Origin of the sequence: Burkholderia sp. Tr-862, assembly GCF_011753085.1 — a bacterium.
GTDB classification, from domain to species: Bacteria; Pseudomonadota; Gammaproteobacteria; order Burkholderiales; family Burkholderiaceae; genus Burkholderia; species Burkholderia ambifaria.
On record NZ_VWWG01000013.1, the window covers coordinates 1 to 57,671 of the forward strand.

Consider the following 57,671-nt stretch of genomic DNA (forward strand, 5'->3'; position numbering starts at 1 on the left):
CTGCGCGAGCCGCGCATGCAGCGCGGGCCAGCCGTCGCGCGCGGCGTCGGCGTCGAGCTCCGCGCGTACGGCCGGATCGGCGGTCGGCAGGTCGTTGAGGCCCTGCGTCAGCGCCTTGTAGTACAGCATCGTGCCGCCCGCGAGCAGCGGCGTGCGGCCGCGCGCGGCGATCTCGCCGATCAGGCGCAGCGCGTCCGCACGGAATTCGGCCGCCGAATACGCATCGGCCGGGTCGATGATGTCGATCAGATGGTGCGGCACGCTCGCGCGTTCGCCGCGTGTCGGCTTCGCGGTGCCGATATCCATGTCGCGGTAGACGAGCGCCGAATCGACGCTGACGATCTCGATCGGGCGGCGCGCGGCGAGCGCCAGCGCGGCGGCCGTCTTGCCCGACGCGGTTGGGCCGAGCAGGCAGGCGATCGTCGTCGGACGGGACTGCGGTGAAGCGCTCATTGCCCGCGCATGAAAAGGCGGTCGAGATCGTTCAGCGTGAGCTGATACCACGTCGGCCGGCCGTGATTGCACTGGTCCGCGCGTTCGGTTGCCTCCATCTGACGCAGCAGCGCGTTCATCTCATCGAGCGTCAGGCGCCGGTTCGCGCGCACCGCGTGGTGGCATGCGAGCGTGCCGAGCAGCTCGTGCTGGCGCTCGGTGAGCACGCGCGAGCCGCCGAACGCGTGCAGATCGGCGAGCACCGCGCGCGCGAGCGACTGCAGGTCCGCATCCTTCAGCAGCGCGGGCACCGCGCGGATTGCGAGCGTCGTCGGCGACAGCACCGCGAGGTCGAAGCCGAGCGATTCGAGCGTGTCGCGCTCTTCCTCGACCGTGCCGATCTCGACCGGCGTCGCCGTCATCGATATCGGCAGCAGCAGCGACTGCACGGCGACCGTGCGGTCGGCGAGCGCGTTCTTGAACTGTTCGTACAGGATCCGCTCGTGCGCCGCATGCATGTCGACGATCACGAGGCCGTGCGCATTCTGCGCGAGCACGTAGATGCCGTGGATCTGGCCGAGCGCGAAGCCAAGCGGCTGCTCGTCGTGCGCGGTGGCCGCGAGCGGCGACGCGACGAAGCCCGGCGGCGTGGTTGGCGCGCTCGCCGAATCGTGCGCGATGACGGTCGTGCCGTCCGGCGTGCCGGCGCCCGTGTCCTTGCGGCCGAACAGCGCGTCGTAGAGCGCGAGCGGCTGCGCGACCGGCAGCGTGCCCTGCGTCATGCGCGCCTGGCGCATCCACGTGTTGCCGGCCGACGATGAGGATGACGACGGCGACGAGAAGCCGCTGCCGCCCGTGCCGGTGGCCGCGCCCAGGCCGAGCGGCGTATTCAGGAACGACGCGGGGCCGCCCGGCGTCGGTGAGAGTTGCGCGGCGTGGCCGCCCGCTGTGGTTTCCGGCGATGCGCCCGCATGGCGGGCGAGTGCGCGCTGGACCGCGTGGAAGACGTACTGGTGGATCGAACGCGAATCGCGGAACCGCACTTCGATCTTCGACGGGTGCACGTTCACGTCGACTGCTTCGGGCGGCAGGTCGAGGAACAGCACGTACGACGGGTAGCGGTCGCCGTGGAGGACGTCCTCGTACGCCGCGCGCACCGCGTGCGTGAGCAACTTGTCGCGCACGAAGCGGCCGTTGACGAAGAAGTATTGCTGGTCGGCGCGGCCGCGGCTCGCGGTCGGCAGGCCCGCGCAGCCGTAGACGGCGAGCGGCCCGGCCTGCTCGTCGAGCGGCAGGTGCGCGGTGGCGAAGCCGTCGCCGAGGATCTTCGCGACGCGTTGCGCGGGTTCGGTCGCGTTCCAGTGCTCGACGGCCTTGCCGTTGTGCAGCACCGAGATCGCGACGTCCGGCCGCGCGAGCGCCGCGCGGCGGATCATTTCGAGGCAGTGGCCGAACTCGGTCTGCTCGCTTTTCAGGAACTTGCGGCGCGCGGGCGTGTTGAAGTACAGCTCGCGCACCTCGATCGTCGTGCCGACCGCACCGGCGGCCGGCGACAGCGCGCCCGTGGTCGCGTCGATCTTCGTCGCATGGGCGACGTCGGCCGTGCGGCTCGTGATCGACATCTCGGCGACCGACGCGATCGACGCGAGCGCTTCGCCGCGAAAACCCAGCGTCGCGACCGCCTCGAGCTCCTCGAGCGAGCGGATCTTGCTCGTCGCGTGGCGCATCAGCGCGAGCGGCAGTTCGCCGGGCGGAATCCCGCAGCCGTCGTCGGTGATCGAGATGCGCTTGACGCCGCCTTCCTCGAGCACGATGCGCAGCGTCGTCGCGCCGGCGTCCATCGCGTTCTCGAGCAGCTCCTTGACGACCGACGCCGGGCGTTCGACGACCTCGCCGGCGGCGATCTGGCTGATCAGCTGGTCGGGCAGGGGCTGGATCGCGCGCAGCGGGCGCGCAGCGGGGGCGGGCGCGGCGCCCGCGGCCGTTTCGGTGATATCGGACATGGCCGAATTATAGCGAGGCGGCGGATGCATGCCGGGGCCGCGGGTAGTTACGTTTTTTCACGGAGCCTTAAGGTAGTTTCGGTATGATGGCTCCGTTCCGCGCGCCGCCTTGTCTGGCGGGCGCTTCCGCTTTTTCCGGCCGCTGCGGCCTTTTCGCCATCGAGGAATCGCATTTGGATACGCTGCTTCATTTCATCAACCTGGTCCTGCATATCGACGCGTTCCTCGGCGACTTCATCCGGCAGTACGGCGCATGGGTGTATCTGGTGTTGTTCCTGATCGTGTTCTGCGAGACGGGGCTCGTCGTGTTGCCGTTCCTGCCCGGCGATTCGCTGCTGTTCATCGGCGGCGCGTTCGGGGCGACGGGCGACATGAACGTCGTCGTGCTGATCGTGCTGCTGCTAATCGCGGCGATTACCGGCAATACCTTGAACTATGTGATCGGCCGCTGGGTCGGGCCGAAGGTGTTCAATACTCATATCCCGGTGCTCGAGCGCTTCCTCGACCGCGCGGCGCTGCAGAAGACCCACGCGTTCTACGACAAGCACGGCGGCAAGACGATCGTGCTCGCGCGTTTCATCCCGGTCGTGCGCACGTTCGCGCCGTTCGTTGCCGGGGCGTCGTCGATGAGCTTCGCACGCTTCCAGTTGTTCAACGTGATCGGCGCGCTGGTCTGGGTGCTGCTGCTGGTGCTGCTCGGTTACTTCTTCGGCAATATCCCGTTCATCCGCCAGTATCTGAACGTGATCGTGCTGGTGGGGATCGGAGCGGCGATCGTGCCGATCGCGCTTGGCGCGTTGTGGAAGCTGGTGCGCGGGCGGCACTCGGGCGATGCGCGGAAGACGGGCGGGCACTGAGCCGGCACGTTTCTCTTCGGCGCAGTAAAAAGCGTGGCGGTTGCCACGCTTTTTTTTCGTCCGTGCGGTTCAGGTATTGCGATGCGAGAGCGGCGTTTCGGGCGTTGGGTATTGCGCGTCGCGGAACGTCTCGAGGATCACGCGATTGGTATCGCAGTACACCTGCCAGTAGTTCTCCGGCTGCGTCGACGGGCGCACGAACAGCAGCGGGCCTTCCGGCGTGAACTGCAGCACGCCGACGTCCGGCGCGGGCACCTTCAGCACATTCGGGATCACCTGGATCTGCGTCTTCAGGCGGTTGATCGCGTCGACGGCATCGACGCCGTTCGCGATCTTCGCGGTCAGGTCGACGCGGCGATGCGGCGTCGCGCTGTAGTTCGCGATGTTGTCCGAGAAGATCTTGTTGTTGCCGACGATCGTCACGATGTTGTCGGCGGTGATGATCGTCGTGCCGAACAGGCCGAGCTCCTTCACCGTGCCCGTGACGCCGCCCGCGCTGATCACGTCGCCGATCTTGAACGGACGCAGCACCTGCATGAACACGCCGGCGGCGAAATGGGCGAGCAGGCCGCCCCAGGCGGTGCCGATTGCGAGGCCCAGGCCGGCGAGCAGTGCGGCGAACGACGTGGTCTGAACGCCGAAGATCTGCAGGATCGCGAGGATCAGCAGGATCGTCAGCAGCACGCCGACCACCGAGGTCAGGTAGTCGGTGAGCGTCGGGTCGACCTTGCCGCTGCGGCGCACGACCTTGCCGAGCAGGCGGGTGCCGATGCGGATCGCCCAGCGGCCGATGAACCATAAGACGACCGCGGCGAGGAGATTCAGGCCGAGGTCGAGGCCGCGGGTCATCAGGAATTGCTGGGCGGTTTCTAGGTTCGGCATGGGGGCTCCGCAGTGGGGTGAATGTGGCAGTTTCAGGCTGTATATAGTCTGATTATTACCGGATTTTACAACGTGCTGCGGTGATAATTCGTAGGTCTGCATTGCGCAACAAAGGATTGGCATTTTTTACTGCCGCAAGCAGCTGTGTTGCGAAAATCGAAAGTATGTATAGAAGCGTTAACACATTTAAAAGTAAGGAAGTTTTCTTGCTTGTAAGCTGGTACAATGCGGCGCCTCGGTAGTTTGAGGTGATTTAAAATTCAGGAGCGTGGGGCAAAAGTTTCACCACGCACGGGGCGCAAACGATAAAAGTGGGACCGGGGTTGGGTATGGCAGAACCGCCAAACGGGGATTCCAGGCTGGGCGAAGCATTTGCTATTCAGCGAAGAGTCGTTTATGCATTGTTTTTGCGCGAACTGAAGACCCGGTTCGGCAAGCACAGGCTTGGGTACCTGTGGGTATTTCTCGAGCCTGTCGTTCACATGCTCGTATTGTTCGCAATCCTGGGGTTGATTGCGAAACATACGATGCCCGGTATTTCGTTTCCTGTATTTCTGATCTGCGGTCTGGTACCGTACTTCATGTTCATCAACATTGCGCTGCGATCGTTGAACGCGCTAGAGGCAAATCTCGGACTGCTGAGCTATCGTCCGGTGCATCCGCTGGATACACTGATTGCACGTGCGGGTCTCGAATGTATTATCAGCGCGGTGGTCCTGGTTGTATTGCTGGTTATTCTCGGCCTCGGAGGGCAGCCGGTCCAATTGGGTGATATCCCGGAACTCGCCGGAATTTGGGCGATACTGGTGCTTCTCGGGCTGGGTATCGGGATCATTTTCATGGTTATCGGTCATGAATTTCCGGTCAGCGAGAAGGTCATCCCGTTGTTCATGCGGCCCCTTTATTTCACCAGTGCGGTGATGTATCCGCTGACGACCATTCCGGCGGAATACCGCAGCTGGGTATTGTGGAATCCTCTGGTTCATATTCTCGAGTTATTGCGGCATACGATCGTGCCGGCATACGCGGTTGAAAACGTCGGTCTCGCATACCCCGCGTTTTGCGCGCTTGTCGTTCTGTTCGCTGGTATGGCCCTGTACAAGGCCCGTGAACCCTCCCTGCTGCGATCATGATTCGACTCGAGAATCTCACGAAATCGTATAAGACACCGTCGGGTCGACATTACGTGTTCAAGGACGTCAATGTCGAAGTGCCATCGGGGAAAAGTATTGGTCTGATCGGGCGTAATGGCGCCGGCAAGAGCACGCTGCTCAGCATCATCGGCGGCATTGATCGGCCCGATCGCGGCCGGGTCGTGACGAACCGGCGCATTTCGTGGCCGGTCGGTCTCGCGAACGGCTTCCAAAGCAGCATGACGGGGCGCGAGAACGTCAAGTTCGTCGCGCGCCTGTACGCGAGCAAGGGCGAGCTGGCGGAGAAGGTGCGGTTTGTCGCGGATTTCTGCGAACTCGGCAAGTTCTTCGACATGCCGATCCGCAGCTACTCCACCGGCATGCGCGCGCGCTTGGGTTTCGGGCTGTCGATGGCGTTCGACTTCGACTACTACGTGATTGACGAGGTGACGGCAGTCGGCGATGCCGTCTTCAGAAAAAAAAGCGAGGCGTTGATGATGGCCAGGCGCGCCGTCAGCCAGTTCATATTTGTGTCGCACGGCCTCGACGAAGTAAGTCGGGTCTGCGACGTCGGGTTGCTGATCGGCGACGGGAAAGTCACGTACTACCCCGACGTGAATGAGGCGATCGAAGTTTACAAGCAAGAGAACAATGTCTGATTGGTTGGGGAAGCTGCGCGGGCATCGGCTGCAGGTGTCGCTTGTCGCGGTACCGCTTGTCGTGTGTGGGTTGTATCTCGGGCTGGTTTCCCGGGATCGCTACGTCAGTGAATCGCAGGTGCTGGTCAAGGACTCCGGACGTTCTGTCGGCACGGGGCTGAATATTCAGGCGCTGCTTGGGGGAGGGGCCGATGCATCGGCGCGGGACGACGCCGTCGTGCTCAAGCAGTACATCGAATCGCCGGACATGCTGGCGAAAGTGGATGCGCGGCTGAAGCTCAAGGAGGCGTTCGGACATGTCGGGCTGGACTTGTTCAACCGGCTTTCGCCGCAAGCCACGCGAGAGGAAACGCTGAAGTACTACATGCGGCGTGTCAGCGTCGATGTGGACGACAAGACGGGGCTTTTGACGATTCGGACGCAAGGTTTGTCGCCGGCCTTCGCGCAGACGTTCAATCGAACGTTGCTGAGCGAAAGCGAAGCTTTCCTGAACGAGTTGTCGCATCGCATTTCGCGCAACGACATGCTGTTTGCGCGTGAGGAAATCGACCGCTCGTATGACGAAGTCAAGACGGCACGTGATGCGGTGATCGCATTTGAAAACAAGACCGGCATGCTGGACCCGACGGCGAGCGCCGAAGCGGGCGGACGCATGGTGGTCGAAATGCAGTCGAAGCAGGCGGAGCTCGAAGCGGAATTGCGCAACCTGCAGACCTACATGAACGACGACGCGCCGCCGGTCGTAGCGAAGCGCAACGCGCTATCGGCCCTTGTCGCGCAGATTGCCGTCGAGCGAGCCAAGCTCAGTGCGCCCGGCGACGGCAAGATGAACCGGACGGCCGCGCAGTACACGGAACTCAAGTCTCGCCTCCAGTTTGCGACCGACCTGTACAAGGTATCGCTGTCGACATTCGAGAAGGCTCGGATCGAATCGGGGCACAAGGCAAAGAGCCTGTCCGTGATCGTGACGCCCAACCTGCCGGAAGAGGCCGAGTACCCGCGCAGGCTTCACATCATGATGTCCCTCGTTGTCGGATTGTTGTTGTTGTTCGGTGTCGTGAGGCTGGCGCAAGCGATCATCGAAGATCACCGGACGTAACGGACACGACTGCCGCCGGGATTTCGTATCGGGGTGGTAGTTCGCACGAACTTGAATGGCTGGTACAGCGTCGTTGCCGTGACGGGGTGGCGAATGCAAGCAGGCATCGACGAACGCAAATATTGAGATGATCAATCTATCAACAGGCCGAAAGGCATTGATTGCCCTGATGCTGGGCGCCGCGAGCACAGCGGGTTGGGCCGGGTTCAGCGATACGCTGTTCGGGCTCTCGGCAACCGACAGCGATAGTGGCTCGACGTCGTCCAGGGGCGCGGCTGACGGTGGACAGCGCGGCGCCGCTTCGACGGGTTTCGGGTACAACCCGAACGACGTTGCGGCCGGGGCAATGATGCTTCAAGGCGGCAAGGTGTCGCGTCAGCAAGGCGGACCCGGAGGGATGGCTCCGAGTCCGGTCGACGTCAGTGTCGCTCCGCAGGCGCCGAACAGCATGTTCGGCTCGCAGTTGTTCGGCGGGACCTTCCACAACAGTCGGGGGACCGGCTTCAATCCGGGTTATCAGGTCGGCATTGGTGACACCGTTACGCTGCGGATGTGGGGTGCTTTCGTATTCGACGGCCAGCTGACCGTCGATCCGCAGGGAAATATCTTCGTGCCGAATGTCGGGCCGGTGACGGTCGCCGGGGTTCGAAATGCCGACTTGAACGGGCGTGTGCTGAATGAAGTGCGCAAAGTCTACAAGGCAAACGTGAACGTTTATGCCAGCCTGGACGTCGCGCAGCCGGTGAAGGTTTTCGTCACTGGATATGTCAAGCAGCCGGGCATGTATGGCGGCATCGCGTCGGAAAGCATCCTGTCCTATCTCGACAAAGCCGGTGGCGTCGACGTCGACCGAGGCAGCTATGTCGACGTGATGGTCAAGCGCGGCGGGGTGGTGCGCAAGCGCTTCAACCTGTACGACTTCTTGTTGAATGGCGAGATCGATCAGCTGCAGCTGGCCGATGGCGACGTGATCGTCGTTGGGCCGCGCGAACACGTCTTCACGGTGCGAGGCGAGGTCTACAACGCATACGACTTCGAGTTCGCCACGCCGGTCATTACGCTTCAGCAGGCGCTTGCGGTTGCGCGTCCGAAACCGGGGGCCACGCATGTCAGCATCGTGCGTCGCCAGGGCACCGAACGGACCACCGAGTATTACCCGATTTCGAACGCTTCGAACGTCAGACTCAACGACGGCGATCAGCTCGCGGTCACGTCGGATCGCTACGCCGGCACGATTCAGGTTCGCGTCGAGGGCGCCCATTCGGGAGAGCATGCGTTGGTGCTCCCGTATGGTTCCACGATGGCGCAGGTGCTGAGCCAGGTTCGCAAAAATCCGTTGTCACGCGTGGACGAGGCCCAGTTGTTCCGCAAGTCGGTGGCGGATCGGCAAAAGGAAATGCTGGGCGTCGAACTGCAGAAGCTTCAGGAGGCGGCGTTGTCCGCGCCGTCCGCGACGAGCGAGGAAGCCAATCTGCGCTCGAAGGAAGCCGAGAACATCACGAAGTTTGCCGCGCTCGCGAGCAAGACCGAGTTCAAGGGGCAGGTCGTGCTCAACGAGCAGACGATGGGCAACGTGATTCTGGAGGATGGCGACGTCATCAACATCCCCGAAAGAACCAGTGTCGTCATGGTGCATGGAGAGGTGCTCTTCCCGAACGCGGTCGAATGGCAATCGGGCATGACGACGAGTGACTATGTCGCGCACGTCGGCGGATACACGCAGAAGGCCGACAACAGCAAGATCATCGTGATTCACCAAAACGGCAAGGCCGAACTGGCCGACAGCGGTGCGAAGGTCGAGGCCGGCGATGAGCTGATGGTGTTACCGAAGGTGAGGTCGAAGAGTATCGAGATCACGCGCGGGATTACGCAGATCCTCTATCAAATCGCAGTGGCCGCGAAGCTGATCTTCTGGTGATGGTTGCAGCACGTCACATGACGCGTAGAGGGCGCGTCATGTGACACCGAGAGGGCCGCGGGCGGCTCGTTGGCACGAACGCACCGGCAGATTGCTCCTTCGGGGGCTCGTAAAAATAATAGCAACGATAATTATCATGAAAATTCTGACCGTGTTTGGCACGCGGCCGGAGGCGATCAAGATGGCGCCGCTGGTACACGCGCTTAGGGGGAGGTCGGGTGTGGATTGTCGCGTATGCGTCACTGCACAACACCGGCAAATGCTGGACCAGGTACTCGAACTTTTCGAGATAAAGCCGGATTACGACCTGAATCTGATGAAGGCGGGGCAAACGCTCCAGTCGATCACGTGCGACATCGTGAACGAGATCACGCCCGTTCTCGCATCGTATCGGCCCGACTACATGTTGGTGCATGGCGATACGACAACCACGTTCGCGAGCGCGCTGGCGGCGTTCTACCTGAAGATCAAGGTGGGGCACGTCGAAGCGGGGCTGCGTAGCGGCGACATGTACTCGCCGTGGCCCGAAGAGGGCAATCGCAAGCTGACAGGCCAGCTCGCCGACATTCATTTCGCGCCGACCGAGGCGTCGCGCGAGAACCTCGTCGCGGAACGGGTTCGCGACGAGGACATCATCGTGACGGGCAATACCGTCATCGACGCGTTGCTCACGGTTACGCGCAGGCTCAAGCACGATGAGGCACTCCAGCGCCAGATGCACGACGCGTTTCCGGCGCTTGCAGGCGGGCGCCGCATGGTGCTCGTGACGGCGCATCGCAGGGAAAATTTCGGGGAAGGGATCCGGAATATCTGTCAGGCGATCCGTCAACTGGCGGCGCACTACACGGACGTCGATTTCGTTTACCCGGTTCACCTGAATCCGCAGGTCAAGCAACCGGCGGAAGAGATTCTCTCCGGCATCTCGAACGTTCACCTGCTGGCGCCTCAGGACTATCTGCCATTCGTCTATCTGATGTCGCGCGCCACGCTGATCCTCACCGATTCGGGGGGAATTCAGGAAGAGGCGCCGTCGCTCGGCAAGCCGGTGCTCGTGATGCGCGATACGACGGAGCGGCCTGAAGCGGTTGCGGCCGGAACGGTTCGACTGGTTGGTTCGGACAGCAGTCGAATTGTCGCGGCCTGTCGCGAATTGCTCGACGACCCGGTGCGCTACGAGGACATGGCGCGTGCGCACAACCCGTATGGAGATGGCCGCGCGTGCGAACGCATCGTGCGCCACCTCGTCGGTGAAAGCGATCGCAGCGATCCACAGGCGTTCTCTTCGATTCCAGGTTCGGTTCGCGCGTTCGCCGGGTAATGCCGCGCACGGCAAGGGCGATCAGTCAGCCCTGATTCGCGCGGCATGTCGAAGCGTTGCCGCGCCTCCATACATCATCAAGGACGTTCCGTGAAAAATGCCATCCAATCCATATCCGTCATCGGACTCGGATATATCGGTCTTCCGACCGCGGCCGTGCTCGCGTCGCGCAAGATCAAGGTCGTAGGTGTCGATATCGACCAGCATGCTGTCGATACGATCAATCGAGGCGAGATTCATATCGTCGAGCCGGAACTGGATATCGTCGTGCACGCGGCAGTGAAAGAGGGGTGGCTTCGCGCGACAACTCGGCCCGAAGCCGCAGACGCTTTCATGATCGCGGTGCCGACACCGTTTCACGGTAACTACGAGCCGGATCTGTCATACGTCAAGGCCGCGTGCGAATCGATTGCCCCGGTTCTCAAGCAGGGCGACGTCGTCATTCTCGAGTCGACCTCGCCGGTCGGGACGACCGAGCAGATGGTGGAATGGTTGGCGCGCGCTCGACCGGACCTCGTATTTCCGGAGAAGGACGGCGGTGATTGCGACGTCTACGTCGCCTATTGTCCCGAACGTGTCCTTCCCGGACAGGTGATTCGCGAACTGATCGAAAACGATCGCGTGATCGGTGGCGTCAATCCGCTTTCCGCAGCACGTGCGCAAGAGGTCTACCGCACGTTCGTCAGCGGTCAGTTGCTGGTCACGGACGCGCGTACGGCGGAGATGTCGAAGCTGACCGAGAACGCATTCCGCGACGTCAATATCGCGTTTGCCAATGAGCTTTCCCTCATTTGCGACAAGCTCGACATCAATGTGTGGGAATTGATCAATATCGCGAATCACCATCCGCGCGTCAATATTCTCCAGCCGGGGCCGGGCGTCGGTGGTCACTGCATCGCGGTCGACCCGTGGTTCATCGTCAACAAAACGCCGGGCCAGGCGAAGTTGATTCGACAGGCTCGGGAGGTGAATGATTCGAAGCCGCTATGGGTGATCGACAAGGTGCGCGCTGCGGTCGATTCGCTGTGCGAAGCCGGAAAACCGCGACGCGACATCCGAATTGCGTGCTTCGGTCTTGCGTTCAAGCCGAATATCGATGACTTGCGAGAAAGTCCGTCGCTTGATATTGCACACAAGCTCGCCGACGCGTATCCGGAGCAAGTCCTCGTTGTCGAGCCGCATATCGACGCGATGCCGGAGAAGCTCGAGCTTGGCGGCGCGCGATTGATGGATCTGGACAGCGCACTGGCACGCGCGGACGTTCTGGTCATGCTGGTCGATCACGCGCAATTCAAGGCGATGAAACCGACTCTGCGCGAAACACAGCGACTCGTCGATACAAAAGGCATCTGGGGTTGAGTGGCTCCCGTCCGCGCTCCGGGCATGGCGCGGAAAAGTCAGGACGAATTTGAAAAGGCAGGGAAGTCGGGATGAGCGTGAATGTCGATGTCGGTGCGGGTGATGGTCTGGAAGAGATTGCCGCTTTGCGACGGGAGCGCGATCGCTATGCGGCGCTATGCGCGACCTTGCGGGCCGAACGAGCCGCGCAGGACGAACTCGTGTCGCTGCTGGAGGAGGAAGCCGCGCGGTTGAGCGATCCTCGCGAGGCCACGACAAGTATCGACAACGGCCTGACATCGCTGCGCGTCGACGACGCGGCGGAGGTGACCGGGTATCAGCAGACGATCACCGATCTCACGAGCCGATTCAACGGGTTGAAGGCAATACGTGAACGGGAAGAGGAGACTTTCCGGCAGTACCGCGAGGACACCAGTGTCACGATCGAAGCGCTTGCGGACGAGCTTACACGGCACGGCGAGACGATCAGCAGCCTGACCAGCGAGATCGATGCGGCAAGGGCCGTTGCCCGCGAGCAGGAGCAATTGCAGGCGATCGGCGTTGCGGCGCTCGAACAAAAGATTGCGGCTTTGGAAGCAGAACGCAGTGCGCGCGCGATCGAGCGCCAGGAGCTGGGCTCGATGCTCTCCGTGCTGCGCTCGGAAGCCAAGTCATCGTCGACGATCCTCGAGAAAATCAAGCTGGACGCCGTCCGCAACAGGATGGCACTCACCGAAGCGAACGCGCAGATCGAACGCTTGCGTCAACAACTGATCGCCGCAAATCAGCAGGTACTCCGGACGAAGAACACACTGTCGTTTCAGCTTGGGCACGCGCTGATATTCGGCACCAAGTCGTGGAGCGGGTTCTTCGCCCTGCCGGGCAAGCTGCTGGCGATTCACCGTTTGTCGAAGCAGCGCCGTGACGACAGCCAAGCCAAGGGGCTCAAGAGTTCCAACGTTCGCCCGATGCTGCAAGCGGCGCCGATTTCATCGCGCGCAGACGCCGTCGAGCATGTCGCGGTCGCTGCGCGTGCGCGGCTGCAGGGTTTGCACGACGATGACGGGCAGCAGCTTGCCCATCGGATGAAGCAACTCAAGGTCGCGGCCATCATGGACGAGTTCACGTTCGGCTCGTACGATCCGGAGTGCAACCTCCTGCAGCTGACGCCCGCTCACTGGCAGACCGAATTGAATGCGTTCAATCCGGACATGCTGTTCATTGAATCGGCGTGGCGCGGGAAGGATGATCTTTGGGGCAGCAAGGTCGGCCACCTCAGTCAGGAAGTCCTCGGCATCGTTCTATGGTGTCGCGATCACAAGATTCCGACGATCTTCTGGAACAAGGAGGATCCGGTCCATTTCGAGACGTTCCTGACGACCGCGAAGTTGTTCGATTTCGTCTTTACGACGGACATCGACTGCATCCATCGTTACAAGGCCGCACTCGGCCACGATCGGGTCTATCTGCTGCCGTTCGCCGCTCAACCGCTCGTCAACAATCCCGTCGAGAAGTACGAACGGAAAGACGCGTTCTGCTTTGCCGGTGCCTATTACGTTCGATATCCGGAGCGCACGCGGGATCTGGGGAACTTCATCGTCAATTTGCCCGAGTTTCGACCGCTGGAAATCTACGACAGAAACTACGGGAAAAGCGACGCGAACTACCAGTTTCCGGAGGAATACCAGCCGTTTGTCGTCGGCAATCTGCCGTACGCGGAGATCGACAAGGCATACAAGGGCTATCGATACGCGATCAACCTCAACTCGATCAAGCAGTCACAGTCGATGTTCGCGCGTCGCGTCTATGAACTGCTGGCGTCCAACACGATCACGATCAGCAACTTCTCGCGCGGCGTGCGCCTCATGTTCGGCGATCTGGTCGTGACGAGCGATAGCGGCGCTGAGATTCGGCGACGTCTCGACGCATTCGGCAACGACGAAGCAGGCGCGCGCAAGCTCCGCCTTGCCGCGCTTCGCAAGGTGATGCTCGAGCATACGTATCAGGATCGACTGGCTTACGTTATCTCGAAGGTCAGCGAGGAGACCTTGCCGTCGCTGCTTCCGCAGATCATCGTGGTTGCGTACGCCAAGGATCAGGCACAAGCCGACTGCCTGCTGCGCGCGTTCGAGCGGCAGCAATATCGGGCCAAGACGCTGCTGTTGGTCGTGCCGGAGCAGTTCGACCCGGCCGGGGTGCCGGACGGAGACGCGGTGCGCGTGTTGTCTGCGCTTGAATCGGATACGGTCATGTTGCAGGCGCTGGCATCGCCTGCCGCGTGGCTCTCCGTCATGGTCGCGGACGACTACTACGGTGCCCACTATCTGACGGATCTCGCGCTGGCGACGCGCTACACATCGGCGCGAGCGATCGGCAAGGCTGCCCAGTATGTATGGTCGGGCAGCAAAGGCCTGGCCCTGCTTCGGGATGACGCAGCATATACCTTCGTTACCGAGATCGCTGCGCGATCGGGTATCGCGCGTTTCGATACGTTGCCCGCGGTATCGTTGCGCGACTGGGTGAGGGAACTGTATACCGCGCAGTTCAACGACGCTTCGTGCTTCGCTGTCGACGAATTCAACTACTGCCGAAGTGGTGTCGCGCTGGATGAGGCTGGCCGCGCGACCGTTGACGATGTGGTCCTGTCCGATCACGGACTGACGCTCGATGAAATGCAGCGCAGAGCGGAGGCAGTCGCTCCGGAGCGACTCGACAGCAATGCCCTTCCGCAGTTGCGCGGTACCGATCTGGCATCGCTGTTGACGAAGGCGCCGGCGAACAGTCGTGTATCGATGGTCGAGCGCGGCGGCTGTCTGCAGGTCGATTCGGCGTTGCCCGATGGCTCACACGAATATTGGTACGCCGATCGCAATTTTTCGCCGGCCGATCTGTCGGTCGATAACGGGAAGCTTCAGCTCCATCTTGAGGTTTCGCCGGGTCTGAACGTGCAGGTTGTCGTACTTTTTCTCGATGGCGAAAAAGCGCGGATCGGCCATGTCGTGAAGGCTTCGAATCGCAATCACGATATCGAGGTGCCGGCGGGCACGGCGTACTTGCGGGTCGGCTTGCGGGTCTACGCCGGCGGCTCCGCGCGCGTGCAATCGTTGCTGCTCGGCCACCGCTCGCTCCTGCCGGCGGATATGTTTTCCCAGGGCGAACATCTCGTCCTGACAAACCACTACCCGTCCTACGACGACCTGTATCGCAACGCCTTCGTGCACAGCCGGGTGCGCGCCTATCGCGCACATGGCGTGCGATGCGACGTGTTCCGCTTCCGTGACGAACAAACGATGGAGTTTCAGGAGTTCGAGAACGTTGATGTGATGACGGGCGGCGCGGAGGTACTGGACCGACTGCTGCAGACGGGGCGATATCGCTCGGTCCTGGTCCACTTCCTCGATGATGCGATGTGGCGCGCGCTGAAGCCTTACGCCGATCGACTGAAGATCGTCGTCTGGGTTCACGGCGCCGACATCCAGCGCTTCGAGCGTCGCGCATTCCTGTATGACGATGCCGAGCAACGTTCCGCCGCTGCGCTGAAGAGCGAGCGCCGCGCGCAATTCTGGCGGACGCTGCTGACGGATCGGCCGCCCTCGTTGCACTTTGTCTTCGTCTCGAAGTATCTCGCGACAACCGCGATGGAAGACCTCGAGTTGATGCTGCCTGACGATGCGTACAGCGTTATCCATAACCCGATCGATACCACGCGATTCGACTATGTCGAGAAGGATGCCCAACTGCGCTGGAAGGTGCTGTCGATTCGGCCGTATGCGTCCAAGGTCTATGCCAACGATCTGAGTGTCGGTGCGATTCTTGCGCTATCAGGCCAGCCAGATTTCGACCGGATGCAATTCCACCTGATCGGCGACGGCGCGCTGTTCGACGAGACCGTCGCGCCGCTTCGCGGATTCTCGAATGTCACAATCGAGCGGCGCTTCCTGACGCAACGCGAAATCGCCGATCTGCACAAGGAGTACGGCGTATTTTTGTGCCCGTCGAGAATGGATACGCAGGGCGTTTCGCGCGACGAAGCGATGGCGTCGGGCCTTGTCCCGGTGACCAATGCGGTTGCTGCCATTCCGGAATTCGTCGATGCAACGTGCGGTGTGCTCGCGCCGGCAGAGGGCGCGCACGCACTTGCCGAAGGCCTGCTGGCGATCATTCGGGACCCGCGGCTGTTTGCAGACATGAGTGTCGCTGCGGCGCAGCGCGTGCGACGGCAGAGTGCTCACGATGCGGTGATTCAACGCGAAATGGCGTGCTTTGTGGGGGACTCCGAAGAGGCTGGATCGCGAGAGCCCTCGCTCTCGCGATGATTCGCGATGCCGTGCCGGGAATCGTGCATGCCTGAAAGGGGCGGACCTGAAAGGGATAACGATGCGGGTCGATGACGACTGGAACCGCACCGTCGACAAGAACTGCTGCGGGGAATGATGGCTGACCAATACATGGATCGCGTCGTGTTGAGCGAGCGGCATTCGGTGATCTACTGCGCGGCGAGCGTCGCCGCGAGGACCTCGGTCGAACTCAATGCGACGATCGCAGGGGGATTGCCGGATGGCACGAATCTGATTCTCCTCATCAACGGTGATGCATTGACCGAGCAACACGCGACGGAAATCGGGTTCGTGCCGACAAAAGGCGGCTATTACCAGTACCTGAAGCCGTCGGTGAAGGGCGAACGACTGTGCCATGCATTCGATGTCCTGCCCGAAGTCACGTCGGTCAATATCCGGCTGTGGGGCATAGGCGTGCCGCCCGTCGTGCTGGACGACGTTCGCGTGACGGGCGTCGAAGCGGGGGGCATTCGATTCCTGGCCGCTCGTCCGCGTCGCATCATCAAGAAATGGGAGTCGCTGACTGCGCAAGAGCAGCGGCCGGTTGCGGCGAATTTGCTGCTCGCGAAGCATGCATGCGGCCCGGCATGCGTCGTACATTGCAATAAATGGTTCGACTCGATGGATGGGTACGAGCAGAGGACACGGCGCGCCGAGTTCGGACGCGACGACGTGTATGTCGAGCGCGACACCGGGGAACTGATCCCGGCGAGCATTCAACGCGCGCGGCCGGCGATGCTCGAGATTCCGGATTCGATCGACGCGTATTGGTCGGACATCGGCGACAAGTCGCGCAATATGGTGCGAAAGGCGCGGCGGCTCGGCTACGCATTCCGTGCAATCGATCCTGACGAATATGGGCAGGACATTCACGAGATTCGAACGTCGGATCCGATGCGCCAGGGCCGTCCGATTCCCGAGTATTACTACACGAATCCGCCTGAGCAGGTGTTGAAGCCGAGTTCCGTCGGTTGCCGGCTGCATACCGAGCGATTCTATGGCGTGTTCAAGGACGATCGCCTCGTTGCGTACGTCACGCTTTTTCTCTTTGGTGAACTCGCGCAGGTCAATCACCTGCTGTGCCATCGGGATCACGCGAGCAGCGGTGCGATGAATCTCAATGTGTTTCACGTCGTGGACGAACTCGTCAGGCATCAGCCGGAGGTACGCGTCCTCAACTATCTGTACATCGGACAATCCCAGGGCGGGATCAACCATTTCAAGGAAAGTGTCGGCTTCCGGGATGTCGCTTTCATGACGTACGACAGCGTCGTGGAGGTGTACGCGCGACATCAGGAGAATCGGCCGTCGATCGACAGCGCGACGGCGCCTTCGGTGCCGTCCTTCAAGCCGAAGGTGAGAGGCGCCGACTGGGCGTTCATGCGCGAGCAGGTGAGCGGCGACGTCATGCAGGCGATCGAGCGTCGCATTGGTCGGCGCGTTGCACGTCTGCCGATGCCTGTCTATCACGAGTTCGAGCGCTATCTGTCGCGCGGCTTGAGCGAGACGGTGATCGACTGGATGGAGGGAAGCTGCTTCGCGGTGCCGTTCCCGGACCGTATCCCGGATGCCGATGACCGACTCTGCAATTACATGCGACGGCGTTTCAAGCAGAGCCCCATTTCGAACGACGGTTTCGAAACCGCGTTCAAGGGCAGCGATTTCCGCGTTCTGGGGTATTTCCAGGTCAGCGACGACGATGCGCTGTTCTTCCGGGGGCTGTTGGTAGTCGAGAAATTGACACCAGTGGGAAAGAGCCATGTTCGTGGCCTGACCGAGGCATTTGAGAAGTTCGGAAAAGCTGGCTTGCGTCCGGATTCGATTGTTCGGAACAAGCCCCAGGGAACATTCTTGACGCGAGATCGTTTCATGGCGTCTGTTCCGACGGATGGGGCGTCCCTCGACCGAGTCTGCCTTGCCGACGAGTATCAGCCGTTGGCCGACGGGTGGCGGCTCGGGAACATCGTGAAGATGTCATTTCCGTATTCGCCGGCGACTGTCGATGTCGAACTGAACAAGAAGTTCGCATGGAACTCCGAGCTACCGAACAACTCGGTACGCATGTGGTACTACTCGCTGATTTATATCGGACGATTGCTGGCGACGTACCATCAGTCCAAAGACGCCGCGTCGCTGGATCTGGCGGTGTCATTGACGTCCGACTATCTCGACTACGTCGCCGTTGCCGAGCATCGTGCCGGCGTCAACGGCATTGCGTCCGCCGATCACGCCACGGCCGAACGATTGAAGGTAATGCTGACGCTGCATCAGATCGTCAGGGAATCGAAGGATGTCCGAGGCGTCGCCCTGTTGCCGCGATTGCTCGACGAAATGCATTACTGCGCCGAGTGGCTGACCGAGGAGGCCAATCTCGGCGTCGGCAATCATCAGCTGATGGGCTGCATGTCCCTCATGTTCACGTATTCGCTTCTGACGAACGAGGCCGGTGCGGTTTATCTCGAAACGGCCCTGCGCCGCGTGCGCTCACTGCTGGGCGAGTCCTTCGACAAGGATGGGCTGTGTAACGAGAACACGATCGGTTATCACAACTTCAACCTTTCGTTGTACACGAAGATTCATGAGGCGTTGGGCAAGCTGGGGATCGCGGCATCGATGCGCGCCGACATCGAACCCGTGCTCGACAACGCGATGCGTGCACTGCGGCTCGTCATTTTCCCGAACGGCATGATCCCGCCCATCGGCGACTCGCCTCGCTATGACTCGCGCGTCACCTCCGTCAACGCGTCGTTCTGCTTCTTCGAATCCGGGTTCGCGGTCGTCAAGCGCGACGACTTCTATCTGTCGTTGATCTGCGGCGGCCGGACGAACTGGCACAAGCACATGGACGACACGGCGATTTATCTGCAGTACAAGGGGGAGGACGTGTTTGTCGATGGCGGCAGCTACTCGTACGATCAGCGCAACCCGCATACTCGTTGCATTACCTCGTCGGCGGGCCATAGTGGCGTGTTTCTTTCCCAGTTCGACGGCCTTCCGAGATATGAACTGATCGCGAAGTACGGGCCGGTGTCGGGCAGCATCAAACGGTTCGAAGAAAGCGACGACGGCGTGCGCATCGAATGCGCTTACTCCGTTCCCGGGTGCTGGACCAGCTTCCGGCGATTCGTGTTTGTCCACTGGCCAGGCGAGGTTGTCATCGTGGACATGGTCAAGTCGCCGAATCCGGCCGCTGCCGTGCAGCGCTTTCTTCTTGCGCCGGACGTTTCGGCGTACGCAGAGCAAGGGATCATCCGCCTGCAGGGCGAAACGTTTCAAGGGGCGATCATTCATTCGTCGCGGCATGCCGATTTCTATCGCGGTGAACAGGATGAAAAAGTGCGGGGCTGGAGTACGTACGATTTCGGTGAAATCTCGCCGACCACGGGTATCGATTTGAGCGGAGGACCGGTCGCCGGGGAATTCTCGTCGATCGTCGTGTTGAACGGCACGGATCCGCAAGGTGGTTCCGACAGGGCGCGAGCGTTTGCGAACAAATCCGACCCGTTCTTCGCGAATTGATCGGTGTTGCCACCGGCCGCCGCGCTGCTTTTCCCAGATTTACTGTCTCGGCTTATGAACGATACTTCAAACTGCTATCACTCGACCGATGGCATTCAGCTGTCCGGCGCAGGCGTGCAGTTTTCGCTCGACATCACGGACGTGCAGCGATTTTCGATGTGCATGGATCTGGTTTGCGGGCCGCACATCGCGACCAATTGCGCGTTGGTTCAGGTCGAATTCAGCGAACCGCCGGATGAGCTCGAGCGACTGGGACTTGTACGTTCCCATCACGGTTGGTGGTATCGATACGTGCCGACGCGCGCGGGACGTGTGTCAGTCGACTGGGAATTTTCCCAGGCTACGCCGTTTGCGGGTACCGTCCGCTTCAAGATCGTCACGTGGGGGGCGGACGACTTCGTCCGTCTTCACGCCTTCGTCGCCGTCACGAGCCCTTCCGCCGAGCAACTGGCGGCGCGGTATGCCACTGCGCGCGATGCCGCGCGATATCCGCCGAAAGTGTGGGCCAGCATCAGCGAGTTTCTGTCCGCGACGGTGCTGCCCAATTCGGCGCACATCATCCCGGTCAACGATCTGTTGATCGAGTTCCTGCTCGTCGACCGGCGCAGCCCGGCGCTATTTTGCTTCCTTCACGGCAATGCACCGCGCTCGGAGGTATTCAAGCTGCCCGTGTTCAGCGGCGTGTCGATGATGAGCGACGTGAATAGTTCCGTCCTCATCTTCTCCGACCCAGCGTTGCTGCTGGATCCCGATTTGACGCTTGCCTGGCACGTCGGCACGTCGACCACGCCACTGCAGTACCTGTATGAATTGATCACGGAGAAGGTCCGTTCGGTTCTTGCTCCGGAGCGGCTGGTTTTCTGGGGCGGATCGGGGGGCGGCTTCGCAGCGCTGTATCTGTCGACGAAGTTTGCCGATTCAACCGCCTTCGTGTGGAATCCACAGACTTCCATCCTGGCGTTTGAGGAAACGGCCGTACGGAATTTCGGCCGCGTTTGCTTTGGCACGGAGGATCTCGCGACGCTTCGCGAGAGGCTCGAGAAAGTGGCCGTGGCCGATTTGTGGCGGGTCTATCCGAGCGACGGGAATCACGTGGTTTATTTGCAGAACTTTACCGACTGGCATACCGATTATCACTTGAAGCCGTTCCTGTCGAATTCGAGTTTGCCTCACGTTCGTGGAACGGAATTCTGGGGATGGCTGGAAGATCGATTCTTCCTGCATCTCGGCAGTCTTGCGCAAGGACACGAACCGCCGCCGAAAGAGGCTATCAATGCGTTCCTGGTCCGGCTCGCGCAGTCCGGGCCGGACGCGATCGAATCAGTCAGCGTGGCGCCGGGCCGACCGACGAAGCATGTCGGCGTGTCGCACGACCCGCATGTCAATGAAGAGGGGCCACGGGCCTGAGAACAATGAGCAAGGTGTGGTGCCGCCATGAATGAAGCATGGGTCGATCGAGTTGTACTGAGTCGTGGGCGTGGGGTGCTCAGCGGTATGTTCACCGTTGAGCGCAAGAGCGCGGTTCGTCTGTCCGCGTTGGTCGGATGGACGCTGCCCGAAAAGGGCAACCTGCTTTTGGTGATCACCGGCGAATATCTGACCGAAGCGAAGGCGGCGGAAATCGGCTTCGTCAAGACGTCGTCCGGGTTCTATCGCTATCTGCTTCCGTCCATCAAAGACGGAAAGCTCGCGTTCGACTTCGATGTGATTCCCGAGGTGACCGGATTTCAGATTCGGCCATGGAACATGACGACGCCTGTTGTGCTCGACGACGTCGTACTGACAAGTGAAGACGCCGTTCCGATGTTTTCCGGCCCTTCGCGCAGGATCGTGAAGCGGTGGCATCCGCTGACCACGGACGGCAGCCGGCCGCTTTCGGCCAATTTCCTGACTCGCAAGGCGAGCTGTGGCTTCCATTGCGTCGCACATTGCAATCGCTGGTTCGAGTCGATGGACGAGTTCGCGATCCGGACCGGAATTGATGCGTTCGGCCGAGACGATGTGTATGTCGAAACAGGCACGGGGGAACTGGTTCCCGCTTCGCTGCAGCGTGCTCAACCCGCCTTGCTCGAAATCCCGGCGTCGCTCGACGCGTATCTGAAGTCGATCGGCGACAAGTCGCGAAACATGATCCGCAAAGCCCGGAAGCTGGGCTACGAATTCAGGCGCCTCGCACCCGAGACGCTGGGCCAGGACATCCATGAAATCAGGACTTCCGATCCGATGCGCCAAGGGCGCCCGATCCCGGAGTATTTCCATACCAACCCGCCGCAATACGTGGTTGCAGCGAATCCGGCGGGTTGCGAGCTACATACCGAGAAATTTGTCGGCATTTTTCTCGGTGATCGGTTGGTGTCCTATATCACCGTCCTTCTGTTCGGCGAGTTGGCGCAGGTCAATCATATTCTTTGCCACAAGGAACATGCGACGCATGGCGTGATGAATCTCAACGTGCTGCACATGGTCGATGAGTTGATCACGCGCCATCCTCATGTGAGGGCGGTGAACTACATGTACATCGCCGGCCACGATAGCGGTATCGACAGATTTCGGCGCAGCGTCGGGTTTTCTCCCCGCAGCTTTCTGACGTATGACGGTGCGCCGGCGACGTTTGCCGACACCCATGCGCAATCGGTGTCCACGGACGCAGGCGACGTCCCGAGTGGACAGCACGCAAGCAGAGGAAAGGAAAAACTCCGGTTGTCGCAGTGGACGTTCATCCGCGAATCGATCGGGGAGGACGGAGCGCTTGCACATGTTGCCGACAGAATCGGGCGTGCCGTCATCGAGATGCCGAAGCCGATTCCGGAGCAATTTGTCGAGTACATCGGCAAGGGATTGATGAGGTCGGTTGCGGTTCAGCCCGCGGGGGCGATCATCGCTGTTCCGTTTCCCGCTCGGGCCGACGCGCAGACCGGTCACGGCGTCGCCGACTATCTCCATCGACGTTTCAAAGGGGTGCCGGTCGGCAACGACGGCTTTCAGGCCGGCTTCAAGGGGGGCGAACTGCGTGCGCTCGCGTTCTTTGAAATTACGGATTGGGCTGAACAGTTCTGTAACGGCATCCTGGTGCTCGAGAAGGTGACCGAGGCACCCGGCACCTCGCTGGAGACCGCCGAGACGACAGACGTTCAAGTCAAGGCCGAAGCCGATTTCCTGGCAGCGACGGCGGTCCGTCCATCACGACTGGAGTGTGTGCGACTGGTGGATGACTACCAGCCACTTGCCGAGGATTGGCTGACGGCCGGCACTGCTCAAATGTCGTTCATGACAGGGGCCACGCGCATCGACGTCAAGGTCGGTACACGGTTCCCGTGGAACCACACGTTCGCGCTGAATGCTGACCGAATGTGGTATTACTCGCTCGCCTATATTGGTCGTCTGCTCGCAACCTGGGCACAACGCAAGGACGCTGACGCACGCAAGCTGGCAATCGACCTGATCTCCAACTTCATGGATTTCACGGCCATTGCCGAGAATCGGCTCGCGATTGGTCGTATTCCGTCCGCGGACCACTCGGCAAGCGAGCGGCTGAAGGTGCTGCTGACCTGCCATCAGATGCTCGACGAGGTTGGCGCGTCGACGGCGCTGCGGGTGCGACTCCTGCGCGAAATTCACCGCTGGGCAGAATGGCTTGCCGACGACCGAAATCTTGGCGTCGGAAACCACAAGCTGATGGGCGCGACCTCGCTCATCTATGTATGTGCGTTACTGGCTGAGGGTGAAGGCAGCGGTTATCTGAAGATCGCAGAGGATCGGATTCTGTCGCTTGCCGCGCAGTCGTTCGACAAGGACGGTCTGTGCAACGAGAACACGATCGGCTATCACAATTTTAATCTGTCGCTATACCGGAAGCTCCGCACCGTACTAGCGAACCTCGGGATCGCAGATGACCTGCGCGACAAAATCGATGCACTGATTGGAAGCGCGTCCTATGCGCTTGAACTGTGCGTGCTTCCCGACGGTAAAATTCCGCCGATAGGCGACTCGCCGCGCTACGATCTCGGGCTGCCGTCGCGAGATGGGGCGTTTTGCTTCTTCGAATCGGGATTCGCCGTAGTGAAGCGCGACGGCCTCTACTTTTCATTGGTGTGTGGCGGGCGCACGGAATGGCACAAGCAGATGGACGATTCGTCGATCTATCTGCAGTACAACGGCGTTGACGTCATCGTCGACGCCGGCAGCTATTCCTACGATCAGAGCGATCCTTATTCACGCTGCATTACGTCGACCACTGGCCATAGCGCTGTTGTTCCGGCCCTGCTCGATGGCTTGCCGCGACATGAGGTCCAGTCGAGGTTCGGTCCCGTCTCGGGTTGCATCGAGCGTTTTGAAGAATCGGATGAGGGTGTCCGGATCGCTTGTGCCTATGCGGTGCCCGGATGCGGCGCGGCGCTCCATCGTTATGTGTTCGTGGGTCGATCGGACGAAGTCGTCGTGGTGGACACGTTCGACGCACCCGAAACCGCCGATGTGGTGCAACGCTTCCTCCTCGGCCCGGGCGTTGAAGTGGCGAGCGGCGACGCGTGCCTCCATCTGACCGCACAAAAATTTGCCGGCACCCTCATCCATCGGGGTTCAGATGCCGATATATACAAGGGCCAGCGTGACGACAAGATTCGCGGCTGGACTGCCTTCGAGTTCGGCAGGGTCACGCCGGCCACCGGCGTCGATCTTCGCGCGAGAGACGGCGAAAGGACGTATTCGACGATCATTCGCCTCGAGGGGGGCGGATTGAGCGATTGCTCACCGGCCGCGGTGAACTTCGCAGGGCGCACGGACCCGTTCTTCGGGACGGGCGCGGCGCGATTGCGTGACGACAACTAAAAACAAGCACGAGGAAAAATGGATGGCGCGCAGTAAACCGAAGCTTCTGATTCATGGAAGTTGCGTGAGCCGGGATGCCTTTACCGACCGATTTCCGCAAGCCGAGCACTACGAGCTTGCGGGCTATCTCGCGCGCAGTTCGCTGGCGACTGCATTCTCTTCGGGTGTGGTGGAGAACGTCGACTTTGACGCGATCGCGTCAGCGTTTCAGCGCAGGATGGTTCAATCGGACGTCGAGCACGGGTTGGTGGCGGTACTCGCCGCGGGCGGATTCGATTTGTTGCTGATGGACCTGATCGATGAACGATTCAGCGTGTTCGTTGATGACCGTGGCGCGTCCTGCACCGTGTCGGGTGAGCTGCTGTCGTCGGGATTCGATGCGCGGGCGCGTCGCGGCACGGTGATCAAGCCATTCACGGATGCGTTCTTCGACCGATGGGAGGCGGGTTGGCGCCAACTCGTCGCAGCGTTGAGCGCGCAGGGGCGGCTCGACGCGCTGATCGTGAACGAGGTGTACTGGGGCTCGGCCTGCTCGGACGGCACCGATTTCTCGCCGGCATACTCGCGCGACGACGTTGCGCAGGCGAACGCGTTCCTGGCCCGGCAATATGCGCGGATGCGAGAGGATCTCGCCGATGAACAATTCCTGCATTTCGACTCGACCTTGCTCATCGGCGCAATCGACCATCAATGGGGAAAGAGCCCATTTCACTATGTGGCCGGGTATTACACCCACTTGCTCGATGGTCTCGATCGATATGTGGCGCGGACCGGAGCGGCTATCGCGGAAACTTCTGACGAGCAGGGGAGCAGCGTGGGTATCGTAAGGTATGTCCGGGACAAGCTGCGACTGGCCGGAAGCCGGTTTCGCCATGAAGACGCAACGCCGGTGACCGCGTGGTACAGCGATCGCGTGACATTGCAGAAAGGGATGCAAGGGCTCGAGGTTTCGGTACGCGCGACGGCAGCGACGCGCATCCGTCTGAGCGCGACCGTCAACGGCGATATGTCGGGCAACCGCAACTTGTTGCTCGTCGTCGCCGGCGAAAATCTCGTCGATGCCGACATGCATGCGATGGGGTACATGAAGTCGTGGGTCGGCTACTTTCGTTATCTCAAGAGCGACATGCGCGAAGAGCGGCTGACGACGGAGATCGCAGTCGATAGCCGGATCACGTCGCTCAAGGTGCTGACCTGGAACTTCGATGGTCCCGTCGTCCTCTCGGACGTTAGCGTCGATGCCGGCGGCGCCGTACTCGATAGCCCGGTGCTGATCGCGAAACGCAAGGACGGCAGCCAGTCGGTCAACATCACGCGCGAGCCGGCGATTCGCGCGAACCTGCTGCTTAAACGGCACCATTGCGGCCCGGAATGTATTGTTCATTGCGACAAATGGTTCAGGTCGATGGACGCGTTCGCGTCGAGGCACGATGTCGATCGTTTCGGTCGGGAGCCCGTATTTGTCGAGGCCGCGAGTGGGGAATTGATGCCTGCCAGCCTCCAGAAGGCGAGCCCGGCATTTCTGACGATTCCCGATACGGTCGAGGAATATCTGCGGTCGATCGGTGACAAGTCCCGGAACATGATTCAAAAGGCGAATCGCCTCGGATACCGGTTCCATGAAGGTGGCCCCGCAGGTTTCGAGCAGGACATCTACGAGATTCGCACGTCGGATCCGATGCGCCAGGGGCGGCCGATTCCCGAGTACTACTATTCGAACCCGCCGATTTATGTGCTGAGCCCGAGCGCCGCCGGCTGCGAATATCACACGGAACGATTCTTCGGCATCGTGCACGAAGGGCGCCTGGTCTCGTACATCACGCTCTTCATGTTTGGCGAGCTCGCGCAGATCAATCACATCCTGTGTCACAAGGAGCACGTGAAGAACGGGGTAATGAACCTGAACGTATTTCACGTCGTGAAGGAATTGATCGAGAAGTATTCGTGGGTCAAATCGATCAACTATCTGTACGTCGTGGACGACGGGATGGGGATCAATCTTTTCAAGCGCGGCGTCGGATTCCGGTCGCAGCGCTTCATCGCATACGACAGTACGCTGGATGCGATTGCCTATGTCGAGGCGGAGCGCGAGGGCCATCTGGGCCCGGACCCGGCTCCGGCGGTCCCGCGTGAGAGCCAGAAGCCGCGTTTCAAGATGAAGAAGTGGGACTTCGTGCGGGACGCGGTGCAGCGGGAATCGTTGGCCGCGAAGCTTGATTCGCTCCTCGGCAGACCGTGGGTCGACGTGAAGTATCCGGCCGAGGCCGATTTTGCGCGGTTCTGTTCTGTCGGATTGATGGAAAGCACGGAAACCCATCCGGTGGGCTCATGCTTTCTGGTGCCGTTTCCGAGCCGTGCCGCCGAAGACAGCCATCCGGACGTCGCGCAATATTTGGCCAAACGTTTCAAAGGTAACCCGATCCCGGACGACGGATTCTCGGTCGGGTTTCGTGGCGGGAATTTGCGTGCACTCGCCTATTTGAGTATCGAGGAAGATGCGGCGGATCTACTCGACGGCGTGCTCGTGCTGGAGAAGGTGGCGTAATGCGGCATCGAAGCGTTTCGGTGGCGCGCGGCGTTGCGCCGTGCGTCGATTGTCGGGAGTGGAATTGAGCATCAGAAAGCATCCGACTATCGCTCTGGTCGCGGACGGACTGACATCGTCGAGCCTCGTTTTCGACAGTCGAGTCATTTCGCTGGGTCCCCGCGGATTTCGCTGGCGGCTGGCATTTTCGCGCCCGGACTATTTGCTGGTCGAGTCGGCGTGGTCCGGCCTGCGCGATCGATGGAAGTACAAGATCGCCGCGTATCCCGAACACCCGGAACGAACGAATCACGCGTTGATTCGGCTCGTCGAAGCCGCGAAGGATCGCGGCATTCCGACGGTGTTCTGGAACAAGGAGGACTCGGTTCACTTCGATCGTTTCGTGGAAAGTGCGAAGCTGTTCGATCATGTGTTTACGGTGGATGCCAATGCCGTGCCGCGCTACAAGGCGGTGATGGGCGAGCAGGCGTCCGTGCACACCTTGATGTTCGCGATCCAGCCCAGGACGCACGGGTTCACCGGCTTCGACTTCAAATTCCGGCGGGCGAATTTCGTCGGCAGCTACAGCAGCGAGAACCACATGCGTCGCCGCGTGTGGCAGGACGCGTTGTTCGGTGCGGCATGCGGGAGTGGTTTGGGCCTGACCGTCGTCGACCGCAATTCGAGCCGCAAGGCGTCGCATTATCGCTTTCCGGCGCTCGACGGCCTGGATATACAGCATGCGGTCCGACACGAACAAACGGCCCAAATGTACCGCGACTACGTCGTGTCCCTGAACGTGAATACCGTCGAGGACTCGCCGACGATGTTCTCGCGGCGTCTGGTCGAAATTCTCGGTTGTGGCGGAATTGCCGTCACCACGCCGGCGCGATCGGTCGATGCGATGTTTGCGGACTTCTGTCACGTCGTGCGCAGCGCCGACGAGGCGAGCGAGCTATTTGCGCGGCTGCGCGGTGGCCCGTCCAACAGTGATCTCGAGCGCGCACGAGCCGGTGCGGAGTATGTGGCGAAGCACCATACATGGCAGCATCGCCTCCGCCAGATTGCAGAGGTGCTGGGGCAGTGAGCGCGATCATGCAACGCGTGCGCGATCGTGTGCTGTTGCGCGTGTGGCGGCGATGCGCGGCGCTTGTATCTGAGCGACCGGCGCAGCGCGTACTGGTCCTTGGGGATTCTCACGTTCGTGTATTCGAGCACGCGTGGTTCGCATTGGGGCTGCCGAACGTGCGGTTCGACATCGAATACGTTCCGGGCGCGACCGCGATCGGCATCGACAACCGCCATTCGACTACGTCCGCATTGCTACGTTTCACGAACCGGCTTCAGTCGTCGAGACATGATTGGGTTCTGCTCAATCTCGGTGAAGTCGATACCGCCTATTCGCTGTGGAAACTGGTGGAATTCCGGTCGTGTCCGATCCCTGTATTGCTTGACGAGGCGGTTCGCAACTATTGCGACTTCATCGCCGAAGTCGCCGCGGCCCACCGGGTCGCCGTGCTCAGCGCGCCGCTGCCGACGCTGGCGAACCAGGCCGCGCCGCGCGACGAGACGGCCGCGGTACGTCAACAGGTATCGGCAACACAGCGCGAGCGGACAGAACTGGCGCGGGAATTCAATGCCCGTATCGAAGCATATTGCCGCGCGCACGGGATTCCGTACCTCGATTCAAGTGCGCATGCGCTCGGGGCGGATGGGCTGGTCAAGCATTCCTGGCGCCATCCCCGTCGGTACGATCATCACTATGCGCGTCGGCCGTATGCACGTTGTCTCGTCCAACAGTTGAAGGTGCTGCTTGCGATGCAGCGGATGGGTACCGAACGTTCGATCGGGCACGGCGGGACGCGCGGCGGAGGGGAATCATGAGCCGTCCGCCGCGCTGGATCGTGCCCATTCAGAGCGTTGGCCTGTGGGCATGGTGCGGCACAACCCCTTGGCTCGACGGGGTTGTTTCGTGCGGCTTGCCATGGCAGCGATCCGGCATCTCCGGCATTCTCGGCTGGGGACTTCGTGAAAGCGGCCAGCGCGCGCAGGCATGGGCGCTGCGCGCCGGCGTGGACGTGCTGCGCATCGAAGACGGCTTCCTCCGCTCCGTCTCCCTCGGCGTTCTCGGCGATGCCGCTTTATCGATCGTCATCGACGATCTAGGCATCTACTACGACGCCAGCAGGCCGTCCCGTCTCGAGATGCTCGTGAAGGACGCCGCCGCGCTGCAGGGTGACCATGCCGATGAATGGCGGATCAAGGCCGACCACGCGATGTCCCTGATCGTTCGCCACGGCGTGTCGAAATACAACCACGCGCCCGATTTCGTCCCCCCCGACGACTGGCGTGACGACGCGGTCCTGGTCATCGATCAGACGAGCGGCGACGTCGCTGTCCGCCTGGGCGGCGCCGACGCGTCGTCGTTCCGCGCGATGCTTGCCGCCGCGCTCGCCGAAAACCCCGGCAAGCCGGTCTGGATCAAGACGCATCCCGACGTGATGTGCGGCAAGAAAGCCGGCTATCTCGTCGACGCTGCCTTCGGCGATCCACGCGTGCACCTGCTGCCCGCCGATGTCAGTCCGCCTTCGCTGTTGAAGCGGGTCGGCAAGGTCTATGCCGTTTCGTCGCAAATGGGCTTCGAGGCGCTGCTGTGCGGCAAGCCGGTCGTGACATTCGGCTTGCCGTGGTATGCCGGCTGGGGGCTCACCGACGATCGCCATGCGCACGCACCGATCGTTGCCGCTCGTCGCGGCAGCGCGACGCTGCACCAGTTGTTCGATGCAGCGTACCTGCGCTATTGCCGCTACATCGATCCGCAAACCGGCAGTCGCGGCACGATCTTCGACGTGATCGCCCATCTCGCGAAGCAGCGCCGGCTGAACGAAGTGACGAGAGGCGAGCTCGTGTGCGTCGGGCTGAGCCTGTGGAAGCGCAGCGTGGTCGCACCGTTTCTACGGCACGGTGGCGCGCGCGTGCGTTTCGTCGACTCGCCGGCGGCGCTGCGGCGTCTGCCGCCGGACGCGTCGCGGCGCGTCGTGCTATGGGGTGCCCGCCGTCCCGATGTCGCTGCGGTCGCGCAGGAACTGGGCTTGCCCGTGCTTCGCATGGAGGACGGGTTCGTCCGGTCCGTCGGGTTGGGCTCGAACCTGATCGCACCACTTTCGCTCGTGATCGACGATCTTGGCATCTATTTCGATCCGCGCACGCCGTCCCGGCTGGAGGCGATCCTCGAGCGAGGCGGCTTCGACGACGCGGAGCTCGCCGAGGCGCGCACCGTGCGCGCGGCGCTGGTCGATGCACGCATTGGCAAGTACAACGTCGGCAACGGTGGCGTCGTGCTGCCGTCGCCCCGCCCCGCGAAAGTGATTCTGGTGCCGGGGCAGGTCGAAGACGATGCTTCGATCCGGACTGGCTCACCGTGGATCTCTACGAATCTCGGTTTGCTGTCGAAGGTGCGGGCCGCCCATCCCGACGCGTTCATCGTCTTCAAGCCGCATCCCGACGTCGTCAGCGGCAATCGCGCGGGTGCCGTTGCGCTGCACGAAGCGCGCCGACTCGCCGATGCCGTGGCGCCTGAATCCGACGTGATCGCATGCGTCGAGCAGGCCGACGAAGTGCATACGATGACGTCGTTGACCGGCTTTGAGGCGCTGCTGCGCGGCAAGCGGGTCGTCTGCTACGGTGCGCCGTTCTATGCAGGCTGGGGGCTGACGCACGACGTTTTCGCGAGCGTATCGCCAGGTGCCGAGCACATGCCGATCGCCGGCGATAGGTCCGATACCCACCCGGTCTGGTCGCGTCGCAGTCGCCGGCTGACGCTTGACGAGCTGATTGCCGGGACGCTGCTGCGCTATCCGCGTTATGTCCATCCGGTATCCCGCGCCGTGATCGACGCGCAACACGCAATCGGATTGTTGCACTCGCAGCGACAGTCGATGGGGCAGGGCAAGCTGAAGCGAAATCGGCTTGAGCAACAGTTCGGGAAAGTCAAGATGTGGGTGTTGACGACTTACTCGGAATATCGGATTTCGGCGCGCAAGAAGCTTTACATGTCGCTGCAGCGCTGGCTCGCGAAGCTTTAGCCGGCGGCCATGGGGCAGTGCCGACGGTGTTCGATAACGCAAATCCGCGTTAGCGTTTTTCAGACGACTAAAGTTGTATGGTTATCTCGTAAAACGATACAATCGTTCACCTATAAATCCGGGGCTAAAAAACGGGGCAGGGTGGTGATTTAAACTGCCGGCGCATTCGGCGTTCATTTCGTTTGCATGCGTAAAAATATTGAAAAATGATAAATCATATTAATAATGCGACGCTCTTTTCTGGTTCTGCAGGGCACGGCATCGCCGTTCTTTAGCCGATTGGCGGAGGCGTTGCGGAGTCGCGGCCATCGCGTTCGCAGGATTAATTTCTGTGGAGGAGACCTGGCCTATTCCGGCAACGGCGCTGCGAGCGATTACACCGCGCATCCGGACGAGCTTGCCGCGTGGTATGCGACAACACTTCGAACCGGCGACGTGACGGATGTGATCCTGTTCGGCGACTGCCGGGCCATTCACCGGCCCGTGCATCCTGTCGCCCGCGATCACGGTGTCGCCGTTCACGTATTCGAGGAAGGATACGTGCGTCCGCATTGGCTGACACTCGAGCGCCATGGCGTGAATGGTCGCTCATTGCTGCCGCGCGATCCGGCGTGGTATCTGGATCAGCGCGGCGTAACGCCCCCGCGCGATCTCGGGCACGCCACCGGATATCGGCTGGCCGTGCGTGCCTATCACGACATGCGCTATCGTGCGGCCAATACACTGTATCGGTCCCGTTTCCCGAATTATTGCAGCCATCGTCCGCGCAACGGTTTTGTCGAATACGCGGGACTGGCGACACGCGCGTTGAAACAACCGATATTCGATCGCGAGTCCGCGCGCGTGACGCGGGGTCTGCTCGGCCGGCGGCCCTATTATCTGTTTCCGCTCCAGGTCAATGCGGACGCGCAAATCGTCCACCATTCGCCATTCGGCAGCGTGCGCGCATCGATCGACGTCGTACTGCAATCATTCGCGCAGCACGCGCCCGACGGACACGACCTGCTGGTCAAGAACCATCCGCTGGACACGGGCGTGTTCGATTATCGCGGGCACGTCCGGCAGCTTGCGCGCGCGCTCGGCGTGGCCGATCGCGTGTCGTTCATCGACGCCGGCCACCTGCCGACGCTGCTCGATCATGCGCGTGGCGTGGTGCTGGTCAACAGTACGACCGGGATGTCGGCGCTTTACCACCATTGCCCGCTGATCGCACTGGGCGTGGCGATCTACGACATGCCGGGGCTGACGTGGCAAGGCGGGCTCGACAGTTTCTGGGCGCATGCCGAGCGGCCCGACGAAGGCTTGTTCCACGCCTTTCTGGATTATGTGATTCATCACACGCAGATCAACGGCGACTTCTATACGGATACCGGCATCGAGATGGCCGTGGCGGGTGCCGTGCGACGACTGGAGGCCACCCACGTGGAGATCGCTCATGCGTTCGCATGAACCGCGTCATGTCGTGATCACCGGCGCGACTGCCGGACTCGGGCGTGCGCTGGCGCTCGCCTATGCCGCGCCCGGCGTCGTTGTCGGGTTGATCGGCCGCGATGCCGCGCGCCTCGACGAGGTCGCGGCTGCCTGCCGGGCGCGTGGCGCGGCGGTTGAATGCGGTCGCGTCGACGTATGCGACGCCGAAGCGATGTGCACGTGGCTGAATGCGTTCGACGACACGCATCCGATCGATCTGCTGATCGCGAACGCGGGCGTGGCGAGCACGCTGGCGCACGCCGACGATTGGGAGGAACTTGAGCGCACAGCCGTGGTGGTCGATACGAATCTGTACGGCGCGCTGCATGCGGTGCTGCCGGTGATCGCCCGCATGCGCGCGCGCCGCCGTGGCCACGTTGCAATGGTCAGCTCGCTCGCGGCGTTGCGCGGGATGGCGATTTCGCCCGCCTATTGCGCGAGCAAGGCGGCGATCAAGGCCTATGGCGATTCGGTGCGGCCGGTACTCGCACGCGACGGCATCCGGATGTCGATCGTGCTGCCCGGATTCGTGAAGACCGCGATGAGCGACGTATTCCCGGGTGACAAGCCGTTCATGTGGTCGGCCGATCGCGCTGCGAAGCATATCCGCCGCAGGCTGCACGCGGGACGCGCGGAAATTGCGTTTCCGGGCGCGCTCGCCTTCGGGATGCGTTTGCTGACGCTGTTGCCGGCGCTGCTCGCCGATGCGATTCTCGGCAAGCTGTCGTACTTGCCGCGCGAGGGGCGCTAGCATGTCCGGCACGCTGACACTCGTCTTCGCGATGGCACTGGCCGCGTCGTTCGGCCTCGATGCCGTCGCGGTGCCGCGTGCGCCGTTGCTCAGGCCCTGGCGTGCCGTGCTTCTGCATGTGGCAGCCGTGTCGTTCGTTGGTGCCTGCGTGCTGATCGCCACGTCGCGGCCGGTGTTTTCCGCGGGCATCGCGGCGGCGCTGGTGGCGCTGCTGGCCGCCATCAGCAACGCGAAGTTCGAATCGCTGCGCGAACCCTTCGTCTTTACCGATCTCAGCCTGTTCAGCCAGTTGTTTGCCCATCCGCGGCTCTATCTGCCGTTCCTGAGCGTCGGCAAGGTCGTCGCGATCGCAGCCGGCGTTTTGCTGCTCGTCGCGGGCTGCGTGCTCGACCATGCGGCGGCGCCTGCGCGCGCGGTCGCCGCGGCCGTCGCACTCGCCTGCCTACTGATCGGGGCGTGGCTGGCCGCACGCTTGCCATTAACGCTCGATGCGGCGGTGGACCAGCATCGACATGGTTTCTTCGCGGTGTTCGTCGCCTATTTGCTCAATGGTCTGCGGCCCGCAACGCTGAAGACGTTCGACGCCGCGGCCGGTGCGAGCCGGTTCTCGTCCGGCTCGCCGTCACGCACGCCTGACGTCGTCGTGATTCAGAGCGAGTCGTTCTTCGATATCCGGCGCGCGACGTCCGCGATCGCGCCGTCGCTGCTGTCGGCGTTCGATCAAGCCCGGCGCGAAGCCATCGCGCACGGCAAGCTGACCGTTCCCGCCTGGGGCGCGAATACGATGCGCACGGAGTTCGCGGTGCTCACGGGCATTCCCGCCGATCAACTTGGATACGCGCGCTTCTATCCGTATGCGTTTCTGCGCAAGGTGTGGCCGTCGCTTGCAGGGTGGTTCAGGCGCGGCGGCTACAGGACGCTCGCGGTGCATCCGTATCACGCGGATTTCTTCGGGCGCGATCGCGTGTTTCCGCTGATGCACTTCGACGCGTTCATGGACATTCGCAGCTTCGACGGTCGTGCGTGCGTCGGGCCGTACGTCGCGGATGCGGCCGTCGCCGACGCGATCATCGACCTGCTGGACGCACCGCGGGAGCAACCCGCATTCGTCTTCGCGATGACGATGGAGAACCACGGGCCGCTTCATCTGGAGACGGTGGCCGCCGGTGAAGCGGCTCGCTACCATTCGCTCGGTGAAGACGACGCGTGGCACGATCTGACCGCATACCTGCGTCACCTCGATAACGCCAACCGGATGATCGCCCGACTGCTCGATCATCTGAGGCAAAGCGATCGCGAGACGATCGTCTGCTTCTACGGGGACCACGTACCGGCCATGCGGCGCGTGTTCGACAAGCTCGGTGTGCTGCCCGATCGCAGCGATTATTTCGTCTGGAAGAATGATGCGAGCGCCAACGTCCGCGCACAGGATATCCGGGCAGAAGAACTGGGCCGAATACTGATGTCGGCCGTCACCCATTCGAACGAGCCGCGTGCGTGTGATCGCAATGCGCTGGCCAAATCAGAAAGAGCATGAACAAGCAAATAGCGATCATCGGGATGGCGTGTCGGTTCCCCGGTGGCGTCGAGAGTCCCGACGACTTCTGGCAACTGCTGCGCGACGAACGCGATGCCGTGACCGCCATTCCGCCGGACCGTTTCGGTACGGCGTTCTACCAGCACCCGTCGAAACGGGAGCCGGGAAAGAGCTACACGTTCGCGGCGGGCGTCGTCGACGACGTCGCGGGCTTCGACGCCGAATTCTTCGGCATCTCGCCGCGCGAGGCGGCGCAGATGGATCCGCAGCAGCGGCTGTTGCTCGAGCTCGCATGGGAGGCGTTCGAAGACGCCGGCGTGCAGCCGGCCACGATGCGCGGACGCGACTGCGGCGTGTTCGTCGGCGTGGCGGGCATGGATTACGGCAACCGCAATATGGACGACATGAACACGATCGATCCGTATTCGGCAACCGGCAACACGCTCAGCATCGCGTCGAACCGCGTGTCCTACCTGTTCGACCTGCGCGGCCCGAGTATGTCGGTCGACACCGCATGCTCGTCCTCGCTCGTCGCGCTCCATCAGGCGGTCCGCGCGCTGCAGTCCGGCGAGACCGCGATGGCGCTTGCCGGCGGCGTCAACCTGCTGCTGCATCCGTTCGGTTTCGTCAGTTTCTCGAAGGCGTCGATGCTGTCGCCGCGCGGCCGTTGCCGCGCGTTCGATGCGACCGGCGACGGCTACGTGCGCGCCGAAGGCGGCGCGTTCGTGCTGCTCAAGCCGCTTGATGAGGCGCTGGCCGATGGCGACACGATCCACGCGGTCATCGCCGGATCGGGCGTGAATTCGGATGGTCATTCGCACGGCGGCATCAACGTACCGGCGGCGGCGACGCAGGCCGACCTGCTGCGCGCCGTCTATCGACGCGCAGGCGTCGACCCGCGCACGCTCGCCTATCTCGAGGCGCATGGCACGGGCACCGCGGTCGGCGATCCGATCGAGGCGCGTGCATTGATCGACGCGGTATCGGGCGGCCGGCCCGAGTCCGATCCGCTGCTGATCGGCTCGGTCAAGACCAATATCGGACACCTCGAAACGGCATCGGGCATGGCGGGCTTGCTGAAGGCCGTACTGTGCCTGAAACACCGCGCGGTGCCGCGCTCGCTGCATTTCGACACGCCGAATCCCGGCATCGATTTCGAAGGCGGCCGCTTGCGCGTGGTCGATCGGTTCACGCCGCTCGAGCGCGGCGATGCCCCGCTGACGATCGGCATCAACTCGTTCGGCTTCGGTGGCACGAATGCACACGTCGTCATCACCGAAGCGGCGGCGCCGGCGCCAGCCGCGCACTCGGTTGCGACGACCGATGCACCGCTGCCGCCGCTTGTGCTGGCCGCACGCTCGCCGGCCGCGCTGGCAGCCGTCGCCGCACGTCATCTCGCACGCCTGCAGTCGGGCGGTGACTGGGCCGCGCTCGCGGCGGCAGCCGCACGCCGTCGCCAGTGGCTCGAGCATCGCGCGGTCGTCGCACCGGCCGGTCGGGCGGAAGGGCTGGCGGCGCTCGCATTACTGGCCGAGCCGTCGGAGCACGGTTTGCCGGCGTGTGCCGTGCAGGGGCAGGCCGTTGAAGACGACGCGCCGGTCGCGTTCGTCTACTCGGGCAACGGCTGTCAATGGGCCGGGATGGGCAAGCGACTCTATGCCGAGGATGCCGTGTTTCGCGCGGCACTCGACGAAGTCGACGTGCTTTGGCGTGCGGACGGCAACGCATCGCTCGTCGAAGTCATGTGCGAAGGCGTCGACGCCGAATGGCTCGCCGCGACCGAGAACGCGCAGCCACTGTTGTTCGCGATGCAGGTCGGCATCACGCGTGTGCTGAGCGCGCGCGGCATCCGCTTCGATGCAGCGGTCGGCCACAGTGTCGGCGAGATCGCCGCAGCCTGGGCGTCGGGCGCGCTCACGATCGCCCAGGCCGTGCGCGTGATCCGGATTCGCAGCGGCGCCCAAGGCCTGACGCGCGGCGCGGGCAGGATGGCGGCGGCCGGCATCGGCGAAGCCGCGGCGCGCGACTGGATCGCGCGTCTCGATCTCGCCGCGGCCATTGAAATCGCGGGCACCAACAGCCCCGACGCGGTGACGCTCGCGGGCTCGCAAGCCGCGCTCGAGGCGATCGGTGCGGCGTTGACGGGCGCGGGCCATTTCTACCAGATGCTCGAGCTCGATTACGCGTTCCACAGCCGCCGCATGGACGCGATCGAACCGGTCGTGCGCGACGGGCTGGCCGATCTCGCGCCGCGCGATACCCATACGCGATTCGTGTCGACGGTGACCGGCGACACGCTGCCGGGTACCGCGCTCGATGCGGGTTACTGGTGGCGCAACATTCGCGAGCCGGTCCGTTTCGGCGACGCAATTGCGCGCCTGGCCGACGATCGCGTGCGCGTGTTCATCGAGATCGCGCCGCACGCGATCCTGCGCACGTATGTGAAGCAGACGCTGGCCGCGCGCAACGCGCCGGGCGTCGTCGTGCCGACACTCAAGCGTCAGCACGATAGTGCGGAGATACTCACCCATTCGGTGCTGTCGGCGGTCGCGCAGGGCGCGCGTGTCGATCTCGACCGCTTCGTTCCCGACGCGCCGCATGCCGCACTGCCGACCTATCCGTGGCAGCGCGAGCGTTACTGGCTGGTGCCGAGCGTCGAGGGCTACGGGCTCGTGAACCGGCGCGTCGACCATCCGCTGCTCGGCTATCGCCTGCACGAGCATGCGTTCGCCTGGGAGAACCAGCTCGATCCGCAGCGCGTGCCGATGCTCGCCGATCATGTGGTCGACGGTGGCATCGCGTTCCCGGGCGCCGGTTATGTCGAAATGGCGCTCGCGGCGGCGCGCACGTTCTTCGGCACACCGGATGTGGCCATCGAGAATGTCGAGATCCGCATGCCGGTCGTGTTCCAGCCGCAGCATGCGAAGCTGTTCCGGTTCGCGATCGACGTGCGCACCGCGTCGTTTACGATCGAGACGCGCGACCGGATGACGGAAGGCCCGTGGAACCTGAACGTGACGGGGCGCCTGCTCGAAAGCGGCAATACGCTCGACGCCGACAGCACGGCGGATGCTTCCGTCATCTCCCACCTGCAGTCGCGTCCGGCACTGTCCGGTGACGCGCTGTATGCGGGCACGACGGCAATCGGTCTGAGCTACGGACCGGCGTTCCGGTGGGTGCGGTCGCTGCGCGTGTCGGGCGACGACGCGCTGGCCGAGCTCGAGGTGCCGTCGGTCCTTGCCGACGCGCGTGCGCGGTCGGACTATCTGCTGCATCCCGCGCTGATGGACAGCGGCTTCCATCCGCTGTTCGCCGTGCTGGGGCAGGCCGGCGCCGCGCCGGACGATGCGCATGCGGCATTCGTTCCGGTCCAGATCGGTCGTGTGGATTTCTTGAGAGGCGAAGCGATTCGCCGCGTGCTGGCCCGCATTCATCGTCGCAGCCCGCATTCGATCGTCGCGTCGTTCGAATTCATCGATGCGCACGGCAAGATCGTCGCGCGCCTTGGCGCGTGCCGCTTTCGTCGCGTCGATCTCGCCGGGCGCCGTCACGGCGCGCCCGCGCGCTTTGCCTATGTGCTCGAAGCGCGGCCGCTGCCGGCCGATTACACGGCCGACGCGCTGCCGCCGCCGGGTGTGCTCGTCGAGCGTGCGAACGCGCATGTCGCGGCACGTGAGGACTTCGCGCGCCGCACGCGGCATCTGACCGAAATGCTGCCGCTGCTCGACGTGCTTGCCGGTCTGCACGCGCTCGATGCGCTGGACGCGCTTGGCGCATTCGCCCAGTCGGCACTCCCGGCGCACGCGGCCTCGCAACAGGTCGCGCGACTGGCGCAGATCGTCGTCGAGGACGGGCTGGCCCGCTTCGAAGGCGATCGTCTGGTTCGCGACGACGAAGCCTGCGCGGCGATGCCCGCGCGTGACGCGCTGTGGCGCGACGTGCTGGCGGCATCGCCGGCCCATGTCGCCGAACTGACGTTGCTGGCGCACGTCGGGGCGGCGCTGCCGCGCGTGCTGCGCGATGCGTCGCCCGCGAGCGCACTGCTGTCGTCGACCGGCCGCAGTCTGGTCGAACAATTCTTCGATGCATCGCCGACGTGGGCGCATGCGCGCGCGCTGCTCGCCGCCTGCGTGACGCAGGCGGTCGCGGCGTGGCCGGACGCACGTCGCTTGCGTGTACTGGAGATCGGTACCGCGAACGGCGACGTGCTGCAACCGCTCGACGTGGACGTGCCGGCCGGTCGCTGCGAATACATGCTGGCGGGTACGCAGCAGCAGCTTGCCGGGTTCGATGCGGACGCGCACGCCCATGTGCGGACACTGGCGTTTGCGACCGACGCGCCGCTGTTCTCGCAATGCCGCGATACGACGCCGTTCGACGTCGTGATCGTCAACCGGATGCTGGGCGATCACCCGGATCCGCTCGCCGCGCTGACGGCGATCGCCGAACGGCTCGCGCCGGGCGGGCTCGTCGTCATCGCCGATGCGCGACGCAGCCGCTTCTCCGACATCGTGTTCGGCGCGGCCGGCGGCGAGGTTGCCGCCAGCACGTATGGCACGCTGGCGCCCGCCGCGATCGTGTCGATGTGCGAACGCGCCGGGTTGGTCGAGGTGGTGCGCGATACCGAGCAAGGCCTCGATCTCGAAGGCGTGCCGACGTTCGTCGTCGCGCGCAAGCCGGGAGCCGACGTGCAAACGGCAGCCGCTTCGCGGGGCGACGATCGAGCGCGTCGCATGGCCGGAAGCATGGCCGGGAGCGACGGCGCGCGCTGGCTGATCGTGCAGGACGATGAGGACGCGTTCGGCATCGCCGTGGCGGGCGAACTCGAGCGGCTGGGTTGCCGCGTCGAGTCGGCGTCGGTGCGTGATGCCGCGGCATGGTCGGCGCGCCAGCCGGCCGAGCATCCGGCGCATGTCGTGTTCGTTGCGCCGCTCGCGTCGCTGGACACGGCCGACGGTGCGGCCGTGATGCGCGCGCAGCAAGGCGGCGCGCTCGCGCTGGCGTCGCTCGTGCGCGACCTCGATGCGGCCGGCGCCACGGAGCGCGGCCGACTGTGCGTCGTGACGCGCGGCGGTGCGCCGTTCGCAACCGGTGCATCGTCACATCCCGAACAGGGAACGTTGTGGGGTCTCGGCCGTGTGATGGCGAACGAGTATCCGACGCTGCCGATTCGTTTGATCGACGTCGATCAGGCCATCGAACAACCGGCGCTGCAGCTTGCGATGGCGCTGCTTGGCGACGATGGCGAGGAAGAAGTGTTGCTTGCGCCGCAGGGCCGCTACGTGCCACGCATGCTGCCGGCCGCGCAGGCGGCCGAGCGTGAGCGTGCGCAGCCGAGCGCATCGGACCATCCGGGCGCACGGCTCGCATTCGACATGCCGGGTTCGTTGCGCAACCTCGAATGGTTCGCGATGCCGACACGCGATCTCGCCGCCGGAGAAGTCGAGATCGAGCCGAGGGCGACGGGGCTCAACTTCCGCGACGTGATGTACGCGATGGGGCTGCTGTCGGACGAGGCTGTCGAGACGGGCTTCGCGGGCGCGACGATCGGCATGGAAATGTCGGGGCGCGTGGCCCGGGTCGGCCCGGACGTCGACGGCTTTGCGCCGGGCGACGCGGTGCTGGGTTTCGCGCCGGCCTCGTTCGCGACGCGCGTGGTCACGCGCGCAACCGCGATCGCACGCAAGCCCGACTCGATGTCGTTCGAGGAGGCTGCCACCGTCCCGACGACGTTCTTCACCGCGTACTACGCGCTGTGCGAACTGGCGCGGCTGCGGCGCGGCGAGCGCGTGCTCGTGCACGGCGGCGCGGGCGGGGTCGGCATCGCGGCGATCCAGATCGCGCGGCATCTCGGCGCGGAAGTCTTCGCCACGGCCGGCAGCGACGAGAAGCGCGAGTTCATTCGCCTGCTCGGTGTCGAGCGCGTGTTCGATTCGCGCAGCCTCGCGTTCGCCGACGAGATCCGCGCGCGCACGAACGGCGAAGGCGTCGACATCGTGCTCAACTCGCTCGCCGGCGAGGCGATGGTGCGCAGCATCGATACGCTGCGCCCGTTCGGTCGCTTCCTCGAACTCGGCAAGCGCGATTTCTACGAGAACAGTCAGATCGGCCTGCGGCCGTTCCGCAACAACATCAGCTATTTCGGCATCGACGCCGATCAGCTGATGGGGGTGCTGCCGTCGCTGACGACACGGCTGTTCGAGGAAGTGATGGGCCTGTTCTCGGCCGGCGTGCTGCATCCGTTGCCGTACCGCGCATTCCCGGCCGCGCGTGCGGAGGAGGCGTTCCGCTACATGCAGCAGGCGCGCCAGATCGGCAAGGTGCTCGTCACCTATCCGTCCGGCACGCCGCTACCGACGCGTGGTGTCGCATTGCCGACGCTGCGGCCCGACCCGGATGCCGCGTACCTGATCGTCGGCGGCACCGGCGGGCTGGGATTCGCGACCGCACGCTGGATGATCGAGCGCGGCGCGCGGCATGTGACGCTCGCGAGCCGCGGCGGCGCACTGGGCGCCGAGATGCTGGCGGAAGCCGGTCGCTGGCGCGACGCGCTCGGCGCGGACGTGTCGGTCGCGCGATGCGACGTGACCGACGCCGCGGCGCTCGACGGCCTCGTCGACGAGATCGAGCGTCGCGGGACGCCGCTCAAGGGTGTGCTGCATTCGGCGATGCGAATCGACGACGGGCTGCTGCGCAACGTCGACGACGCGCGCTTCGCGGCCGTGCTCGAACCGAAGGTGGCGGGTGCATGGAATCTGCATCGCGCGACGCAGCGTTGTGCGCTCGATTTCTTCGTCGTGTATTCGTCGGCGACGACCTATCTCGGCAATCCGGGGCAGGGCGCGTATGTCGCCGCCAACGGATTCCTCGAGGCGCTGGTCGCGCATCGTCGCGCGGCCTGCCTGCCGGCCATGTTCATGGCGTGGGGGCCGATCGACGATGTCGGTTTCCTCGCGCGCAACGCCGGCACGCGCGAGGCGTTGCAGTCGCGTATCGGCGGTGCGTCGATCACGTCGAACGAGGCGATGGCCGCGCTCGAACGCGCGCTGGCGCAAGGGGGCGCCGGCGAAGCCGTCGTGCGTCTGGACTGGGGCGCCGTCTCGCGCGGCATGCCGGCCGCGCACGCGCGGCGTTACGCGGCGTTGCAGGCGGGGGGAGCGGCCGAGACGTCGAGCGAGGATCGCGTGTTGCTGGAGCAGGTGCGTGGGTTGCCGCCTGCCGACGCTGTCGCGCTCGTCGAGACGGCGCTGCGCGGCCAGATCGCGCGGATTCTGCACATGTCGCCGGAGCGTGTCGATGCCGGCCGGTCGGTCCTCGATCTCGGGATGGATTCGCTGATGGGCATGGAGCTCGGCATGGCCGTCGAGGAGACGTTCGGCGTCAAGCTGTCGATCATGGCGATCGCGGAAGGCGCGACGGTGCATACGCTGGCCGAGCGCATCGTCGAGTTGCTCGATACGCAGAACGGCGAGGAGAACGCCACGGCGGCGGACGAACTGGCGCAAGCGCTGGTCGCGCGGCATGCGCTGGGTGATGAAGCGCGGGCCCAGCTCGAGCGGGGTGCAAATTGAACGAGCCAGGAAGCGAAGGCGTGCCAGTCGACGCGGAGATTCCCCGAATCAAGCTGCCTCCGGGCTGGCGGGCGAGCGAGGGCACGCTTGCGCGGCCGCTGGCACTGTCGGGACATGGCTTGCATACCGGTCGGCACGTGCAGGTGCGGATCCAGCCGATGACGCCGGCGGGCGGCCGGCACGGGATCGTGTTTCGAAGAATGCGCAACGGACGGGAGCTCGGCGTGCTCGAGGTCGATCCCGCCCTGCGCCGCGCACAGCCGCTTTGCACGATGCTGCGCAATGCCGATGGTGTCGGCGTCCGCACGATCGAGCATCTGCTCGCGTCGCTGCTCGCATGCGAAATCGATCATGCCGTCGTCGAGCTCGATGCGGAGGAAGTGCCGATTCTCGACGGCAGCGCCGCGCCGTGGGTCGACGCGATCCGTGCCTGCGGCCGTATCGCGCTCGACGCACCGAAGCGCTTCATTCGAGTGCTTCGGCCTGTCGTGGTCGCGGACGGCACCGGGGACCAGCGACGCGAAATGCGGATCGAGCCGGCCTCGCGCTACGAACTGAGCGTGCGCAACGATTTACGCGGCTTCGGCGACATGCACTGGGATGGCGCGCTGACACCGGACACGTTTGCCACCGAAATCGCGCCGTCGCGTTCGTACGGGCGCGTGAAATGGGCTGTGCCGGCGATCATCGCCGGGTATGTGCGCGGGGTGCCGATCCTGCGCGGCGCGCGGCCGTCCTGCACGGCGTCGATCGTCGGCAATCGCGTGCTGGGCGGGATGCGGCTGCCGGAGGAGTTCGTCCGGCATCGCGTGCTCGATCTGGTCGGCGATCTCGCGCTGGCCGGTGCACCGCTGCTCGCGCGCGTCAGTGCATTGCGCCCGAGTCACGACATGAATTTCCGGTTGATCGATGCGTTGCTGGCCGATACCGATGCATGGCGGTGGGTCGAGTTTTCCGACGCGTGATCCACGTCTTGTTAAAAATACCCGGCGTAATATCGCGCCATTTTTGAGATATAGCGAAGGAACGAATGGCACTCGGAGAACACCTTCGCCAGCAACTGGCGGCGAAAGCCCTGCAACGGCAACTGGAGCGCGCGACGGAAGCCGCCGCGGCCCCCGGCGTCCCGGCACCGTCGGCACAGGCCGCATCGGCGCGCAGCCGTTTCGAATCGATGCCGCAGTATCAGCAGGTCAGGATCATGCGCGAGATGGGCGAAAAGCTGCGCGTCGACTCGCCGTTCTTCCGCGTGCACGATGGCGTGGCCGGCGCGACCACGCGGATCGGCGGCCGTGAATACCTGAACTTCGCGAACTACAACTACCTTGGTCTCGCGGGTGATCCGGCTGTATCCGAACGTGCGAAGGCTGCGATCGACCGCTATGGCACGTCGGCGTCCGCGAGCCGGATGGTCGCGGGCGAGCGCCCGGTGCAACGCGACCTCGAGCGCGCGCTGGCCGCGTTCTACGAGACCGACGACTGCGTCGCGTTCGTGAGCGGACACGCGACCAACGTGACCGTGATCGGTGCGCTGTTCGGCCCCGGCGACCTGATCGTCCACGATGCGCTCGCGCACAACAGCATCGTGCAGGGCGCGCAGCTGAGCGGCGCGAAGCGGCTGAGTTTCGCGCACAACGACTGGCAGGCGCTCGACGAATTGCTGTCGCGCGTGCGCCGCGAATACCGGCACGTGCTGATCGCGATCGAAGGGCTGTACAGCATGGATGGCGACTGCCCGGACCTGCAGCGCTTCGTCGACGTGAAGACGCGTCACGGCGCGTTCCTGATGGTCGACGAAGCGCATTCGCTCGGCGTGCTCGGCGCGACGGGCAAGGGCATCCGCGAACATTGCGCGGTCGCGCCCGACCAGGTCGACATGTGGATGGGCACGATGAGCAAGACGCTGGCCGGCTGCGGCGGTTTCATCGCCGGCTGTCAGCCGCTCGTGGACATGCTGCGCCATCTGGCACCGGGCTTTCTCTATAGCGTCGGACTCGCGCCGACGCTCGCCGAAGCGTCGCTGGCCGCGCTCGAACGCCTGCAGGCCGAGCCGCAGCGGATTGCGCAACTGCAGGCGCGCGGCCGGCAGTTCCTGACCGAGGCGCGCGCCGCCGGGTTGAACACGGGCACGAGCGCCGGGTATGCGGTCGTGCCGGTGATCACCGGTAGTTCGCTGAAGGCTGCGCAGTGGGCGAACGCGATGTTCGACGAAGGGATCAACGTGCAGCCGATCTTCTATCCGGCCGTCGAGGAGAAGGCCGCGCGCCTGCGGTTCTTCATCTGCTCGACGCATGAGCCGGAGCAGATCAGCCGGACGGTCGCCGTGCTGGCCCGTCTGGCGGGGCGCGCGGCATGATGCCGGCCGCGGCGCTCGCGTCATCGTTCGGCGTGCCGCAAGCCGGTGCGTCGACGCCGTTTCGCGCGGCCCGCGCGGACGATGCGGCGGCATGCGCGCCGCTCGTGTTCGCATCCGGCGTCGGCGAATTCGGTTTCTTCCTCGGGGAAAGCGACGCACGCTGCATCGCCTTCCTGCAACAGGCGTTCCGGTCGCGTCACGGCCGGTTTTCGTGGCGCCGGCACCGCGTCGCGGTCGGCGCCGACGGCACCGTGCTTGCCATGATGGCGATCCATGACGGACGCAGGACGAGGTTCGACGACGTTCACGTCGTGTGGGTCTTGGCGCGCTTCTTCGGCGTGCGCCGCACGATCGGCCAGTTGCTGCGCGGACTGATTCTCGAGACGGAAATTCCGGCGCCGAAGCGTTCGCAGATCCTCGTTGCGCATTGCGCGACCGACGAGCGCCAGCGCGGCACGGGCGTCTTCACCGCATTGTTTCGCGATGCACTCGATACCGGCGCGCTGCCGGATGACGGCAGTCGCGACATCGTGCTCGACGTGCTGACCCGCAACGAGCGCGCCCGCGCGCTGTACGAGCGGCTCGGCTTCGTTGCGCTGACGCGGCGCCGCGCGCGCTCGCACCGGCTGCCCGCCGAACTCGATTCCGTACGCATGCGGCTTACGCGCCGCGGCTGAGGGTGCGAACGCGTTCGCGGCCTACTTGTGCCGCGGATTGAACGGCCGCTGCTGCACATCGGCGCCTTGCGCGACGATCGCCATGCTTTCCGGCACTTCCTCCCATGCCCCGCGCAGGTCGACGAGCGGCTCCGACACGACCATGAACGCGTCGTCGCCCGCTTCGGCGATGCGCGGATTGTGCGGATAGAGTTCGTGCAGGTGCTTGAACGACGTGGTGTGGAACAGCGAGCGCGATTGCCGTTCGCTCGAGTAGCGCACCGCGATGATCCGGTCGCCGTCCGTCGCGCAGATCGTCATGTTGAGCGGCTCGGCGACGCGATACCGCACGGCGGTTTCCTCGACCACCCCGACCATCCGCTCGAGCGCAGGCAGCGGCGTCTGTTCGAGGCCGTAGGTCAGCGCGAGTCGAAACATCAGCTCGGAGTCGGTCGAGCCTTCGAGCGTCGGGAACAGCGCCGGGTCGACCTTCAGCGTCAGGTCGCGGCGCAGCTTGTGGAAATCGCGGATCAGTCCGTTGTGCGCGAACAGCCAGCGGCCGTGGCGGAACGGATGGCAGTTGGTTTCCTGGACGGGTGTATCGGTCGCCGCGCGGATGTGCGCGACGAACATCCGCGAGCGGATCGCACGCGCGGCTTCGCGCAGGTTGCGATCGTTCCAGGCGGGATGCACGGAGCGGTAGCGAAACGGCAGTTCATCGGGGTGGCCATACCAGCCGATACCGAAGCCGTCGCCGTTGGTCGTCGTGGCGCCCAGTTCCGAATGCAGGCTCTGGTCGATCAGCGAATGCTTCGCGCGAAACAGTACGGTCTCGAGATGGATCGGATTGCCCGTATAGGCGAGCCAGCGGCACATGGAGCGCTCCTTCGCGATGCGTCTTCGCGCATGGTAGCCGACTTCGTGGCGCATCCGTGCCTGGGCGCACGCGGCTAGTCATTCGGGCAGGTACGCCGGCCAATCGTCATACATCGGTTGCCTGCCCGGATGCGCGATGCTGCGGCCAATGCGGCCGGGCGCCACCCCCCCTGGCGGTAGCGCCGCGGCCGTCAGGTTCACTCGCCGAGCGCGTCCATCACGCGGGCCGAGTAGACGAGCGCCGCACCCGCGTTCAGCGCGATCGCGACACCGAGCGCTTCGGCCACTTCCTCCTTGGTCGCGCCATGCTTCGCGGCTTCGGCCGTGTGCACCGCGATACAGCCGTCGCAGCGCGTCGTGACGGCCACCGCGAGCGCGATCAGCTCGCGCGTCTTCGCGTCGAGATGGCCCGTCTTGGCGCCCGCGCCGGACAGCGCCTTGTAGCCGGCCAGCGTGTCGGGCGAGAGCTTGGCGATGTCGCCGATGCGCGTCGAGAGTTCCTTCCGGTATTCGTTCCAGTTCAGCATGATGCGTCCTTTCGAGAAGAGTGGGTCGGTCGGCGGATGCCGCGATCTCGGGCGATGCAGGGCTTATTCTGATCGTTCGCACTGAGGGCTTCGATACGCTAGAGTGTCAATTTTTAGCGCAAACGTCTCATGGACGCGTTGAGTCAACTGCTTTCGCTGGGCCGCAGCCATGTCGAGCTCGACGTGCGTTGCCTGCTCGACGGCCCGTTCGCGATGCCGCACGACCCGTTGCCGCCCGGCGAGGCGGCGTTTCACCTGTTGCTGTCCGGAACGTGCCGGTTGCGCACGGCCGACGGGCGCACGCTGCGGCTCGTCGACGGTGACTTCGTGCTGCTGCCCGCGGGCGACGCGCACGATTTGTCGGATGCGGGCGGGGGCGGCGCCAGGTCGGTCGCGTTGCTGCGCGAACCGGGCGCGGCGGGCGGCGCGGTGCTGCCGGTCAAGTCGAACCGCGATCCCGCGGATGACGGCGAGGCGGGCGTCGACCTGCTCTGCGGACGCTTCGTCTATGCACGCGGTGCCGGTGAATTGCTGATGCGCACCTTGCCGCGTGTGCTGCACGTCGGGCTGCGAGAGGCGTCGTCGGGGCTGGCGTCGCTGCAACTGCTGACTAGCGTGCTGCGCGCGGAGGCATCGAATGCGCAGCCGGGTGCGCGTGCGATCGTGAACGCGCTCGGACAGGCGCTGCTTGCCTATGCGTTGCGCGCGTACGGTCGCGATGCGCGCGTGCCGGCCGGCTGGCTCGCGCTGGCGGCCGATGCGCGTCTCGGCCCGTCGGTCCAGGCCGTGCTGCAGGCGCCGGCGAAACCGTGGACGGTCGAATCGCTCGGCGCGGCGTCGGCGATGTCGCGCGCGACCTATGCGCGGCATTTCCGCGAGAAGGCCGGGATGAGCGTCGGCGCGTTCGTCGCGCAGATCCGGATGATGCATGCGTGCGCGCTGCTGCAGGACACGCAGCGCGGGCAGGCGGAGATCGGGCAGGCGGTCGGCTATCAGTCGGAGGCGGCGTTCGGCAAGGCGTTTCGCGCGGTGCTCGGCACGACGCCGGGGCGCTGGCGGCGCGCGCAGCGCGGCACGTGAGACCGCAAGCGCGATCGTCGTGCGGCGCCGCAAAGCTGCTACCATGCGCGAAACGCATTCCAACGAAAGCGATTCCGAACAAGAAACAACAAGAAAGAGAGGGCAAAAGCAATGAACCAGACCACCATCCAGCAGCCGTCGTTCGCATTCGTCGCGGCGTCTTGGGCCGCGTTGATCGCCGGTTTCGCGGCATTTCTGATCGGCCTGTGGAACGCCGGCATGCAGCTCAACGAGAAGGGCTACTACTTCACCGTGCTCGCGTTCGGCCTCTATGCGGCGATCTCGCTGCAGAAGAGTGTGCGTGACCGAGCGGAAGGCATTCCTGTTACCGGCATCTACTACGGGCTGAGCTGGGTTGCGCTGTTGCTCGCGATCGCGCTGCTGGTCGTCGGCCTCTTCAACGCGACGCTGCAATTGAGCGAGAAGGGGTTCTACGCGATGTCGTTCGTGCTCGCGCTGTTCGGTGCGGTGGCCGTGCAGAAGAATACGCGCGACATGCAGCATGCCAAGCCGCGTTTCACCGACGCCGATTCCGCGCCGTCCGTTCAGGAGTGACGGCGCGCGCGGCGGGTGCCTGACCCGGCGCCCGTATCGCGCCGGCCCGCATGCACCGGCGCACCGCAGGCTCTCCGTCGATCGACTTCGTCGAAATCGGCGGGAGCATCATCGAGATGCCGAGCGGGACACTGCGGGAAGCAGACGCAAAAAAGCCTCCGCGAGGGAGGCTTTCATTGCACTATCAAAGATAGTTGGTAGGGTGGGAGGGACTCGAACCCTCGACTCTCTGATTAAAAGTCAGATACTCTAACCAACTGAGTTACCACCCCACGTTCTTGAAACTTGTCAGCCCGTTGCGCTAACTCGCCCAACGACCTAAAGAGCAAAAAATTATAGCGGCGAATTTCAGGTCAGTCAACAACCTGGCACGCTAATTTATTTGATGCTCTCGATCTTGCCCTGCGCGGTCTGCGCAGCGTTCGATCCGGCGTACTGCGACACGACCTGCTCGAACGTCTTCTTCGCGGCCGCCTTCTGGCCTTGCTCGAGCTGGTTCGTACCGATTGCGACGAGCGCGTCGGCCGCGCGCGGATGCTGCGGATACTTGCTCACGACCGTTTGCCACGTCGCGGTCGAGCCGCGATAGTCGCGCAGCGCGTATTGCGCATTGCCGAGCCAGTACTGCGCGGTCGGCTGGTACGGGCTTTGCGGATACTTCGCGATGAAGCTGCGGAACGATGCCGCGGCAGCCTTGAAGTTGCCGTTGCGGAACTGCTGCTGCGCCGCGCTGAGCGCATCCGTTTCACCCGGCTGCACGGTGCCTTCGACACCATCGATCGTCGCCTGTTGCGGCTCGAACTTCTTGAGTCGCGTGTCGAGATCCTGGTAGTACTCCTTCTGCTGCCGTTCGAGCGTCGTCAGCCGGTTCGTCAGATCCTCATTCTCGCCGCGCAGCGTCGCGACCTGCTGGTTCAGCTGGTCGATACGGCCGGATTGGTCGAGGATCGTACGCTGGGCGGCCGACAACTGACTCGCCAGGTTGTCGGTTTTGCTGCGCAGATCGAGCACGGCGCGGCGCGCTTCGTTGTCGTCGAACACGCCGGCGTGCGCCGGCGCGGCCGACCACGCCGCGCCGGCGACGCAGAATGCTGCAGCAACGCGCAGCAGGGATACACGGTGCGTCATACGGCGATTCTTCCGTTACTTACTGTTGGTAGACGAGGTCGGCGCGACGGTTCTGCGCCCACGATGCTTCGTCGTGGCCCGATGCTTGCGGCTTTTCCTTGCCGAGGCTCACGGCTTCCATCTGCGAGTCGTTCACGCCGAGCAGTGCCATCGCGCGACGGACAGCTTCCGCACGCTTCTGGCCCAGCGCGAGGTTGTACTCGCTCGTGCCGCGTTCGTCGGTGTTGCCCTGGATCAGCACGTGACGCTGCGGGTGGCTCTTCAGGTACTGAGCGTGCTGCTGCATCAGCGGCTGATACTCGTCCTTCACCGAATAGCTGTCGAAGTCGAAGTAGATGCTGCGCTTCGCGAGCGGGCTGTTCGGATCGTTCAGCGGATCGACGTTCACTTGCGCGACGTTGTCGGCGCTCGGCTGCGTGCTCACCGCACCAGCGTTGGCCTTGTCGTCGAGCTTCACGCCCGACTTACACGCTGCGAGCGCGCTGATCATCATCACGGCCAGGGCCAGACGAGCTTTATTTGACATCATGGTTACTCTCCTTGTGGTCATTGCATGAAGGGCCCCCACGACGGCTCGCGAACGGAGCCGCCCTGGACGGACAGGATCTGAGGCGGCGCGCTGCCGTCGGAGGGCACAGCTGCCAGCACGTTGCGACCACCCGACTGGGTAGCGTAGAGAAGGTACTGGCCGTTTGCCGCGAAGCTCGGCGATTCGTCGCGATTGGTATTCGTGATCGCGTTCGCCGCGCCGGTTTGCAGATCCTGAACGTACAGCTTGAAGCCCCCACCCGTGCGGGAGATGTAAGCGAGCAGCTTGCCGTCCGGGCTGATGCGCGGGCTCGTATTGTAGCTGCCGGTGAAGGTCACGCGTTGTGCGGCGCCGGCGCTTTCACCCTGCGCGGGCATCCGGTAGATCTGCGGCGCACCGCCGCGATCGCTCGTGAAGTAGATCCAGCGCCCGTCCGGCGAGTAGTAGGGCTCGGTGTCGATCGAGCTGCTCTGCGTGAGACGACGCAGGCCGCCGCCGTTCGCATTGACCGTATAGATTTGTGTATTGCCCGTCAGCGACAGCGCGACGGCGAGCGTGTTGCTGTCCGGCGACCACGCCGGCGCGCTGTTGTTGCCCTTCTGGTCGGAGACCATGTAGCGGCGGCCGGTCGGCAGGTCGTGGATGTAGACGATCGGCTTCTTGCGCTCGAACGATACGTACGCGACCTTCGTGCCGCTCGGCGACCACGCCGGCGAGATGATCGGCTCGGTGCTCGACAGCGCGATGCGCGCGTTCTGGCCGTCCGAATCCGAGATCTGCAGCTGGTAGCGGTTGCCCGTCTTGATCACGTACGACAGGCGCGTGGCGAACACGCCGCGCACGCCGAGCAGTTTCTGGTAGATGTAGTCGGCGATCTTGTGGCCGGCCGTGCGCAGTGTCGTGTCGGTGGCCGTCAGCGACAGGCCGCCGAGGCTTTGCTGCTTCACGGTGTCGTACAGGATGAAGTTCACCTTGTACTGGCCGTTCGCCTCGCGGTTCACGCTGCCGGCGACGAACGCGTTCGCGCCCTTGGCCTTCCATGCGCCGAGATCCACCGAAGCGGTCTCGGGCACGGGCGTGCTGCCCGCATCGATATTGGTGAATTTGCCGCTGCGCGCGAGGTCCGCGCGGACGATCGACGTGACCTGCTGCGGCAGGCCTGCCTCGTTCGCGAAGTTCGCGGTGGCAATGGGGAACTGGGTCGAACCGACGCCGGTGATCAGCACATTGACCTGCGCGTTAGCGGCGCCGCCGGCCGCAATCAGACACGAGGCCACGAGTGCCCTGAAACCTAGTTTCGTCATCAATCTCATGCTTCTGCTTCCCATGTGACTTGGATCGCTGCGCAACCGCAGAGACAGTAAAAATACCCGATTCGTTCCCGTCCGGCAGCGACGCACGGAGTGTAAGCGCATTTGCGCTCACTCCGCCGCCTTGAAGGTAATCGTAATGCTGGACGGCGTATGACCGTCAGTATCGGGGGGTAACGGAACCGACGCCTGAATCGCATTGACGACCGCCTGATCCCACCCCGAATTGCCGCTCGGCCGCGAGACCGAGACGCTCAGCAGGTCGCCCGAAGGCGTACAGCGGATCCTGACGATCGTCGTGAGCCCCGCGCGCTCGCCGCCCCAGACGATGTTCGGCTTCACGCGGCGGCGCACCTTGTCGGCATAGCCGGGCGATGCGGCATTGCCGCCGGAACCCGTGCCGGTGCCGCTTTTCGCGAGCCCTTGGCCGCCGCCTTCGCCGGCGCCCGCCAGGCCCTGCATCTGCGCGAGTCGCGCATTCCGTTCGCGGTCGAGCTTCGCCTTCGCTGCCGCATCGGCCTTCGCGTGCGCAGCCGCTTCGGCCTTCGCCTTGGCCTGGGCTTCCGCCTTCGCCTTCGCTGCCGCGTCGGCCTTGGCCTTCGCCGCCTCCTGGGCTTCCAGCTGCGCCTGCTTCTGTTGCTGCAGTTTCTGCTGCTGGAGCTTCTGCTGTTCGAGCTTCTGCTGCTCCACGAGCTGCTGTTGCTTGAGCTTGTCCGCCTGCTTCTGCTTGTCGCGCTCGGCGGCCTTCTGCGCGGCGAGCGCGGCGGCCTGCTGGGCTGCGAGCTGCTCGCGCCGGGTTTCCTCCTGCTGGGCCTTCAACTGCTGCGCGCGGCGCTGCTGCTCGAGCAGCGCTTCGCGCGCGGCCGCTTCCTGCTGTCGTTTCTTCTGCTGCAGCGCGATGTCCGCCTGCTCGTCCCGGACCGGGGGAGGGGGCGGCGCGAGCTTCGCGGGCGGCGTGGGCGTGACGACGGGGCGCGGCGCGGGGACGTCGGGCACCTCGGTCCACAGCTCGGCTTCGGCGCCGGCCGGCGTGCTGTTCTGCCACTGCACGCCGTGATAGAGGAACAGCGCGAGCAGCACGTGCATCAGCGCGGCGAGCGCGAACGCGCGCCAGGTGCCTCGCTCGCGAGGCGGCCGATACGGGTAGGCGTTGCTGCGCGTGGGTTGCTGCCGGTTCATTGCGATTTGACGAGGAGGCCGACGCGCTTGACGCCGCGCGCCTTCAGATCCGACATCACGGTCATGACCGCATCGTACTGCACGGTCTTGTCGGCCGCGATCACGACCGGCTGGTCGGGATGGTCGGCCTGCCGGGCCGACATGAAGCTGTCGAGCTCGGCCTTGGTCATCGTGTCTTCCTGCGTCGCGCCGGAGTCGCCCTTGTACTTGACGCTCATCGTGCGGTCGGCCTTGATGTTGACGACGACGGGCGGCGTCTGTTCCTGTGGCGCCGCATTGCCGACGGTCGGCAGATTGATGATCGACGGGGCCACGAGCGGTGCCGTGACCATGAAGATCACGAGCAGCACCAGCATCACGTCGATGTACGGCACGACGTTGATGTCGGCCATCGCACGGCGCGAGCGGCCGCCGCGCATGCTGGATCGAATGGGACTTCCTGCCATGGCGTGCTCCTTACTGGGCCTGACGCTGCAGGATGTTCGAGAACTCTTCGATGAAGGTCTCGAAGCGGATCGCGAGGCGGTCGATGTCGTGCGCGTAGCGGTTGTACGCGACCACCGCCGGAATCGCGGCGAACAGGCCGATCGCGGTGGCGACGAGCGCCTCGGCGATGCCCGGCGCGACGTTCGCGAGCGTGGCCTGCTGCACGTTCGCGAGGCCGCGGAACGAGTTCATGATCCCCCAGACGGTGCCGAACAGACCGATGTACGGGCTGACCGAGCCGACCGACGCGAGGAACGCGAGGTTCGCTTCGAGCACGTCCATTTCGCGCTGGAACGACGCGCGCATCGCGCGGCGCGCGCCGTCGAGCACGAGGCCAGGGTCGGTGAGGCGCTTTTCCTTCGCCTTCAGGAATTCACGCATCCCCGATTCGAAGATCCGCTCGAGCGCGCCGATCGTGTGGCGGTTGTTGGCCGCGCTCTGATACAGCGCCTGCAGGTCGCCGCCCGACCAGAAATCCCGTTCGAAGCGTTCGGTCTGCGCGCGTGCGCGGCGGATCGCGAACCACTTGCGGAAAATGAAGGTCCACGACATCAGCGACAGCAGCAACAGCAGCCCCATCACGGCCTGGGCCAGCACGCTCGCGTTGAGGACGAGGGAAATGATCGACAGGTCTTGAGAAGTGTTCATAGAGGTTTGAGTAACGTCCCATCGGGGGTGCCCGGCGAGGGGCGCACGGTATGCGTGCGGCGCGGCGCGCAGGTCAGGCCTGGCGCCGAACCTTGCTTAGTATCGATTCAGGAAGGCAAGTTCATAGGCTTTGTCTAAACGGGGCTCATGCGAGCTTCGTTGACAGTACAGTTTGCCCGGTGTCGGTGACGGGCCCGCGTTGCAGCGCGTCGAGCACGACCTGCGGGATCGCCGCGGGCCGGATGCCGGTGCGGTCAACGCAGCCGAGGCGAATGTGTCCGGTGACGAGCAGCGTGTCGCCACGCCAGGCTTCCTGGGTGAATTCCACCGATGCGCGGCCGATGCGGCCGGGCTGGCTCGTGACCGTCAGCGCGTCGTCGAGTCGCGCCGGCGCGCGGTAGTCGAGCGACGTACTGCGGACGATGAAGATCGCGCCCGTGTCGTCGGCGAGCCGACGCTGGTCGATGCCGCACGCGCGCAGCCATTCGGTGCGGGCGCGTTCGAAGAATTTCAGGTAGTTGGCATAGAAGACAATGCCGCCTGCGTCGGTATCCTCGTAGTACACGCGTACCGGCCAGGTGAAGCCGGAGGGCGCGTCCGGGGAGCGGGTAGGCTGAGTCATGGCGCGCATTCTACCGGAAGGGCAGGGACCGATTCGTAACCGATTCGTAACGGAATGTAGTACGCCGTAGCACGCCGCGGGCCGGCCGGAGCCGTGCCTGCGGCTGCGCTCGGACAGGTCAGCCGCGATGGATCGTGAGGCCGGCCGGGGCCTGGGCGACCGGCATCATCTCGATCGTGTTGATGTTGACGTGCGCGGGGCGCGTCGCGATCCAGTAGATCGTGTCGGCGATGTCCTCGGCCGTGAGCGGCTGGACGTTCTGGTAGACGTTGGCGGCCTTCGCATCGTCCCCACGGAAGCGGATGTTCGAGAATTCCGTGCCGCCGCAGAGGCCCGGCTCGATATCCGTCACGCGCAACGGCGTGCCGATCAGGTCGGCGCGCAGGTTCAGGCTGAATTGTCTGACGAAAGCCTTGGTCGCACCGTATACGTTCCCGCCCGGATACGGATAGGTGCCGGCCACCGAGCCGAGATTGAAGATGTGGCCGCGGCCTCGCGCGATCATCCCGGGCAGCAGCGCGTGCGTGACGGTCACGAGGCCCGAGCAGTTCGTGTCGATCATGGTCTGCCACTCGTCGAGGCTCGCCTTGTGCGCCGGCTCGACGCCGAGCGCGAGACCGGCGTTGTTGACGAGCACGTCCAGCGCGGCGAATTCGGCGGGAAGCGCGGCCGGCACGGCTTCGACGGCTGCGCGGTCGCGCACGTCGAGCTCGAACGGCAGCAGCGCGTCGCCGAGTTCGGCCGCGAGCGCATTGAGACGATCCTTGCGGCGCGCGGTTGCGACGACGCGGTGGCCGCCCTTGACGAAGGCACGGGCGATGGCGGCGCCGAAGCCGGCGGACGCGCCTGTGACGAACACGATCATTGCTGCTCCTGGTCGGTAACAAAGTAGCGGATAGTATCGCGCAAGCGTACTGAGATTGCCGCATCGCGGCAAGGCGCCAACGCATGGCGGCACGGGTGCGCGGAGTCCGGCCCTTATTATTTCGGGGCCACTGGCGTGCGGTTGCCTATTCATGACGCATCCAATACACTAACGCGCTCATCACCCCTGCGTGACTGGCGATAGAACCCTTCGGGTTCAAGGTGGAGCATCCCACCGTGAAGCGCGGGGCGCCGTTTTTGCCGTTCGCCTGGGCAGCCGTTGTGCGCCGTTGCGTGCATCGCCGGTGGCTGTCCTGCCTCGCGTCATACGGATTCTTCCGCCACGTCGAGCTGGTTCCGCCAGCAGCGCAATGTACTCGGCCGCACCGGTCAACCTGTACACACTTAACGGAAACCGTATGTTTGACAGAGCCCAAAGCACCATCGCGAACGTCGATCCCGAACTCTTTGCTGCGATCGAGCAGGAAAACCGCCGCCAGGAAGATCACATCGAGCTGATCGCGTCGGAAAACTACACGAGCCCGGCCGTGATGGCCGCCCAGGGCTCGCAGCTCACGAACAAGTACGCGGAAGGTTATCCGGGCAAGCGCTACTACGGCGGCTGTGAATACGTCGACGTGGTCGAGCAGCTGGCGATCGACCGTGTGAAGCAGCTGTTCGGCGCGGAAGCCGCGAACGTGCAGCCGAACTCGGGTTCGCAGGCGAACCAGGGCGTGTTCTTCGCGATGCTCAAGCCGGGCGACACGATCATGGGCATGAGCCTCGCGCACGGTGGTCACCTGACGCACGGCTCGCCGGTCAACATGTCGGGCAAGTGGTTCAACGTGGTGAGCTACGGGCTGAACGAGCAGGAAGACATCGACTACGACGCGGCCGAGCAGCTCGCACAGGAACACAAGCCGAAGCTGATCGTCGCGGGCGCATCGGCGTTCGCGCTGAAGATCGACTTCGAGCGTCTGGCGAAGATCGCGAAGTCGGTCGGTGCGTACCTGATGGTCGACATGGCGCACTACGCGGGCCTGATCGCGGCGGGCGTGTATCCGAACCCGGTGCCGCACGCCGACTTCGTGACGACGACGACGCACAAGAGCCTGCGCGGCCCGCGCGGCGGCGTGATCCTGATGAAATCGGAATACGAGAAGCCGATCAACTCGGCAATCTTCCCGGGCATCCAGGGTGGCCCGCTGATGCACGTGATCGCGGCGAAGGCCGTGGCATTCAAGGAAGCGCTGTCGCCGGAATTCAAGGCATACCAGGAAAAGGTGGTCGAGAACGCGCGCGTGCTGGCTGAAACGCTGGTCAAGCGCGGCCTGCGGATCGTGTCGGGCCGCACCGAAAGCCACGTGATGCTGGTGGACCTGCGCGCGAAGAACATCACGGGCAAGGCAGCGGAAGCAGCGCTCGGTGCCGCGCACATCACGGTGAACAAGAACGCGATCCCGAACGATCCGGAAAAGCCGTTCGTGACGAGCGGCATCCGTCTGGGTTCGCCGGCGATGACGACGCGCGGCTTCGGCCCGGCGGAAGCCGAGCAGGTCGGCAACCTGATCGCCGACGTGCTCGAGCACCCGGAAGATGCAGCGACGATCGAGCGCGTGCGCGCGCAAGTGGCCGAGCTGACCAAGCGTTTCCCGGTCTATCGCTGATCCCGCATGCGCTGCCCGTTCTGCCGGCATGAAGACACGCAGGTCGTCGACTCGCGCGTGTCCGAAGATGGCGCCGCCATTCGCCGGCGCCGTCGCTGCTCGGCTTGCGACAAGCGCTTCACGACGTACGAGCGGGTCGAGCTGAACCTGCCGGCCGTCGTGAAGAAGGACGGCAGCCGCACGGAATTCGACCGTCGCAAGATCGTCGCCAGCATGCAACTCGCGCTGCGCAAGCGGCCGGTTGCGGCTGACGCGATCGACGCGGCGGTCGCCCGCATCGAATACCAACTGCTCGCGACCGGCGAGCGGGAAGTGCGTAGCGAGAAGCTCGGCGAACTCGTGATGAACGAGTTGCGCGGTCTCGATACGATCGCCTATGTCCGTTTCGCATCGGTTTACCGCCGGTTCGAGGACGTTTCCGAATTTGCCGACGTGATCGAAGAGTTCCGTCGCGCGTCCCCCTCCAAGCCTTCGCGTAAGCGCTGACGCGCTGCGTCCGTTCATCGTCTTCTCCGTGGGTTCGATTCGCGCCGATTGTGTCGGCCGCGATCGCATGTCGCCAGTCGGCCGTTCGGCCAATGGCGCGCGTTCGCTCGCGTCGCTACAGTCGTCGCATCACGTTGACGGAGAGCGATGGCGATGGAACTGCACCGGCAGGTCGTCGAAAAAAGCATGCGCTGCTGCGGCGGCTTCACGCTCGTCGAGTTGATGGTCGCGATCGCGCTGGCGGCCTCGATCGGACTTTTCGCAGCACCCGCATTCAATCAATGGCACATGCGCGAACGCGTGGATGCCCGCTCACGCGCGCTGCTCGGTGCGCTGTCGTTCGCACGCACCGAGGCGACGCGTCTCGGCGTGCGCGTCACGCTGTGCAGGGCCGGGCGCGACGGCGACTGCATGCGTTCCGGCGAGCGCTGCGACCCGGCGG

General features: G+C 64.0%; 40 protein-coding genes, 1 tRNA gene and 1 riboswitch (1 of these 42 running past the window's edge). Of the genes, 27 read left to right on the forward strand and 14 right to left on the reverse strand.

The features are described from left to right. Positions 1-453 (reverse strand): tRNA (adenosine(37)-N6)-dimethylallyltransferase MiaA (gene miaA, locus F3J14_RS06670; protein ID WP_166722331.1); only part of this gene is annotated, 453 nt, incomplete at its 3' end. Further along, positions 450-2,435, reverse strand: a complete 1,986-nt coding sequence (gene mutL / locus F3J14_RS06675) for a DNA mismatch repair endonuclease MutL (RefSeq protein WP_166722332.1) — start codon at positions 2,433-2,435, stop codon at positions 450-452. The genes mutL and miaA, both read right to left, overlap by 4 nt. Positions 2,436-2,608: 173 nt before the next feature. Between mutL and F3J14_RS06680 the strand changes: the two genes are divergently transcribed. Further along, positions 2,609-3,292 carry a DedA family protein gene (locus F3J14_RS06680; RefSeq protein WP_166722333.1) on the forward strand — a complete coding sequence of 228 codons (684 nt, stop codon included), beginning with the start codon at positions 2,609-2,611 and terminating at the stop codon, positions 3,290-3,292. Between the two features lie 69 nt (positions 3,293-3,361). Here F3J14_RS06680 and F3J14_RS06685 read toward each other — a convergent pair whose 3' ends face one another. Beyond that, a complete protein-coding gene (locus F3J14_RS06685) occupies positions 3,362-4,174 on the reverse strand; it encodes a mechanosensitive ion channel family protein (RefSeq protein WP_166722334.1) in 813 nt (270 codons plus the stop codon). A 329-nt stretch (positions 4,175-4,503) separates the two neighbouring features. Here F3J14_RS06685 and F3J14_RS06690 point away from each other — a divergent pair, with 329 nt between their 5' ends. From F3J14_RS06690 to F3J14_RS06790, 21 genes are all read left to right on the forward strand, one after another. Continuing rightward, on the forward strand, positions 4,504-5,307 hold the full coding sequence (locus tag F3J14_RS06690) for an ABC transporter permease (protein WP_166722335.1): 804 nt from the start codon (positions 4,504-4,506) through the stop codon (positions 5,305-5,307). 53 nt (positions 5,308-5,360) lie between these two features. After that, entirely contained in the window at positions 5,361-5,966 is a 606-nt protein-coding gene (locus F3J14_RS06695) for an ABC transporter ATP-binding protein (RefSeq protein WP_228906926.1), read from the forward strand. Continuing rightward, a complete protein-coding gene (locus tag F3J14_RS06700) occupies positions 5,959-7,065 on the forward strand; it encodes a lipopolysaccharide biosynthesis protein (protein ID WP_166722336.1) in 1,107 nt (368 codons plus the stop codon). Before F3J14_RS06695 ends, F3J14_RS06700 begins: the two co-directional genes overlap by 8 nt. Before the next feature lie 127 nt (positions 7,066-7,192). Then, positions 7,193-8,983: a polysaccharide biosynthesis/export family protein gene (locus F3J14_RS06705; protein ID WP_166722337.1), complete on the forward strand. Its 1,791-nt coding sequence runs from the start codon at positions 7,193-7,195 to the stop codon at positions 8,981-8,983. Positions 8,984-9,119: 136 nt separating this feature from the next. Further along, complete coding sequence (gene wecB, locus F3J14_RS06710; RefSeq protein WP_166722338.1) at positions 9,120-10,301, forward strand: UDP-N-acetylglucosamine 2-epimerase (non-hydrolyzing); 1,182 nt, start codon at positions 9,120-9,122, stop codon at positions 10,299-10,301. Between the two features lie 45 nt (positions 10,302-10,346). Then, a complete protein-coding gene (gene wecC / locus F3J14_RS06715; RefSeq protein ID WP_168736138.1) occupies positions 10,347-11,660 on the forward strand; it encodes a UDP-N-acetyl-D-mannosamine dehydrogenase in 1,314 nt (437 codons plus the stop codon). A 71-nt stretch (positions 11,661-11,731) separates the two neighbouring features. Continuing rightward, entirely contained in the window at positions 11,732-15,955 is a 4,224-nt protein-coding gene (locus F3J14_RS06720) for a glycosyltransferase (RefSeq protein ID WP_166722340.1), read from the forward strand. Between the two features lie 132 nt (positions 15,956-16,087). Next, on the forward strand, positions 16,088-19,495 hold the full coding sequence (locus tag F3J14_RS06725; RefSeq protein WP_166722341.1) for a heparinase II/III family protein: 3,408 nt from the start codon (positions 16,088-16,090) through the stop codon (positions 19,493-19,495). A 54-nt stretch (positions 19,496-19,549) separates the two neighbouring features. Beyond that, complete coding sequence (locus tag F3J14_RS06730; protein WP_166722342.1) at positions 19,550-20,902, forward strand: hypothetical protein; 1,353 nt, start codon at positions 19,550-19,552, stop codon at positions 20,900-20,902. Positions 20,903-20,929: 27 nt separating this feature from the next. Continuing rightward, on the forward strand, positions 20,930-24,322 hold the full coding sequence (locus F3J14_RS06735; RefSeq protein WP_247682150.1) for a heparinase II/III family protein: 3,393 nt from the start codon (positions 20,930-20,932) through the stop codon (positions 24,320-24,322). Further along, the gene (locus tag F3J14_RS06740; protein ID WP_348771949.1) at positions 24,309-26,867 is read left to right on the forward strand and encodes a DUF6270 domain-containing protein; all 2,559 of its coding nucleotides are present in this window, start codon (positions 24,309-24,311) and stop codon (positions 26,865-26,867) included. Before F3J14_RS06735 ends, F3J14_RS06740 begins: the two co-directional genes overlap by 14 nt. 58 nt (positions 26,868-26,925) lie before the next feature. Beyond that, the gene (locus F3J14_RS06745; protein ID WP_348771950.1) at positions 26,926-27,933 is read left to right on the forward strand and encodes a glycosyltransferase; all 1,008 of its coding nucleotides are present in this window, start codon (positions 26,926-26,928) and stop codon (positions 27,931-27,933) included. After that, the gene (locus F3J14_RS06750) at positions 27,930-28,730 is read left to right on the forward strand and encodes an SGNH/GDSL hydrolase family protein (RefSeq protein ID WP_348771951.1); all 801 of its coding nucleotides are present in this window, start codon (positions 27,930-27,932) and stop codon (positions 28,728-28,730) included. Before F3J14_RS06745 ends, F3J14_RS06750 begins: the two co-directional genes overlap by 4 nt. Then, positions 28,727-30,931, forward strand: a complete 2,205-nt coding sequence (locus F3J14_RS06755) for a capsular polysaccharide biosynthesis protein (protein WP_166722382.1) — start codon at positions 28,727-28,729, stop codon at positions 30,929-30,931. Before F3J14_RS06750 ends, F3J14_RS06755 begins: the two co-directional genes overlap by 4 nt. Positions 30,932-31,156: 225 nt before the next feature. Then, positions 31,157-32,380, forward strand: a complete 1,224-nt coding sequence (locus F3J14_RS06760; RefSeq protein ID WP_166722343.1) for a capsular biosynthesis protein — start codon at positions 31,157-31,159, stop codon at positions 32,378-32,380. Next, positions 32,367-33,152, forward strand: a complete 786-nt coding sequence (locus tag F3J14_RS06765; RefSeq protein ID WP_166722344.1) for an SDR family NAD(P)-dependent oxidoreductase — start codon at positions 32,367-32,369, stop codon at positions 33,150-33,152. Before F3J14_RS06760 ends, F3J14_RS06765 begins: the two co-directional genes overlap by 14 nt. Before the next feature lies 1 nt (position 33,153). After that, on the forward strand, positions 33,154-34,689 hold the full coding sequence (locus tag F3J14_RS06770) for an LTA synthase family protein (protein WP_166722345.1): 1,536 nt from the start codon (positions 33,154-33,156) through the stop codon (positions 34,687-34,689). After that, entirely contained in the window at positions 34,686-42,260 is a 7,575-nt protein-coding gene (locus F3J14_RS06775) for a type I polyketide synthase (protein WP_166722346.1), read from the forward strand. Before F3J14_RS06770 ends, F3J14_RS06775 begins: the two co-directional genes overlap by 4 nt. 47 nt (positions 42,261-42,307) lie before the next feature. Next, a complete protein-coding gene (locus F3J14_RS06780) occupies positions 42,308-43,225 on the forward strand; it encodes a UDP-3-O-acyl N-acetylglycosamine deacetylase (protein ID WP_166722383.1) in 918 nt (305 codons plus the stop codon). 65 nt (positions 43,226-43,290) lie between these two features. After that, the gene (locus tag F3J14_RS06785; protein ID WP_166722347.1) at positions 43,291-44,616 is read left to right on the forward strand and encodes an aminotransferase class I/II-fold pyridoxal phosphate-dependent enzyme; all 1,326 of its coding nucleotides are present in this window, start codon (positions 43,291-43,293) and stop codon (positions 44,614-44,616) included. After that, positions 44,616-45,293: a GNAT family N-acetyltransferase gene (locus F3J14_RS06790; protein WP_247682151.1), complete on the forward strand. Its 678-nt coding sequence runs from the start codon at positions 44,616-44,618 to the stop codon at positions 45,291-45,293. The genes F3J14_RS06785 and F3J14_RS06790 overlap by 1 nt, the downstream gene beginning before the upstream one ends. A 21-nt stretch (positions 45,294-45,314) precedes the next feature. Here F3J14_RS06790 and F3J14_RS06795 read toward each other — a convergent pair whose 3' ends face one another. Together F3J14_RS06795 and F3J14_RS06800 are read right to left on the reverse strand one after the other, a co-directional pair. Next, positions 45,315-46,148 carry a class II glutamine amidotransferase gene (locus tag F3J14_RS06795; RefSeq protein WP_166722349.1) on the reverse strand — a complete coding sequence of 278 codons (834 nt, stop codon included), beginning with the start codon at positions 46,146-46,148 and terminating at the stop codon, positions 45,315-45,317. Between the two features lie 197 nt (positions 46,149-46,345). Further along, complete coding sequence (locus tag F3J14_RS06800; RefSeq protein ID WP_057926191.1) at positions 46,346-46,675, reverse strand: carboxymuconolactone decarboxylase family protein; 330 nt, start codon at positions 46,673-46,675, stop codon at positions 46,346-46,348. A 129-nt stretch (positions 46,676-46,804) separates the two neighbouring features. Here F3J14_RS06800 and F3J14_RS06805 point away from each other — a divergent pair, with 129 nt between their 5' ends. Together F3J14_RS06805 and yiaA are read left to right on the forward strand one after the other, a co-directional pair. Further along, entirely contained in the window at positions 46,805-47,755 is a 951-nt protein-coding gene (locus F3J14_RS06805) for an AraC family transcriptional regulator (RefSeq protein WP_166722350.1), read from the forward strand. Between the two features lie 111 nt (positions 47,756-47,866). Next, positions 47,867-48,310: an inner membrane protein YiaA gene (gene yiaA, locus F3J14_RS06810; protein ID WP_166722351.1), complete on the forward strand. Its 444-nt coding sequence runs from the start codon at positions 47,867-47,869 to the stop codon at positions 48,308-48,310. A gap of 195 nt (positions 48,311-48,505) precedes the next feature. Here yiaA and F3J14_RS06815 read toward each other — a convergent pair. The 9 genes from F3J14_RS06815 to F3J14_RS06855 form a co-directional block, all read right to left on the reverse strand. Next, positions 48,506-48,582, reverse strand: a tRNA-Lys gene (locus F3J14_RS06815). A 106-nt stretch (positions 48,583-48,688) separates the two neighbouring features. Beyond that, entirely contained in the window at positions 48,689-49,438 is a 750-nt protein-coding gene (gene ybgF / locus F3J14_RS06820) for a tol-pal system protein YbgF (RefSeq protein ID WP_166722352.1), read from the reverse strand. A 19-nt stretch (positions 49,439-49,457) separates the two neighbouring features. Continuing rightward, a complete protein-coding gene (gene pal / locus F3J14_RS06825) occupies positions 49,458-49,967 on the reverse strand; it encodes a peptidoglycan-associated lipoprotein Pal (RefSeq protein WP_006753270.1) in 510 nt (169 codons plus the stop codon). A 17-nt stretch (positions 49,968-49,984) separates the two neighbouring features. Beyond that, positions 49,985-51,280 carry a Tol-Pal system beta propeller repeat protein TolB gene (gene tolB, locus F3J14_RS06830; protein WP_006753269.1) on the reverse strand — a complete coding sequence of 432 codons (1,296 nt, stop codon included), beginning with the start codon at positions 51,278-51,280 and terminating at the stop codon, positions 49,985-49,987. Between the two features lie 108 nt (positions 51,281-51,388). Next, positions 51,389-52,456, reverse strand: coding sequence for a cell envelope integrity protein TolA (gene tolA / locus F3J14_RS06835; RefSeq protein ID WP_166722353.1), 1,068 nt, complete (start codon positions 52,454-52,456; stop codon positions 51,389-51,391). After that, a complete protein-coding gene (tolR, locus tag F3J14_RS06840; RefSeq protein WP_006753267.1) occupies positions 52,453-52,902 on the reverse strand; it encodes a protein TolR in 450 nt (149 codons plus the stop codon). Before tolR ends, tolA begins: the two co-directional genes overlap by 4 nt. A gap of 10 nt (positions 52,903-52,912) precedes the next feature. Next, on the reverse strand, positions 52,913-53,590 hold the full coding sequence (tolQ, locus tag F3J14_RS06845) for a protein TolQ (RefSeq protein ID WP_006753266.1): 678 nt from the start codon (positions 53,588-53,590) through the stop codon (positions 52,913-52,915). 145 nt (positions 53,591-53,735) lie between these two features. Then, entirely contained in the window at positions 53,736-54,221 is a 486-nt protein-coding gene (gene ybgC, locus F3J14_RS06850) for a tol-pal system-associated acyl-CoA thioesterase (RefSeq protein ID WP_166722354.1), read from the reverse strand. Between the two features lie 109 nt (positions 54,222-54,330). Beyond that, positions 54,331-55,077 carry an SDR family NAD(P)-dependent oxidoreductase gene (locus tag F3J14_RS06855; RefSeq protein ID WP_166722355.1) on the reverse strand — a complete coding sequence of 249 codons (747 nt, stop codon included), beginning with the start codon at positions 55,075-55,077 and terminating at the stop codon, positions 54,331-54,333. Positions 55,078-55,257: 180 nt separating this feature from the next. Next, a riboswitch (ZMP/ZTP riboswitch) is annotated at positions 55,258-55,358 on the forward strand. 137 nt (positions 55,359-55,495) lie between these two features. Between F3J14_RS06855 and glyA the strand changes: the two genes are divergently transcribed. From glyA to F3J14_RS06875, 3 genes are all read left to right on the forward strand, one after another. Beyond that, the gene (gene glyA, locus F3J14_RS06865) at positions 55,496-56,743 is read left to right on the forward strand and encodes a serine hydroxymethyltransferase (protein WP_166722356.1); all 1,248 of its coding nucleotides are present in this window, start codon (positions 55,496-55,498) and stop codon (positions 56,741-56,743) included. Between the two features lie 6 nt (positions 56,744-56,749). Then, positions 56,750-57,229 carry a transcriptional regulator NrdR gene (gene nrdR, locus F3J14_RS06870; RefSeq protein ID WP_006754597.1) on the forward strand — a complete coding sequence of 160 codons (480 nt, stop codon included), beginning with the start codon at positions 56,750-56,752 and terminating at the stop codon, positions 57,227-57,229. Positions 57,230-57,382: 153 nt separating this feature from the next. Further along, positions 57,383-57,671: the 5' portion of a GspH/FimT family pseudopilin gene (locus F3J14_RS06875; RefSeq protein ID WP_166722357.1), read on the forward strand. It continues 272 nt past the right edge of the window; only the first 289 of its 561 coding nucleotides appear in the window; its start codon is at positions 57,383-57,385; the stop codon falls past the right edge of the window.

What these genes read in the sequence shown, in the direction of transcription:
- nrdR (WP_006754597.1), top strand. Translation starts at nt 56,750, where the DNA reads ATGCGCTGCCCGTTCTGCCGGCATGAAGACACGCAGGTCGTCGACTCG.
- tolR (WP_006753267.1), bottom strand. Translation starts at nt 52,902, where the DNA reads ATGGCAGGAAGTCCCATTCGATCCAGCATGCGCGGCGGCCGCTCGCGC.
- F3J14_RS06705 (WP_166722337.1), top strand. Translation starts at nt 7,193, where the DNA reads ATGATCAATCTATCAACAGGCCGAAAGGCATTGATTGCCCTGATGCTG.
- F3J14_RS06855 (WP_166722355.1), bottom strand. Translation starts at nt 55,077, where the DNA reads ATGATCGTGTTCGTCACAGGCGCGTCCGCCGGCTTCGGCGCCGCCATC.
- F3J14_RS06775 (WP_166722346.1), top strand. Translation starts at nt 34,686, where the DNA reads ATGAACAAGCAAATAGCGATCATCGGGATGGCGTGTCGGTTCCCCGGT.
- F3J14_RS06685 (WP_166722334.1), bottom strand. Translation starts at nt 4,174, where the DNA reads ATGCCGAACCTAGAAACCGCCCAGCAATTCCTGATGACCCGCGGCCTC.
- glyA (WP_166722356.1), top strand. Translation starts at nt 55,496, where the DNA reads ATGTTTGACAGAGCCCAAAGCACCATCGCGAACGTCGATCCCGAACTC.
- F3J14_RS06725 (WP_166722341.1), top strand. Translation starts at nt 16,088, where the DNA reads ATGGATCGCGTCGTGTTGAGCGAGCGGCATTCGGTGATCTACTGCGCG.
- ybgC (WP_166722354.1), bottom strand. Translation starts at nt 54,221, where the DNA reads ATGCGCGCCATGACTCAGCCTACCCGCTCCCCGGACGCGCCCTCCGGC.
- tolA (WP_166722353.1), bottom strand. Translation starts at nt 52,456, where the DNA reads ATGAACCGGCAGCAACCCACGCGCAGCAACGCCTACCCGTATCGGCCG.
- F3J14_RS06760 (WP_166722343.1), top strand. Translation starts at nt 31,157, where the DNA reads ATGCGACGCTCTTTTCTGGTTCTGCAGGGCACGGCATCGCCGTTCTTT.
- F3J14_RS06755 (WP_166722382.1), top strand. Translation starts at nt 28,727, where the DNA reads ATGAGCCGTCCGCCGCGCTGGATCGTGCCCATTCAGAGCGTTGGCCTG.
- F3J14_RS06690 (WP_166722335.1), top strand. Translation starts at nt 4,504, where the DNA reads ATGGCAGAACCGCCAAACGGGGATTCCAGGCTGGGCGAAGCATTTGCT.
- F3J14_RS06720 (WP_166722340.1), top strand. Translation starts at nt 11,732, where the DNA reads ATGAGCGTGAATGTCGATGTCGGTGCGGGTGATGGTCTGGAAGAGATT.
- F3J14_RS06795 (WP_166722349.1), bottom strand. Translation starts at nt 46,148, where the DNA reads ATGTGCCGCTGGCTCGCCTATACGGGCAATCCGATCCATCTCGAGACC.
- yiaA (WP_166722351.1), top strand. Translation starts at nt 47,867, where the DNA reads ATGAACCAGACCACCATCCAGCAGCCGTCGTTCGCATTCGTCGCGGCG.
- ybgF (WP_166722352.1), bottom strand. Translation starts at nt 49,438, where the DNA reads ATGACGCACCGTGTATCCCTGCTGCGCGTTGCTGCAGCATTCTGCGTC.
- wecC (WP_168736138.1), top strand. Translation starts at nt 10,347, where the DNA reads ATGTCGAAGCGTTGCCGCGCCTCCATACATCATCAAGGACGTTCCGTG.
- F3J14_RS06765 (WP_166722344.1), top strand. Translation starts at nt 32,367, where the DNA reads ATGCGTTCGCATGAACCGCGTCATGTCGTGATCACCGGCGCGACTGCC.
- F3J14_RS06785 (WP_166722347.1), top strand. Translation starts at nt 43,291, where the DNA reads ATGGCACTCGGAGAACACCTTCGCCAGCAACTGGCGGCGAAAGCCCTG.
- tolB (WP_006753269.1), bottom strand. Translation starts at nt 51,280, where the DNA reads ATGAGATTGATGACGAAACTAGGTTTCAGGGCACTCGTGGCCTCGTGT.
- mutL (WP_166722332.1), bottom strand. Translation starts at nt 2,435, where the DNA reads ATGTCCGATATCACCGAAACGGCCGCGGGCGCCGCGCCCGCCCCCGCT.
- tolQ (WP_006753266.1), bottom strand. Translation starts at nt 53,590, where the DNA reads ATGAACACTTCTCAAGACCTGTCGATCATTTCCCTCGTCCTCAACGCG.
- F3J14_RS06805 (WP_166722350.1), top strand. Translation starts at nt 46,805, where the DNA reads ATGGACGCGTTGAGTCAACTGCTTTCGCTGGGCCGCAGCCATGTCGAG.
- wecB (WP_166722338.1), top strand. Translation starts at nt 9,120, where the DNA reads ATGAAAATTCTGACCGTGTTTGGCACGCGGCCGGAGGCGATCAAGATG.
- F3J14_RS06770 (WP_166722345.1), top strand. Translation starts at nt 33,154, where the DNA reads ATGTCCGGCACGCTGACACTCGTCTTCGCGATGGCACTGGCCGCGTCG.
- F3J14_RS06700 (WP_166722336.1), top strand. Translation starts at nt 5,959, where the DNA reads ATGTCTGATTGGTTGGGGAAGCTGCGCGGGCATCGGCTGCAGGTGTCG.
- pal (WP_006753270.1), bottom strand. Translation starts at nt 49,967, where the DNA reads ATGATGTCAAATAAAGCTCGTCTGGCCCTGGCCGTGATGATGATCAGC.
- F3J14_RS06730 (WP_166722342.1), top strand. Translation starts at nt 19,550, where the DNA reads ATGAACGATACTTCAAACTGCTATCACTCGACCGATGGCATTCAGCTG.
- F3J14_RS06790 (WP_247682151.1), top strand. Translation starts at nt 44,616, where the DNA reads ATGCCGGCCGCGGCGCTCGCGTCATCGTTCGGCGTGCCGCAAGCCGGT.
- F3J14_RS06735 (WP_247682150.1), top strand. Translation starts at nt 20,930, where the DNA reads ATGAATGAAGCATGGGTCGATCGAGTTGTACTGAGTCGTGGGCGTGGG.
- F3J14_RS06800 (WP_057926191.1), bottom strand. Translation starts at nt 46,675, where the DNA reads ATGCTGAACTGGAACGAATACCGGAAGGAACTCTCGACGCGCATCGGC.